Origin of the sequence: Ruegeria sp. HKCCD7303, assembly GCF_013111185.1 — a bacterium.
Classification (GTDB): domain Bacteria; phylum Pseudomonadota; class Alphaproteobacteria; order Rhodobacterales; family Rhodobacteraceae; genus Ruegeria.
This window is the reverse complement of record NZ_WVRE01000004.1, coordinates 339,826-397,496: the sequence shown is the minus strand read 5'-3', so window position 1 is coordinate 397,496 and position 57,671 is coordinate 339,826. Positions and strand designations below refer to the sequence as shown.

Below are 57,671 nucleotides of genomic sequence, written 5' to 3'. Positions count from 1 at the left end.
CTGCTGTGATGGCAGCTGCAAGAGCCGTGGCATCGGTCACGTCAAAACCCTCTGGATCAGGAGGGCTCGCTTTCATCAATCGGAACGTCCCATTCACCGGATTGAATCGCGGCCTGTTTGGCCTCCATCCCCGGGATGGCGTCGGCGGGCACTTCATCGGCGACATAGATCAACTCATTGCCGCCATGGGCCATAAAGGAATATTCCGTGTAGTTACGACCTGTTGGATTACCGGCCTGAACATCCGCCACGATGGCCTCGATTGTGGGACCGTAATTCCAGATTGCATTGGCAAAAACCGTGCCCGGGTATCGCGGAGTATAATCGATAAGCGAACCGATCGCCTTCACACCTCGCGCTTGGGCCGCATCCGCAGTGCCAATGCGCTCACCAAACAGAATGTCTGCACCCGCATCAATCTGGGCAATCGCAGCCTCTTGCGCGCGGGCCGGATCGAACCATGCACCGATAAAGCCGTTGACGAAGGTGGCGTCTGGGTTCACTTCGCTTACGCCCATGCGGAAAGCGTTGATCAAAAGGTTCACCTCGGGGATCGGATAACCCCCGACCGAACCATAGACATTGCTTTCGGACATTTGACCCGCGAGCATACCAGCCAGATAGGCTGCCTCGTGGTTACGTGTGCCAAAGACACCGAAATTGTCACCTTCTGGCCCACCGGAAGACCCCATCAGAAACGCGGTGTCGGGGTAGTCACCCGCCACTTCGCGTGCTTCACGCTCCACAGCGTAAGATTCACCCCAGATGATTTGCGCACCTCCCTCGGCATACTCGCGCATCGCGCGGGGATAGTCGGTCGGCGCTACTCCTTCTGAAAACTCATACTCTATCAGGCCAGTGTCGGCGGCTTCCTGCATCGCCAGGTGAATGCGGCTGTTCCACGCATTTTCAACCGGAGACATGTGCACTCCGGCGACGCGGATCGCAGATTGCGCATTCACGCGATGGATATAAGCCGGCAGGGCCAGCATGGCCGCAGCGCCGACCATCAGTTGACGGCGGGTTGTGGTGAGTTTCATTGGTAGATCCTCTTCTGTTGGTGGCAATTCTTCTTGTTAATGAGCTTCCTAAGTATTGGGCCTGGGCGCGTAATCTGCGGGATCCAGGGTCGTGGGACGGCCAGGCAAAGAAAGCGCGGCCATTCGTGGTTCTGTGCGGGCCAGCACCTTTCCGTTTTTGATAACGGCAAGCCGGGTGGCTTTGATGCGAACTGCTTCAATCGGGTCCTGCGCTTGCAGAACTACCATATTGGCAGGGCCGCCTTCGCGGATCGTCGGGTCGGGCAAGCCCATAGCCTTGGCACCATTCTGAGTAACGGACGTAAACGCCCACTCCATCGCCTCGCGGGATGTCATCGGCACGGCATGCACGCCCATATGAGCCACTTCCAACATGTCGGCGGAGCCAAGCGAATACCACGGGTCCATCGTGCAATCCTGCCCGAAGGCGACATTTACACCCGCCGCGCGCAGCTCTGGCACTCGGGTCAGCCCCCTACGACGCGGATAGGTATCCGAGCGACCTTGCAGCGTTATATTGATGAGCGGGTTGGGCACCACGTTCATGCCGCTTTCTGCGATCAGAGGTATGAGCTTCGACGCATAGTAGTTGTCATACGAGTGCATCGCGGTGACATGACTTGCTGTTACCCGCCTGCCAAGCCCAAGGCGCGTGGTCTCATAGGCTAAGGTTTCCACGTGGCGCGACATTGGATCGTCGCTTTCATCGCAATGCAAATCCAGCATCAAGCCTCGGTCCACCGCTATCTCGGCCAGTCTCCTGACCGACCGGGCACCTTCCGACATCGTACGCTCAAAATGCGGGATACCGCCCACTACATCAACACCCAAATCAAGGGCTTGGATCAAGTTTTTTTCTGCATTCTCTGAGCGGTAAAGGCCATCTTGCGGGAATGCTACCAGCTGCAGATCAATATAGGGAGCGACCTGCTTGCGGACCTCCAACAGCGCTTCAACGCCAACCAAAGGTGTGGATGAAACATCCACATGCGAACGGATTGCCAGCAATCCCTGCGATACGGCAAGGTCGCAATATCGCATGGCGCGCTCAATTACTGCTTCGGGTGTCAGCAGAGGCTTTAGCTCACCCCAAAGCGCGATGCCTTCCAATAGTGTACCCGAGACATTCATGCGAGGCGTTCCAAGGCTCAGGGTCGCATCCATATGGAAGTGCGGGTCGGTAAACGGGGGCGAAACCAATCGTCCAGCCGCGTCAATGTCCTCGCCTGCCTCAGCCTTGATCTTGGGGGCAATTTCTGCGACGCGGTCATCCTTGATCGCTATATCCAAAGGCCCTCGGCCATCCGGCAGTTGGGCTTGTCTAATGATGATGTCGAGCATTCATCTTCCCCCAAATTTGACCACAAGGTAAAAGTATTCTGATAAAATGCTACATTTTTTTGCTGTGTTTCAGGAACCAGCGCTTCGGATAGTCTGACGCAATTCGCATGCCTGCAAGGCGGAATGCGAACGCAGCAATTCGTCGTATCGATGGATGGCGGCTGTGGGCCGTTTGTTAAACCTTGCAAGGTCCGGTTCCTGTGCAAAGCCGCCCTCAGTGATTTTCACAGCATTGTTCACCTTGGGCTCAAGGCAGTCATATGAGTCTTTCAGTCAGATGACGGCTTAGGAACGGAAAGCGGTCATTGATGGTGGTCATTCCGAGAAATTTCGCCCGAAGGTCTGCATTGAACGGCAGCGGACGTTCGCTGAAATCTGCTGAACGTCTGCCAAGCGGACGTAGCGGTCATTGGCTTGAAGTCTTTTTAAACAACAGCGTCGTCCTTGCGGTCGGTTTGGTGCCAGTGTTCGGGACTCGTTAAATGTCTGGATTTTGAAAGCGCCCTTCCCATAGGCTGCTAACCAAAATGGATGAGCGATGGGAGGATGAAATGCTCGATACGACACTGACGGATCAGACACAGGCGTTTCTCGACGCGTTCGGCGAGGCACTCGATAAAGGAGATGTTGAAGCTGCCACCGAGATGTTTCAGGATGACTGCTACTGGCGCGATCTAGTGACCTTCACTTGGAACATCAAAACAGTCGAAGGAAAAGGTCAGGTAGCCGATATGTTGCGGCACCAATTGGCGACGATCAAGCCAAAAGGATGGAAGGTCGCGGACGGCGAGGTTCCGACTGAAGACGGTGGCATCACGACAGCATGGATCGAATTTGAAACTGAGGTTGCGCGCGGTTACGGTTTAATCCGTCTGAAGGGTGGGTTGATCTGGACGCTGCTGACCACGATGGTCGAACTCAAAGGATACGAAGAACCTAAGGGCTTTCAGCGTCCTCTAGGAGCTAAACATGGAGCTGGGAAACACCGCACGACCTGGAAAGAAGAGCGGGAACAAGAAGAGGCGGAACTCGGATACAAGACGCAACCTTACTGCCTGATCATTGGCGGCGGACAGGGCGGTATTGCTTTGGGTGCACGTCTTCGCCAGCTCGGCGTGCCTACTATCATTGTGGAGCGCAACGAACGCCCCGGAGACAGCTGGCGCAAACGCTACAAATCCCTCTGCCTACATGACCCGGTCTGGTACGACCATCTGCCTTACATCAAATTCCCAGAGAATTGGCCGGTCTTCTCACCCAAGGATAAAATCGGTGATTGGCTCGAAATGTACACCAAGGTGATGGAGCTCAACTACTGGACACACACGACCGCCAAGTCCGCCAGCTATGACGAGACAACCAAGGAATGGACGGTCGTTGTAGACCGCGACGGCGAGGAAGTAACGCTGAAACCCAAACAGCTTGTCATGGCAACGGGTATGTCAGGCAAGGCCAACATGCCGAGCTTTCCCGGAATGAATAAGTTCAAAGGCGATCAGCACCACTCATCGCAGCATCCAGGCCCAGACAAGTACAAAGGTAAAAAGGCAGTTATCGTTGGATCAAACAATTCCGCGCATGATATCGCCGCAGCCCTTTGGGAGAATGACGTCGACGTCACCATGGTTCAGCGCTCCTCGACGCATATTGTGCGGTCCGATACTTTGATGGAAATCGGGCTCGGGGATCTATATTCCGAACGGGCCGTCGAAGCCGGCATGACGACCGAAAAGGCAGACCTTATCTTCGCTTCGCTGCCTTATGCGATCCTACATGAGTTCCAGATTCCAGCCTACGCTGCGATGAAGGAACAAGACAAGGAGTTCTATGACGGGCTTGAGAAAGCAGGGTTTTGGCTTGATTGGGGCGACGACGATTCCGGTTTGTTCATGAAATATCTGCGCCGTGGATCAGGCTACTATATCGACATCGGCGCCAGCCAGCTCATCATTGATGGAGAGATCAAGATAAAGCGTGGTCAGGTTGTTGAGGTCGACGAAACCGGCGTAATCTTGGATGATGGAACACATCTCGACGCAGATGTCATTGTCTATGCAACTGGCTACAATTCGATGAATGGTTGGATTGCAGATCTGGCTGGTCAAGAAATGGCTGACAGAGTCGGGAAAGTATGGGGTTTGGGATCGGATACGACGAAGGACCCTGGCCCTTGGGAGGGGGAACAGCGCAACATGTGGAAACCTACACAGCAAGAAGCTCTATGGTTTCACGGCGGGAATCTGCATCAGTCGCGCCACTATTCGCAGTTTCTATCGCTGCAGATAAAAGCTCGAATGGAAGGTATCGAAACGCCTGTTTATGGTCTTCAAGACGTACACCATTTGTCTTAAACGTCGTCGGGCCGGAGCTTTTCCGGCCCCACTTTCCCAAAAGATTACACCCTAAAAAGAACTATCCCTTCAGCAAATCAAAATCAGAAGCGTTCGCAAGATAGACTGCGCGGCTTGTAGTCGAAACTCAGGACGGTGCTGTCAGACAAATTCGAACCAGTCTCAGTTTGCCGCGGAAACCGCGAACCTATCCGGAACAAAGTTGACGCCACTCGCTAAGAGCGGCGGCGCGTGTCAGCTTGAAGGTGTCTCGGCTAGTGAGCGATCTTTCCTGGTTGAAGTGGTTGTAGACGGAGGAATGGACGGAGGCGAATTTCTGCAAACTTCGCATGCGCCTGAAACGCTGCATTGCGCGTTCGCGTCGTCGGAACTGCAAGTGCGAATTCTCAACCCGGTTATTGAGCCACCGGCCCGTCTGTTGTTTTTCGAGAGCACCCAAATCTCTAAGCGCCGCCTTGTAGGAAGCGAAGCGATCCGTGACGAAGTTGTTCGCTTTTCCGTGCCGCTTCATCAATTTCTTGAGGAATTTCAGTGCTGAAGCTCTGTTTCGACGTTTGGTGACAACGGCTTCCAGCACTTCGCCCTCATGATCGACGGCACGCCAGAGGTAGTGTCTCTTGCCATTCACCTTCACGAAAACCTCGTCCACATGCCACTTCCATTTGGAGTATGCTCTCAATTGCTGAACACGCTTTCTTCGGATTTCAGCAGCAAACATTGGGCCAAACCTGTTCCACCAATATCGGACAGTTTCGTGGCTAACATCGATGCCTCGCTCATGCAGAAGATCTTCGACATTCCGAAGCGAGAGAGGGAAACGGACATACAGCATCACTGCAAGGCGGATGATCTCGGGGCTGGTTTTAAAGTATTTGAAAGAGGCCGGTCTGGTCATGGGCAAATGCTACGCAACCACCCTGCCCCGCTCAAGCAAAGTTCTTCTGACAAGACCCTTAGCAAACCTTCGAACTCAGTCGAAATAACTTCTCGAGCAGAGTTGTGGTAAGGTGTCTTCAATTATGGAGGAAAAATTGTTTCGCTTTCTTTTGTCAGCAGCTCTCATTCTGGGGAGCCCAGTCTTAGCTCAGGATGCAATAAATCCGACAGGCCTTTCCGGTCCTTCCGGTCGACCCTATTCACCTTACGCTGAGCGCGCATATCCAACTCAAGTCTATTTTGGTGACACTCACGTTCATACTGGTCTTTCCGGGGATGCTGGTGGAGGCGGTACGCGCCTCATGCCGCGCGATGCCTATCGGTTTGCGCGCGGAGAAGAAGTTGTGTCGAACACGGGGCAACCTGTAAAACTGTCGATGCCTCTCGATTTCTTCATGATTACAGATCATTCGGATGCGATGGGTGCTATCACCGACATCATCGGAGGTTCTCCCAACATCTTAGCAGATGAGCAAGGCAGATATTTCCATGAAGAATTCAATAAGGGTGGCGAAGCCGCACTAGCGGCAGCGCTCGAGCTTACAGCGGCGTTTGCTCAAGGACAGGTTTCGCCTGCGCTGAACTATCAACCGGGCAACCCCGCGTACGCCCGTGTTTGGGACGACATTATCGATGCCGCGGAAGAGTACAATGATCCAGGCGTGTTCAGCACCTTTATCGCCTATGAATGGACATCACTTGTTGCAGGGAACAATTTGCACCGAAATGTGATCTTTCGCGACGGCCCGGAGCTCACAAGACAGATACTGCCTTATACAACAACGCCACCTGTGGGCTCACCTAACCCTCGTGATCTTTGGAAATGGTTGGAGAACTATGAGCATACGACAGGCGGGCGTGTTCTTGCTATTCCACATAATGGGAACTTGTCTAACGGCTGGATGTTCCCGTTAGTCGATGACTTCGCGGATGGGGTGCCGTTAGATCCCGCATACGCAGAAGCGCGAAACAAATGGGAAAGACTATACGAACCAACTCAGATTAAGGGAGATGGTGAGGCCCACCCGTTCCTATCACCAGACGATGAATTTGCTGACTTCGAAACATGGGACTACGGCAATCTGGATGCTTCTGTTCCGAAAGAGCCAGAAATGTTACCTGGTGAATATGCTCGATCCGGGTTACTTCGCGGCCTATCTTTGGAAAAGGGTTTGGGAGTAAACCCTTTCAAGTTTGGCCTGGGCGGGGCTAGTGACACACACACAGGCTTAACGGCTCCAGATAACGACAATTTCTTCGGGAAGTTCACCGGTTATGAGCCCAGCGAAGAGCGCAGCCAACATGTCAGCAAGACCTATGCAGACGGGAATGTTGCGCTGCTTTCGTCGCAATATATTACTGGCGGTTTGACAGCTGTATGGGCGCAAGAGAATTCCCGCGAAGCCATTTGGGATGCGATGCATCGGCGTGAAACCTACGCAACTACAGGACCTCGAATGCGCGTCCGAATGTTCGGAGGATATTCTTTTACCGAAGAGGATGCCTTGCGGCGGGACTTGGCGCTTGTGGGATACACCAAGGGTGTGCCGATGGGTGGGAATCTTGGCCCAGGGGAAGGCGCACCTTTTTTTTTGGTATATGCGCTTCGTGATCCGATGGGAGCAAACCTGGATCGAATCCAGATCATAAAGGGCTGGATAGATGCAGATGGAGAGCAACGGGAAAAAGTCTACGACGTGGCCTGGTCTGGTTCCCGCGAACCAGATGCCGCTGGTAAGTTGCCGTCAATAGGCACCACAGTGGACCTTTCTATCCCCTCGTGGACTAACACGATTGGAGCCTCTGAGCTGGGAGCCGTGTGGGAAGACCCGGATTTCGATCCCTCGGAAAGCGCATTTTATTATGCCCGGGTTATAGAAATTCCAACCCCGCGCTGGACGGCGTATGATGCAGTGAAGTTCGGAATAAACATGCCGGATGGTGTCCCTATGACAGCACAGGAACGCGCCTATACTTCGCCGATTTGGTACTCGCCACAACAATAGTTTGAATTTACGATGTCGGTCGGGCATGGGCTCAGAGCAGCCATTCGCTGCGTTCCGTCTGACTGACCTCTTAGCAGACAAATCCGCCGTTCCCCGAGAAAACGGATAGGCATACCTTTTTAATGATCGCCTCCACACGTCTTCCGGCAACTAGAGATCTTATTCACCGATCATGCCACCGCCCGTTGGCAGGTATTAGGCAAGTTGCCGGTTCTAACAGTCTTTTAACGTGGTAGTGTTTTCGAGCCAACTTGCGGGAAGTAACCATGAGTCAACGTCGCCTTGCTGCAATCGTGTCTCTCGATGTCGTCGGCTTCAGTCGGATGATGCAGGGTGGCTCCAAGCTACTTCTCAAAACACTGAACACCTTGTACCGCGATTTGGTAACGCCGATCGTTGAGCAAAAGTCTGGCCGGGTGGTCAAACTGTTGGGCGACGGAGCATTGATTGAATTTCCGTCGGCCGGAAACGCCCTAGAAGCGGCAATTGCGATCCAAACCGAGCTAAGAGAGCCAGACCATCCCTATTTGGTTCCGGAACGTATCCAGCTTAGAGCGGGTTTGCATGTCGGCGACGTCACCGTCGATGGCGACGATATCTTCGGAGACGGCGTCAACATCGCTGCGCGGCTCCAATCGGCAGCCGTACCCGGGGGCATTCTGGCCTCAAAGGTACTTTGTGATCTTGCCGGAGCGGATTATGCCAAACGATTACGCCGGGAAGGGCTACATACGTTCAAAGGCATTGAACAGCCGATCGAAGTGCTGTCGTTCAACTTCACCGATGAACATGTGTCCAAATCGCGTGCTCGCTTCGCCAAAACACAGGAAATTCGTTTTTGCAAAACTGACGACAACATTAGTCTGGCCTGGAGCTCAGTTGGAGACGGTCCTCCGGTCGTAAAGGCGCCAAGTTGGATTGGACACTTGGAGCTTGACTGGCGCAATCCGGGGAAAGCTCCAATTTATACGTCCATCGCTCAACGGCATCGTTTGGTCCGTTTTGATGCCAGGCTCAACGGTCTATCCGACTGGGACGCCGAAACATGCACGTTCGAACGGTTCGTTGATGACTTGGAAACCGTTTTCGACGCAGCGGGTATCAAGCGCGCCCCGATCCTTGCGATATCGCAGGGGTCAGCAGTGGCAGCCGCCTTCGCAGCGCGCCGACCTGACCGCGTGTCTGCGATCGTAATGATAGGTGGGTTCCCCGTTGGTCGGGCAAAAAGAACATCGCAAAAAGATGTGGAACGCGCCAACGCAATTAAGCAAATGATGACTGCCGGGTGGGACGATGATTATCCGTCTCTGCGTGATTTGATGGCGCAAATCATCGTGCCGGGCGCGAGCCAAGAAGAACGGCGGCAATATGCCGAAGATATGCGCAAGATGATTTCACCCGAAAACATGGGGCGGTATCGCGGTGTGATTGATAACATCGATATCTCACCGATATTGTCCAAGGTCGAGGTGCCGTGCCTTGTTTGTCATGGGACCAGTGACAGGATGCAACCGGTCGAACAAGGACAATTGTTTGCGAAGGGATTACCCAACGCGAAGTTCATCGCCTACGAAAGCTCCAACCATACCATCCCGGACAACGACCCGGAATGGCCACGTTTTGAGAGGGACGCCCTGGCTTTCTTGGCTGAACACAGCTGAATTATTGCTCCAAGTATCTTCGGGTCTGGCGCTATATCTCTCAAAACAAATGCAACAAGAGTACTTCGCCAGAGCAATGGAACAGAGAGTTGCAATAAATGCGGACAGGCTGTCCTACGCCCAAGACGGCGAAGGAGAGCCCGTGGTCTTTGTTCATGGATCGAATGCAGATCATCGGGTTTGGGATGCGCACCGTGATCTAATCGCCCCACACTACCGGATGATCAGATTGACGATGCGTTACTTCGGAACAGGTGCGTGGCCAGACGACGGAGAGAATTTCAGCATACAAGTCCTTGCAGATGATCTCGCCGAGTTCATTCGAAGTCTGAAGCTTGAACCAGTGACACTTGTTGGGTGGTCTTTGGGCGCAGGGGTTTGTCTAACGATGGCAGTACAGCATCCAAGGCTCGTTAAGCGCATGTTCCTTTACGAACCCGCGTTGGCAACGTTTGTTTCTGACGAGGAAAAAGCCCAAGAGGCTCTAAACGATCGAGTCACAATGAGCGAGAAAGCTCGCATTCTAGCCGAAGCAGAAAACCTTGAAGGTACGGTTCAGCAATTCGTGGATGACGTTAACGCGCAGTATGGCGCATTTAATGGGCTTCCCGAGGATATTCGGGGGATGATGGTTGAGAATGCGAGGATGCTGCCGCTGCTCTTCGCCGGACCTCCGGCACCACCAGTTTTAAGCCAAGATCTGCAGGAGTTGGCACTTCCTGTTGCGATCGCTTTGGGTGCTCAAAGCCGCACTTTCTACCAAATTACCACTCGTGCCGCACACTCGTTGATCCCATCAAGCCAATTGAGAGTGATCGAGAATGCCCGGCACTTGTTCCCCGTTCAGAAGCCGGAAGAGTTTTGCATAGCGGTGTTGGACTACTTGAAGCACGATGTACCTGCCGAGACGAGGTAGGCCTGTTTAACGCTCGTCGCGCTAGATATCACATGACAGTTTAAACCATCTAAAAAGTCTGTTCTGGGCCCGATGCGGACATTGGCCTGAATATCGCGAACGGCTGCAATGCGGACAAAGCCGACATTACGAAAATCATTCAAATGCCTCTCAGTGGTCCAAAGTGGATCACCAAACCACAGTCTAGAAATCTCCGCTTAAAGTGTTTGTTTAAGCCAAGTAGCAAGTAAGCTTCGCAACTATTGAACTTCTAAATGTCCGGGCGGATGTAGTTCAAGATTGAGTTCATCCGAATGATGACCTTACGAATAACATGTGTGGCGGACGCGCTTTCTGTGTAAATCGCCGCGATTCCGGCGGCACCAGGCGGGATCTCATCTAGGATGTTTGGATCGTCGAGAACTATCCTTACAATGAACGGTTCGCTCGCGATCTGACCTGCCTGATACACCGTACCGGTCACCTGCGCTTGCCCTTGCGAGGCAATGTCGAGCACGGTTTCGACGGTACCTGTTATCAACACACCTGGCATTGTTTTGAAAGCCACTTCGACAGGCTGACCCACTTCGATGTGGCGGAGATAAATCTGATGGACTTCGGCGATCACAACTTTTTCGGCTGTGTCGACAAACACTCCCGCTGGAGCAAAGGGAAACGTAACCACGCGCTGACCTTCAGTAATCGCGAGATTGGTCAGGTATCCCTCTGATGGCGCACGGATAATCGTCTGTTCAAGATTCCATTCAGCCTGGTTAAGGGACGCTCTGGCCTCAGCCAGTTTCGCGACTTCACCGTCATCTGTGAGGGCACTGATTTCCACCTCGGCACGTGACACGGCAGATCGAGCTTGATCTACAGCGCCTTCCGCAGCTTCCAGGCTGGCTTCTGTTGATTCGAGTCGGCTTTGAGAGATCGTACCGCTGACGGCCAACCTGCTGTCATCTTCAAAACGTAGTTTTGCGAGGTCCCGTTGCGCAAGAGCCTGACGTAATTGGGCTTGTGCTGAGGCAAGCGCATCTTGGTCCTGACGAACCTGTGCCTCAACCCGCGCCAGGGTGGCTTCCGCCTGTCGAGCGGCTATCTCGAAGGGCTCCGGATCGAGGCGAAAAAGTACTTCACCTTCTTCCAGCGGAACGTTTGGTTTCGCTGCAACTTCGATCACCTGTCCCGCAACATTCGGAACAATCTGGGTGGCGCGTGTTAGGACCTTTATCGGTCCTGAAGGAGCGCCCCACTGCATTGGAATGAAAAGAAAGATCAACAGCACGACCATCCACACAATCGTTGAAAGCCATGTGGCCTTGGTGTTGGGTAGAACCTTCATCTTTACGAGAACGAACAAAACCGCGACATAAGCTAGGGTTAGAAAGACAATCATGCGGTCTCTCCTGAATCCGCACGTCTGCCCCCGCTCGATTCAATCTGTTTTGACAATGGCGACCTTGTGAAAGCCCATATCAAAGCGAGCGGCCAGAAAACCCCAAAAGTCAGAGCTCCGACCCAACCTGCGACATTGATCGCGTCCCGTTGTGGATGACTGCGCTCTGTGGCGATTTTGCCTGGCAACATGGCCAGGTAAATGAACCCGACCAGAAATGTGAGGATCAACACAATCAGCACGATCCACGCAAAAATATCCAATCCACTCATTTCGATTTTCTCCAGCAGCCCCAACCTCTTGTGTCGACCACCGGACCTTCAGCAAAGTATGGCGGACAGTTCGAGCGGTTACAGATTTTATGCGGATCAGTGTGGCCGATCCGCACGATCGACGGTCAATTAGCCTATGGCTAGGCTTGCGTACTCAATGCGGCGCGCAGCTCTTTTTCATCACTGACCGATAAGGATGTTTCGATCACTTCGCCCTTGAGGCCCTCGAGTTCGTTGAGCAGCTTTGTCGGACGGCTGGTCCAGCCGATCATTGCAAGCGCAGAGGTATCTGGCTTCAGTTTGGAACCGAGCATAGCCGCCAGACGGTCTTCGTCATCGGCCTGATCGAGGGCTCCGGCCAGTGTTCCCATCCCGGTTCCAGCAGCCGCCCCAAGTAGCAGGCCAGCCGCCGGATTGCCTGCCAGCGCACCAATCATTACGCCTGTCAGGCTACCCATCGCACCTCCGCCGAGCATACCAGTCGCGGTGAGCGTGTCAGAGTTCTTGATCCGGATGTCGCCAGCTTCATTCCGCGTAATCACTATGAACTCATTAATGTCGGCCTCCCATTCCTTCGACATTTTCGCGACGCGAAGTAGCGCCTCGTCCGCGGCATGACGGCCTTCAAAAAGTATGATGACAAGGTTGGACATTGGTTCTCTCCCTTTGAAATTTTGAAGCCAGTGAACGCGACGTCTTTGATAAACTTACCGTTTGCGTTGTGATCGGGAGTAAATCGAACGCCCCAATCGTATCCAAGCCGGGTTCATTTCACGGAGACATCGACGGTCTCGACACGGTGAATACTCGGCAACCGATAGGATCCATCATTGAACTCAGCATGCGCCCCTTAGGCTCGGACTTAAAGAAAACAGCTGCGACTTTGAGTGACGGCATGGTTGATTGACTAACATCAGAGTTGACCTTGCATGTTAAAAGAGCAGCAGGGGCGCAGGACGCCGCCCCCGCCTGACGGCGATCAGTCGCCGCTTACCAGCTCGAACTCACCGGGCCGCCAGGACTTGTCGAAGAACGCCTTCTCGGGGAAGTAGAGGCGCAAGAAGGTGAACCAGCCCTTTTTCGGATCGGTCTCGATCCAGTTGCCCCGCTCCACACCTTCCGGCTGTTCCGGCGCGAACCAAATGGTTGTCGAACCGTCCTCGTTTTCCACGGCTGCCGGGCTCGGGTAGGTCTGACTGCCCGCACGCGGATAGCGCTGCGATGTCTGCAGCATCCCGCGTGATTGGTTGTCGTAGACCGTCATCGACCAGAAGCGCGCCGCGGGAATGTCCGGCGGTAGATCCAGCTTGTAGGTCTTGGCGCCGTCGAACGGGTTACCATCGGAATCGACATTGGCAATCAGGTACTGCGAGCCGATGTTTTCGAGCCGCATGATCATCGCCGGTGTCACGCCAGTAGCGGTGTAGAACCACGACGTCCGCGAATGATACTTGCGCGCGCCTTTGTCCTCCAACGGCTTGATCTCTCCGTCTTCGACCACACCCGGCGGGTTCATGAAGTCATAGCCACCTGCCCAAAGACTTGCCCACCAGGCCGAGTCCTCATCGTAGTATCGGAAATGGTCCCTGGGATGTGCGCCCATGCCAAGGGTACGGGCCCCGGCGTTGCCGACCGCGACTGCCTCATCAAGGATCCGTCTCATCCGCTCATCCGGATTGAACTCTTCACCCTTCACGATGCCAATTGCAGCTGCTTGCCCTGCAAGCTCGACATCAAACGAAGAGGCAGGTTCCATCTGGATCACTTCGTGAAGCCACTCGTAATGGGTGAAATCGTTCGGTGGGATGGTGTTGAACGACACGCCAGTGCCGTTGACGAACCGAGGAGAAGGATGTTCCGTGGTTACACCGGCGATTGGCGCTTCGCCCAACAGAAATGACCCGATGCTCGTGCCCGTTCCACCCGGAACATAGGGGTAGATCTTGGTGTATTCTTTGACCGTGTCCATCGGTGGCTTTGGGTCATTGTCCTCAAGGAACGCACGCCCCAGCATGAAGACCCGGTTCGTGCGGGAATGGGCCACATAGTAGCCGCCTTCGGGCAGTACGCCGTCATATCCCGGGGGCACCAGCAAATACCGGCCGCCTTCACCGCGGTCAGGGCCGGGGAAGCCGAAATCGATGACCCAACGGAACCACATGTCATCGAAGATGCCCAGCACATTAGGCGGGGTCTCGACAACCATGGGGCCATCGTTCAGGTCGATGAATGACAGGAAATAGGGTGTGTCGGCATTCGCCGTGAGAAAGAGCGAATGCGCGTCCATCAGTTCTTCGAACAGCAGCACTTCGTTGTGCTGCACGCCGATGTCGAGAAAGCCTTTGTAGAAGCCGTGCATCGATACGACCTGGATCGTGTTCATGAAGGTCTCAATCCCGTGAAGGTAGTCGAGCTCATCCTGCACCTTCTGGGCTGTGTCTCCCGTCGGATAGCCGTCTTTGAACGTCAGAGTTCCGAGACGCGTCGATTCTACCTCGTCAGGCGTTGTGAGAAATTCTGGAATGGGTTCGTATTCGACCTCAGCGTAAGCCGGGCTCAATCCCGATACCGACAATGCCAGAATTATCGCGATGGATATGGTGGTTCTTCTTGTCATGAAGAGTGTTCTCCAGATTCGATTTGAGGGATAGCTGTTGATGTCTTCGTTGCGCAGACAGGGGCTGATGCCCCTGTCCACACCTGAACACCTCGGTTACCGCAACTTGACCTCGACCTTCTCCAGCGTGCCGGGGAAGTCGAAGGGCACGTGGTAGCTTTCGCTCACGGGTTCGCCCGCGTCGGAGCCGATGTCGAATGTCTCATCGAGCGAGATTCGGAAGCCCATGGTGCGCTCGACCCGACCCTCGCCAACGAGTTCATCGTTAACGAAAAGCTTGCCCATGCCGCCCTTGCCGACGCCGCCGCCATCATACTCGAACTCGTAGCGGATCGTGTGCTTGCCAGCCGACAGAGGGTCGCCCTCAATGTTGTAACGTTCAAGATTGGCAACATTGTAGGTGTAGACCGGCTTGCCATCGAGCACGTAGAGCGCCCAGCCGCCGAACCGGCCGCCCTGGGTGACGAGCATCCCGTCATTGTCCCCGTCAGCGATCTCGATATGCGCCGTGATGGTGTGCGACTTGTTTTTGAAGTCGGGCGCGGTGCCTTCGGGAATGCGTGTCATGTTGTCGTAGTAGGTGAACTCTGTACGACCCGCCGTCAGGCTGGGGCGCAGCGAGACATCCATGCGCTCCACCTTGCTGCTGACAATCGGCAGCACGTCATATTTTGCTGCCTCGCCGTAGAACAGAAGCTGCAACTCTGCCAGTTTCTCGGGGTTCTCCGCGGCAAGGTTGTTGGCCTGGGTGAAGTCCTCGGCAACGTTATAGAGTTCCCAATCCCACTCGGTGATTACATCGGTCGGCTTTACCACGCTGACCCAGGGGGCTTCCGGCGGTGTGGTGGTCGCCATCCAGCCGTCACTGTAGATCGCGCGGTTGCCCAGCATTTCGAAATACTGGGTCCGGCGGGTTGAGGGTGCCTCCGCGTTATCGAAGGCATACATCATGCTGGTGCCCTCGATCTCGGACTGGGCCACCCCGTTGATCGAGGTCGGTGCTGGCAGGCCAGCCGCTTCGAGGATTGTCGGCATGATATCGATAACGTGGTGGAACTGATCACGGACCTCCCCCCGCGCTTCAATGCCAGCGGGCCAGCGGATGATCATGCCGTTGCGGGTCCCGCCAAAATGGCTGGCCACCTGCTTTGTCCATTGGAACGGCGTGTTCATCGCGTGCGCCCAGGCCGAGGGAAAGTGGCCGAACGTATTCGGTCCGCCCAGCTCATCGATGCGCGCATACGTGTCCTCGAAGGGCACGGGGATGTTGTTGAAGAACGTCATCTCGTTTAGCAATCCATCCGGGCTGCCCTCAGCCGACGCGCCGTTGTCACCCATCAGGTAGATAATCAACGTGTTGTCGAGTTCGCCGGTTTCCTCGACCGCGTCGATGATGCGGTTGATCTGGTAGTCCATGTGCGACAGCGCCCCGGCATAGACCTCCATCATGCGGGCATAGAGCTCTTTCTGCTGATCATTCAGCGAATCCCAGGCACGAAGCTGTTCCGGACGCGGCGTAAGCACAGCATCCTGTGGAATGATGCCGCGCTCTTTCTGACGCGCGAAGGACTCTTCGCGTACGGCGTCCCAGCCCTGATCAAACTGGCCTTTGAACCTGTCGATCCACTCTTGCGGGGCGTGGTGCGGCGCGTGACTTGTGCCCGGCGCGTAGTAGACGAAGAAGGGCTTTTCCGGTGCGAGCGCGTGCTGTTCCCGGATGTAGTTGATGGCCCGGTCGGCCATGTCCTCATCCAGGTGGTAATCATCGGTGTTCGGCGGCTCAATCGGCTTGGTGCCGTCAAAGATCGCGGGCGTGAACTGGCTTGTGTCGCCACCGATGAAGCCAAAGAACTGCTCGAAACCAAGCCCCGTCGGCCACAGGTCGAACGGCCCGGCCTGGCTCGACTGCCAGTCCGGCACGTTGTGGTTCTTGCCATACCAAGCGGTGTTGTACCCGTTGCCTTTCAGGATCTCGGCAATGGTGCCGTTCTCTTTTGGCATCAGCGAGTTGTAGCCCGGGAAACCAGTGCCCAGCTCCATAATGACGCCGGTTGAGTTGGAATGGTGATTGCGCCCGGAAATCAGCGCCGATCGGGTCGGAGAGCAAAGTGCCGTCGTGTGCATCCGGGTGAACAGGAGGCCATCCTCGGCAAGCCGATCATAGGCTTCGGTTGGCACGGGACCACCAAAGGCAGTCGGCGCGCCAAAGCCCACATCGTCCGGCATGATCAAGAGAACATTGGGCGCACCCTCGGGTGCGGACACCTGCCGCGGAAAATCGAGACTCGAGTCCGAGGTGCGGAGCGCGATATGGCCACCAAACTCAGTCATTGGGACCGGCAAGACCGAGCGATCCCAGTCATCTTGGGCCACAGCTGGCGCGGCAGTCAGGGCGAGCGTTCCTGCCAAGAGCGCCATGGGCAACCTGGTCAGTTCAAAAAGTTTCACGGCTGTCTCCTCCTTTTGATTTGAACTGCGCGACGCACCTCGTTTTGTCAGACTGCTTCCATGTCGCGCGGCATGAAGCGCGAGCCAGAATGAAACCGCTACCTTTTGGCAGCGCTCTTCGTAGGACATGTCCGGGAGGCGCCGCGTCGAGTTCTTTTTGCTGCAGTGTTGTAGGCACAAATCGCTTAATCTAAGAATCAACACTAGCGCCCAAGGAACCAACTATTGTCTTCAAACACACGGGAAGATCGATCGTTTTGCCGTCCCGACGACTCGAGACAGGTCCGTGCGGGCCTGTTGCTGGGTTTGTTTAAGTGCCTGTCTGATCCCATGTTTGGTCTGGGGAAAGGTCTCTCCGCAGAGGTAGCGGGGCTCGATGTTCCGAATCAGGCGGAGCGTTGGATGCCCGACGGCACCTACCTAGAGGGCCTCGCCCGCATCGACCACCTCGATGATCTTGGCGGGATCATGCTGAGGGCAGGTATGGACCAAGAGTTCGCGGATATGGGGCTTTTCGGCAAAGCCGTCATTCATTCTGAGACTATCTGGGCCGCCCTCTGCATTCTGCGCGACACGGTTCCCTATATCGTTCCCGGGGTCAGTGTTGGCCTCCGAGTGCGAAGGGATCGTTGTCGGTTCACGTACGTTCACCCCTTCGGCGTGGGCCCGGAAGCCTCGCTCGATGTGCAATACACAATCGGACTGATCTGCAACCTTCTCGCCCAGCGCACGGGCACACGCAGCGCGCATATCCGGGTGAGCTATCCCGGAGCGCGCGCTCACCACACAACATTTCTCAGTGGCGTGAGCCAGGTTTCGGAGGGTGATATCGGAACAGTTGAGTTCGATGATCACCTCTTGCGGACGCCGCTCAAACACTCCAGGCCCGACCTGTCCGATCTCCTTCTTTTGGCCATGGCAGAGGCGCCCGAAGTGCCCAATGCGTCCTGTGAGATGTCCGACCTCGTAACTCATTTGCAATACGCGTCATTGCGCACCAACCAGCGCCCTCTTGCGCAAACCGAAGTCGCTAACCTTCTCGACAAACCGCTCAGAACCCTCCAGGATGCCCTAAAAAAAGAGGGCAGCCGTTTTGATCGCCTCCGCGATGGCCCGCGCCATGCCATCGCGCGAGAGGCTTTACGGCAAGGCCGCGAAATTGACGAGGTCGCTCAAAGCATTGGTTTTTCGCACCGGCAGAACTTTTCTACGGCCTTCTCAAAGTGGGAGGGGTGCTCTCCATCAGAGTTCCGGTCGCGCGGAGGCACCTGACCCTCTTCTCTGGCTAGCAAAAGGCATTGAGCAGTGGAGTTTATAGCCACGAGACAACCGACCAGAAGCATTCAACGTGTACGCGAAAGGCTTACTTTGAGACACCATTACTGCTAGATAGCAGTGGAGCGATTTCCGTTTCGCGCTTAGTTCTGCCTGTTGCCGCGTCGAGTTCGAAGGTCCGCTTTGGGCTCTGAGCAGTCGGTCAGCCAGGATTGCCCCAACGACAGCTTCCGAAATCCGAACGGCGGCTTTACTGCCCCGCCACGCCCAACAAAAGTTCGTCTGACAAGACCAGACGGAGGGCCCAAAAGTTGTTACGAATGGGAAACTCACATAGCTTTGGCCCGAGGGTAACTCAGTCAGGCTTTCCCCTGTCTATGGAATGGGCGATGAAATGCTCGGCACGGTTTTGATTATTGCACTCATCGCGTCAGAGGTCATTGCGATTGTTTTCGCGTGGCGCGCTATCCAGACGGCGCGTACTCCTCAAGGCGCGATCGGTTGGGCAATCTTTCTTGTAACAGCACCTTACCTTGGTGTGCCGCTTTATCTGTTTCTTGGACACCACAAATATCGTGGCTATGAAATAAGTCGTGCCTCAAGCGAACAGGTTCTTGAAGGTGTGGCGACTTATCGCGAACAACATAGGCCTAAGTCCAAACCCAAGAACGACACAACACTTTTTGAAAAGATCGCAGAACTACCCGGAGTAGACGGAAATGGTTTTCAGCTTCTCATAGATGGTGAGGAGACGTTCTCAGCGATTTTCAAGGCGATTGATACTGCAAAATCATACGTGCTTGTCCAATCCTATATCGTCAACGATGATGGCGTTGGCCGAGCCCTTTGCGATCACATGATCAATGCCGCTGAACGAGGGGTGTCGGTCCGCTTCATGGTCGATGCTGTAGGAAGCAAAAAGCTTCCTCCCACCTATTTTCAGCGCTTAAAGTCAGCAGGGGTAGAGTTCGTCGATCCGAAGTCGACAAGGGGGCCGAAGTACCGTTTTCAGCTCAATTTTCGCAATCACCGCAAAACAGTAGTTGTCGACGGTCATGTGGGCTTCACGGGTGGTTTGAATTTCGGAGACGAGTACAAAGGACTCGATCCACGTTTTGGTAATTGGCGCGACACACATGTTCAGATGACTGGCCCAGTAGTTTCCCAGCTTCAGTTGATTTTCGTGGAAGACTGGCACTGGGCAACAGACGAAATACTGATCGATGACCTGAATTGGAATGCCGATCGAGATAAAGCTGACATGACATCACTTTTGGTCGCTACTGGTCCGGGTGACGAACTGGAAACAGGGGCCATGTTCTTCATATCCTGCATCGCTGAAGCTAAGAAACGAGTGTGGATTGCATCTCCTTATTTTGTGCCAGATATCGATATTCTGACCGCGCTTAAACTAGCGGCGCTACGCGGCCTAGATGTGCGTATATTGGTCCCGGAGGTCATAGACCATACCGTTCCTTGGTTGGCTGCCTTCGCATACTTTGACGAGATCCGCGACGTAGGAGTCAAAGTGATGCGCTATGATGCGGGTTTCATGCATCAAAAGGTCGTACTTGTTGACGATACGCTTGCAGTTGTCGGAACCATGAACATGGATAACCGGTCGTTTCGATTGAACTTTGAAGCCATGGCGGTTTACTTTGATGATAGTGCTGCATCACAACTAGAAGCGATGTTTGAAGCTGATTTCGAACGTTCCTTCGAACTTTCGAAAAGGCTGTCGCAGCAACCAAAACGTATCAGAATTGGTGCTCCCTTGTCCCGACTAGTTTCGCCTTTGTTGTGATTGGTAGTTTGCACCTTCTTGTAGAGAGACTTCGCCGTCGTTGAAAAAAGCGGGCCAAGCAGAGTCGATTCCACAGCGCCAAACGGATAGGAGGCAATACGCCGCACATTTTCTTCCAGATGCTTTGCCTCACCCAGCCATTCCGACTATGCCGCCTTGATATCGTCCATTGCGAGATCGCGAAATTCAATGACAGGTTCCGGTTCTCGTTCAGCGCTCATTCGAGGCGCGACAAGCACCGGGACGACAGCAAGATCCAGGCTCAAACAGCAAGGATTCCGCCGCCCAGCGCTTTCCCGTAGTTATCGCCCAGACAGAAGAACAGGCAACGTTCCCAAAAAATAGGCCAATCACTGCAACAAGCATAGCAAAACCACTAAGCCAGATTGATAGCGTGCCACCGCAAGACGACGGCGCGCGATCTGATCGCCTGTCCCTTGCGGTTAAGAAATGAACAATCGTCGAGATGGCAATTTTGCAAGGACACTACGCGATTGAGACTATCTCGCTCAGAACACCTCAATTAAAATGACGTAGCCACGCCATACGTTTGAGTTTTTCAAAACTTTTCGCGTTTAGTGATCCTCGCTTGTTTCCGCAGACTAAACTGCTTTCTTCATACGTTCGTAGGCGGCCTTCATCTTCAGACCCAGCTCGCGGGCCGCTTCTCCGACTTCATCTTCGGACTTTTCGAACTGAGACTTACTCAAGAACGAGTCCCAGTCACGCATAAGGCTTTCCCATTCATCCTCTGCTTCTTTCGCACCAAGATGAAGTTGCAAACGAAGCTCGTCACGTGTTTGCTTGAGATCATCCATCCATTTCGCAATATCAGCCATGTCAATCTCTCCTATCGCTGCGGGCCAGAACTTATTTAATGATGTAAGTATTAGTTTAAATTCAAAGTTCTGTATACTCTCGCAGCGCTACAGTTTTGCTAATTTGGGATTGGAATTGAGATCCGAACCAAAAGCCAAACGCTTGACTGCGATACCCTCCAAACACTTTGCATGCACGGTTCAACCACTGTTTGCTGATCCATTACTCGCCGTCATCGCTGCAGCCACGTTCAATCGATTACAGGGGCAAATAATGGTGGCTTAAAAAATTTGACAACCTGGCCGCCGTTTTGACACTGGTAGAGAACTTCATCGATATAGTCGCGCCCCTGTTAAGCGTAGACTATTTATCTCTACTGTCGAAGTCTGCGCGAAGTTGCTCAATTTCCTCTTCAAACTCTTGGCGTTTTTTGGATTGGCCTATATGCGACAACACCGATTGATTATTCTTTTTTGAAGCAACACTCTGCTCTTCCAGTAATTGACCATCCGCTGACAGAACTATTGCGATCCACCGTGTTGCGGGGATTTCTGCACAAAAAACCATAACGATTACCGTCATCGGTATCGCTAAAAACGCGCCGATCCCGCCCCAGACAGTGGCCCAGAAAGTAAGAGCGACCATTACCATGAACGTGCTGAGGTTCAGAGAGCGACCTTGCATTTTCGGCTGTATGACATTGGCGATGAACTGATCCGCAAGGCCATAGCCAATCAACACGATTAAAAACGGCCTCATAGTATCGAATTGGATCAGAGCAACGAGAGAGGGCAGCGCAATTGCGATGAACGCCCCAATGTTTGGAATGAAGCCGGCTACAAACACGGTCAGTGCAAGTAGTGGCGCAAAGTCCAAGCCAACCCACGAAAAAATGGCGAATGCAACAACGCCGCTCATGGCACTTGTTACTGCATTCACCCACATATACTGCTTCACGCCATTGGAAATTCTCGAAAGCACTTTCTTGGCGCGATGTGCCTCTTCCTCCCCAGAAGCCAAAAGTGGCAATTTAGTAGCCCAAGCTAGTCGTTCAGCAGTCAAGAAGATCAAATAGAGCGTTATAAGGCCAAGCATTGAAAGTGCTCCGCCCACTCCGCTCATTGCTGCAGTAAACCAACGCCCTACATCGGCTTGCTCCATGGCTTGTTGGATTGCGATCACGATCTTGGGTCCGAGAAAACCTTCCAGTTGTTCCGACAAAATTGAGAAGCGCTCCCGGTATCTTGGCAACGCGTCTTGAACATCATCCGCTGATGAAGCGGCAACAAGACCCAGAAGAACGACCGCTCCGACTATCAAAACCGTGCTCAGAAGTTGAGCTAACCAGCCGGGTGGCGACCAGCCAATCAAACTGGTGTGCTGAATTTTATCAACAAGCGCAGAGGTGAGAATATAAAGAAGACCCGTTACCGCAAGAGGAATGAGAAACCCGCGCCCGAACCACAGAGCGCAAATCACGAGAGCGATAGTGACCATCGTGAGGAACCAAATCGGCACTTTTGTATTGTCTTCGCGAGTTGGGTCCAAACAATTGAGTCCTATTGGTAAACTTGTCTCAAATTGAACACGTTATGCATACAAAATACAACATCGCTTAATCGGCTGGGGCACTTCGCGCAGTTTGGGGGCCACTGTCCGACCAGTCTGGCAACTCCGACGTCCAGACGCCAACAAATTCGGACGCGGATGAAATGACTGAAATAAGCACCCGTGCATTTTTGGAGGATGAGGTAGCGAAAGAACTAAATGAACCAAAGAGCGCAGAGACGAAGGTGTTCTGCAAAATGAAAATGGCTCGTTAGCCACCAGTTCGTTTGGCTTCAGCTTTTTCCTGCGTGCTCTGCCATATGTATCGTTTGGGTGGGGTAGGCTAGCGCGGTGCCTGCCCTTGCGACAGTCTCTAAAACTTCTAGGGCAAGGCGTTCACTTGTTTCCAGATAGTCTGAATAAGTACCAGACTTCGTCCAGGCATAGAACTGAATGTCGATGGAACTGTTGCTGATACCCGATACGTTAACGCACTTGGGAGCATCATCATCGAGTGAGAAGGCCCCACTGTTCTTCAAGAACTCACTCAAATCACGTCTAACTTTTTCAATTTGGTCACGGGACGACGAAAGAACAAGTGGAATTGAAATCAGGATACGCCTGTGCTGCATTCTTGAGTAATTTTTAACAACAGAATTTGACAGATCAGCATTCGGAACATGGCGGGGCACTTGGTCGAAGCCAACCACGAGTGTGGAACGCAGATCGATCTTTTTAACCGTCCCCAGAAACTTGCCATCAACTTCTATGGCGTCTCCGGTGACAAATCGAGCCTCGCTTTGGTTGGTCATTCCCGCGATCAAATTCCGTACTAAGTCCTGTGCAGCGATCGCAAGCCCTGCGCCCAAAACACCGACGCCAGTAAGAGCTCCACTAATGTCGACGTTCCAGACCTTCAATATCGCAGTAAGTCCAAAGATAAAAATGGCGAAGCGAGTAACTCTAGTGGTCCAGTCGGCCTCAAGGGTTACATCCTGAAACTCACCTGTTTTTAAGATTGAAACAAAGTTACCCGCTAGTTCATACCAAGTTGCAAACACAGCCACTATGGCAGCGGTCGCTAGAACGCTCCTAAAGAGGCCACCTGTAAACTCGGGAAGTTCCAGAGCTTCAGAGACAAGGAAAATCGATAGGGCTACAAGAAGTACTTGAGTAGCCGAAACGAGGCGTTCACGCGTCGCTTCACCAATCTCGGAAGATAAGTTTGACAGCAATGCATTGAGCGCTGAAACCACCACCATGGCCAGTGCACGACGAAAAACCAAAACCGCCGCACAAAACACGATCGCGGCAAGGGCCGCGGGATGATCTACTGAGCTCCACCACCGTGACAGAGCATCACCGTAAGTGGAAAGTGGCTCTCGAAAACTGTTTTCTTCCATAAATTCGATTTGTAACTCCAGCAAACGGCTGTGTCGAACCCGCTTTAGAATTTGGCGGGTTCGTTGGCCCGTTAGCCGAGTGCCTCACCTGCCAGCTTGGCTGCTTTGCTCAAAAGAGCTTTTCTGTGAGAGTATTCCTCTTGTATCTCTGCTTTTCTCTTTTGGAACCGAGCTTTCGAATTTTCTGTCGCCGAGTCGATTTGCTGGTCAATTGCATCCAACCTAGCATCGAACTCCGCGTCGATCTCCTCTAGCCGAGCGTCAATGCGGTCATTTGCTTCTTTGACCTTTGATTTGGTCTTGTCGATACTTTCTTGGATGTCTGTCGCCATTTCTTCAGCGGCTTCGTCCAGTTCGTCTTCCATGGCAGTCAGCTCTTTGTCCAATGCAACCATTTCCGCCATCCTCAACTACATCCGTCCCGGCTTATAGCGATTGAAATGGCGCTGGACCGGAAGCTGAAGAGCCCTCCGTAACCTATTCGGCAGTCCTGTCAGAGACTTGAGCCGAAAACGTACTGGCAAGAGCTTTTTCCTGCAGCCGTGGTGTCGTTGTATGATGGCTAAACGATCATCGTTTTGATGAACACACCTGCGGATTATACTGACTTAAGAGCATCGTTGATCTGTTGCACGACATCGTCAGAGAAATCCGATATCAGCACCTCACCCTCAAAAGCAGACAGCTTTTCAAGAACCATTTCTGGGTTCTCGGTTCCACCCAATAGGAAAAGTATGGCACGACCATCTTCCAATGATCGTGCTGTTTTCTTCATAAAATCATCCGGAATGCCACGATCAGCGACCGATCCTCCAACGGCACCTGTGAGTGACCCAAACACACCGCTTGCAGCCAATAGCGCTGGATTCCCGCTCATCAGACCAATAGCGCCACCGATAACCACACCGACCCAAAGACCGCCCAGAGCCCCGAATTTCGTCATGTTGACGGTCTGATCAAGTTTGATTTCGCCATCTTCAGTGTAGACGACAACCGCGTCTTCTAACTGAACAAGCGCCTTTCTGGTTAATCCCGCAATTTTGCCACGCGCGGAGCGCGCCGCTTCAACATCTTTCATGAGAATTGCGACCAGGTTCAACGTTCGGTCTCCTTTGGTTCGGCCGCGGATCCTTCTGCGAGACCCATCGCATTATTGTTGGGCCCAAAGTTATGAAACTTCTGGCGGGCTGGCAGCCGGGTTTGAGGCCGCACTGAATCACCCAATAGCCTGCTTGATCAGGTTGCCTTTTTCATCTTGTCATACGCGGCCTTCATTTTGAGGCCGAGATCGCGTGCCGCTTCTCCAACTTCCTCAGCGGACTTTTCGAACTCGGCTTTTGTAAGAAACTTGTCCCATTCGGCCTGAAGCTCTGTCCATTCATCCTCAGCTTCTTTCGACGCAAGGTGCAGTTGCAGTTTCAACTCGTCGCGTCGTTGCTGCAGGTCTTTCATGAGTACAGTCAAGTCCATATGAATTGCCTTTATTTTGATTGAGAGCAGACGAATGTTGCCAGTGTCCGTCGTCAGGGGTTTTGGTACAGAAGGCGGCCATAGCTAAGAGAGGATCTGGCCCATCTGGTTTTTCCGATTATGCGGCGGATTTTCGGTGAAGCAAGCGCCTTGTTTCGATTGTCTTCCGTTTGATCCTTTCGCGTTGTTTCAGAATGGTCTGCCCGCGCCCGAAGTAGACATCAGCCGGCGTGAGGTTTTGTAGGCTTTCGTGGTAGCGACGGTGATTGTAATGCTCGACGAAGGCGTCGATCTGTTGTTGGAGGTCGCCGGGCAGATAATAGTTTTGCGATAAGATGCGGTTCTTGAGAGTTTGATGCCAGCGCTCGATCTTGCCTTGGGTCTGTGGGTGATATGGCGCACCTCGGATATGATCCATTTGTTGATCTTCCAGCCAGTCTGCAAGCTCACCAGAGATGTAACTGGTTTTGAAGTACTTGAAAGAGGCAGGTTTGGTCATGGGCAAAAGCTACGCAACCGTCCTGCCTGCCTCAAGACAAGTTCTTCTGACAAGACCAGCGCTAAGACGAGTTTTTCTGGCAAGTCGCTACCAATTATTCATCTTTTTCATAAACTATAAATGGCGTTCTCTTAGCGACTTTGTCGTACAGAACTCGACCGGGATAATTAAATTCTTGAGTTGTCCAGTAGGTGGTCGGAACACCGTCCTGCTTGGCGATCTGGAAGACAGTTTCGATTAGAGCTCGACCAACACCTTTTCCTCTAACCTGCTGATCAGCGAAGAGATCCATCAAATAACAGGTATCCTCCACCGACCACATGAACCTATGGTAAAGGTAGTGCGCTAGTCCAACCGGTTTCCCTTCTAACTCAGCGATGAGGCAATTGTATTCACCTGCATCTGTTGACAACAATCTGTTGAACGAAACCTCGTAGACTTCTTCTGAGACAGAGGTCTCGTAGAAATCCAAGTATGCCGTCCATAAGCGCCGCCACTCTTCGTTGTCTTTCAATTCAAGCGGACGGATGATTAAGCCTTCCGGCATGGGTGATTTCTCCTGCGTTCCCTTGAGTGCGTACAACCGAGATCGTCCAGCGCAGTCAAATCGGCTGCTGCCGGACATCCAGACGATCATGTCTAAGTGGAATGTCCTCATCCACTGCTTCGTCCAATTCCTGCGCGTATCGATGGCCTGAATAAACCGCCGCCGCAATTATCGCCGGAGCGTCGCAATCTCCTATGCGACGAAGGCTGAACGGCAAATCCTCGGAACTCGCCCGCCCCAGTAATCCCCTGTAGAGACCATCATTTGGCTTCCGAGCAGTAACCATCACTATGTTGGCAACCGGAACATTCACATTTGGACCGCCATAGGCGCACTCCAACTCTGCGATTTCGCCATCAAATTGCTTAAGCGACTTTGACGGCAGGACCTCGACCCCTAAGCGAAGCAAATGCCTTCTGATGCGCCAACGTTCGGACGTATTTCTTGCCCAGTCAGAAACACTGTCAAACGGTGTGACCAGCGTGACGGCATGTCCCTGCGTTCTGATTTTTTCAGCAACAACACTGGCCATGTAGTAGCCATCACCATCAAAAACGAGCGTTGGTCCAATGGGAAGATTCCCATCCATGATGTCATCGGGAGTAAAGACCCGACCTAAGGCTGACCCTTTTGCGACCGGGGCGAAACGTTCTTCGTCAAAATGCTCTTTTCGCCAAGTCGCGCCGGTTGCGATCGCAACGTGGTCAGCATCGACGGCCAAGATATCGTCAACTGTCAGCGGGCTTTCACGGTAGATTTCAACGTTGGGCATCTCCATCAATTGCTGCTCGCGATAATCTTTGACGCGAATGTACTCGCTCATTCCAGGCAGAGCCGCTTCGCGCGAGACCCTGCCACCCAACTCACGAGTAGCTTCCGCCAATTGGACATCATACCCACGCACGCCAAGTGCCCGTGCCGCTTCCAGTCCGGCAGCGCCTGCCCCGACAATCAAGACGCGCGCATCTGAGGATTTCTTACGAATGATTTCAGGGTGCCAGCCTTTGCGCCACTCCTCTCCCATTGTTGGGTTCTGAGTGCATCGAATAGGTACCCCTATCGAGTCACTGGCGTAACAAACATTGCATCCGATACACTCGCGGATCGCGGACAAGCGTCCTTCTTCGATCTTCTTTGGAAGGTAAGGATCAGCGATTGAGGGGCGTGCAGCCCCAATGAAATCCGTAATCCCCCGCCTGACTTGCGAGACCATGGTATCAGGTGACGTGAAGCGACCAACGGTCACGACGGGCTTATCCGTCACGGACTTGACCCAATGCATATAGGGTTCAAGAGCAGCTTCTTTAGTAAAACGGGAGACACCCATCTCAACCGAGTAATCTGCGATGTTGATATCCCACAAATCCGGAAGATCGGAGAGCATCTCAAACATCTCTCGTCGCTCACCATAGATTGGCTGGCCATCCTCGCCGATCTCTTCGTCAGCCGAGAACCGAACGGCCACGGCGCACCGGTCGCCAACGGCGTCCTTGGTTTCCTGAATCAATTCTCGGGTGAGACGCACCCTATTTTCTAAGTTGCCACCATATTCGTCACCGCGCGTATTCACGCGCGGATGCAAAAAATTCGAGATCAGGTATCCGTGCGTTGCATAGACATAGACAACGTCAAATCCAGCGTCCCGTGCCCTCAATGCGGCCTTTCGATGCCAGCGGCGTAGATCCCGGATGTCCTGCTTGTCCATTGCACGGGTCTGAAAAGGGTGCCCTTTCGTATTGGGACGGCTGTCGACGTCCATGCTCGGCAACCGGGAAAACAAGTTGTTCGAGTTGGCGCCTCCGTACCAAAGCTCAGCACCTGCCAGGCTACCGTATTCGTGTACGGCATCGGTCATAAGGGTGTGCGCCCGAACATCACTTTCATCCCAAAGCGAAGCATAAGGATGCGGTAGGTCATCAGACGACGGGTGGATCGAGTTATACTCTGTGCATATGACGCCCCACCCCCCTTGCGCCTTCACTTTTCGCATTGCAGCAAGAGTACGCGGATATTGCCAACCCATACCTGTACAGTGCGGCACCTGATAGAACCGATTTGGCGCAGTAACTGGCCCGATTTGAACCGGTTCGAAAAGGATATCGTAGCGAGGGTCCCTATCCATTTTTTGATCCTTGGTTGGCTGCGCCATGCGCTGGCTGATCTTGTCTGGAGTGTCCGGTTTGAAAGCCGCTCTGTTTCAACCACCGTTTTTGAACGCGGGCATTCGAAAGTGATCTGGGTAGACCTTGGCAAGAAAGGCGGCAATGTGATCCCGGGCAACCGAACGTTGAAAGTTCTCGGGATAGGTCAAAAGCTCCAACCAGATTCCGTCGTACAGAGATTCCAGAATATTGACGACTTGCCTTGGCGGTATGTCCTTGTATCCACCGTCTTCAGCAATCTCTGAACACAGTCTCAGTGCTACGTCGTACCGCTCCTGATCGATGTCATTGATCAGACTGCGATAGACTTCGCGCCGTCCTGCCTCTCCAAAAAACGCAAACCAAACAGCTAGCTTTTTTGGCGTGCAAATCTGAGGGTAAAAGTGCGCATCGACGATCGCCAACAATTTTTCAGGCGCTGACAATCCTGCATTGTCAAAGGCTTCCAACCACTGTTCGTGGTGTTCCTTTGCTAGAAACAGCAACGTTTCTTCCAGCAAGTTCTGCTTACTTTTGAAGTGGAAGTTGACGATGCCCAATGACAAACCTGCAATCTCGGTCACTGTGGACATGGTCGTTCCACCAATCCCGTTTTCGGCAATCGAGTCGATTGTCGCATCGATGAGTTGTTGTCTCCTTACCTCCTTGGACTCGGTACGACGCCGTCCCTCAGGGTTTGTTTTTTCGATTGGCGATTGTCTCACCAAAATGCATCCCATCTACTAAGCACTTCTTTTGTCTTGCCTGCCCCCAACAGCCGTTCTCACTCAGCGTGTGGACGATTGACATCTAAGCGATAGATGCCATTGATTGAACGATCATTCAATGGAAAAGAGAAAATGATGTGAAAACATCCGGACGTACGCAATCGCAGATCTAGAGTTCCGACCAAAAAGTGAAAACCGGATCGTGCACCAAAGAAATAACTCTACGATGCAAAGCCCCCAAAGGCTCAACGCGGCCTTCAATGGCGGCCCAAGCCGCGTCTGCCTGCGATTGATCCCTGAACTCTACAACAGCCATAAGCGTATGGTTGCGCAGCTCGTCGGTATCGTAACCACTTGCGGGGATGCGCCTGCACAAAGGCGCACCCTCGGCGGCAAGGTCCGTCTTGATCAAGTGTTCGACAAACGCGTTCCACGCCTGCTCGAATGCATCGAGCTCGACGGTTGGTTTCAATTCGAATTGGTTCAAAAGTCTGGGCATTCGTCACATACTATCCGGCAAGTATCACGAGCCAAACCTACGTAGTTCCCCCCACAAGGCAAGCGCGAGGCCACTAGATGATCCGAAACGAAAACCCAGTCATTGCAAATAGCCTGTGGTCAGCAACAGCAGGCTATTCGTCAGAATGTCCACAATTGGTTGGCGAACAGCACTCTGACGTGACCGTGATTGGCGCCGGGTTTACCGGGCTTTCGGCAGCACTTCACCTGGCCGAGAAAGGCGTCAAAGCTGTTGTCATCGATGCGCATCATCCGGGCTGGGGAGCTTCTGGACGTAATGGCGGTCAAATCAATGTAGGCCTAAAGGACGGGCCGACGGGCATCAAAACCAAATTTGGTGACATCTGGGGAACCAGAATGATCCGAATGGCCGGTGACGCCGCCGATCTTGTGTTTGACTTAATAACTCGGCACGGGATTGAGTGCGACGCAAATCGTCCTGGCTGGCTGCGCGCGGCGCATAGTAAAAAAACACTCAGTGAACTACACAAACTGGCCGAGGATTGGGACAACCACGGCGGGGGTATGGTATCGCTTGATCAAAGCGAAATGCAGCGACTGACCGGGACCGAAGCTTACCTTGGCGGCGTTCTGGATCGCCGCGGCGGTGTTTTGCACCCGTTAAACTATGCACTTGGGCTGGCCGAAGCAGGTCGCCGCAATGGCGTGCAAATTTTCGGTGGAACGCCTGCCAAGCAGATTTTGTCAGAGGCCGGTCGCTTTCGGATTGAAACTCCCAAAGGAGCGGTTATCTCAGAAAAAGTGCTGATCTGTACGAACGCCTATTCTGGAGATCTGCATCCGCGCTTGGCTAAATCCGTTTTGCCCGTTCGCTCGGTCCAAGTCGCTACGGCGCCCCTGTCCGACAATGTCCGCCAGTCAATTCTGCCAGAAGGCAACGCTTTGTCGGACGCACGACGCCTGCTTCTGTACTTCAGGCAAGACGCGGAAGGTCGCTTTCTGATGGGAGGACGCGGCACATACAACGACAATTCCACTCTCGAACAAATTGAGCGGTTGAAACGCATTTCTGTTGAACTTTTCCCCCAGTTATCTGGAGTTCAGTGGGAATACGAGTGGGGCGGCTTTGTTGCATTGACGAGAGATCACTATCCACATCTGCATGAGCTCACACCGGGGATTATGACAGGTTTGGGATATAATGGGCGCGGCGTTGCTATAGCTACTACAATGGGGCGCGTCCTCGCTAAATGGGCGAGTGGAACCAAATCAGACGAGTTGGAATTTCCGGTCACCCCCCTCAGACCACTGCCTTTCTCCTTTGCGAAAGAGACTCTGGTCGAAGCGGAAATCCTGCGCCTGAAACTCTTAGACAAGTTGGGCCTTTAGAAGGCCAGCAAACAGCGCCGCTTAGCGGTTTTGGGAGAAGAAGCGATAGGTCAACGCGATAGCCGCCAAAGAGAGACCTGAGCCGTATCCGATCCAAACTCCGTTGGGACCGAACCCAAGCCAAAAGCCCAGCGCATATCCAAGCGGCAATGCAAAGAGCCAATATGCAATCAGGGTAATCGCAACAGGAACGTGATTGTCCATCATGCCCCGAAAAGCGCCCAGCATTGTCCCCTGCACGCCATCTGCGATCTGCATTGCAGCAATCACAAGGAACATCGATATCGCGAGAGAAACAACTTTTGGATCATCTGAGAGGCTATTGGCCAAAGGAGCGCGGCCAATCAAAATACCAGTAACGACAACGGCCATCCAACTAACGATGACCAACAGCGATGCCAATACTATCGGCTTCAGCCTTTCTTTTTCATTGGCGCCAATGGCCTGAGCTACACGTATCGAAATTGCAATCGAAACGCCCAAGGGCACCATGTAAACTACGTCGCTGACCGCAGAAACGATTTGATGCGCGGCGAGCGCAGCGGCGCTGAACCAACCAAGCATAAGGCCGGCAACTGCGTAAGCGGCCCCCTCCCCCAGATAACCAACGGAGATAATGAATCCTTCTTTGAGCTGCGCTTTGACCTCGGATCTGTCGAAACTCGCGGCCCTCAGAAGGCCTCTCTTTCTTTTCCATACTCGTATGATCACGAGCGCCATGATCAACGGCACTATCTGAGACAACAGACTTGCAATCCCGGCGCCAACAAGACCCAGACCTGGCCAGCCACCAACTCCGTGGATCAAAACATAGTTTGAAGGGATGTTGAAACCGACCGCAAGAAACGCAAGACCAACCCCAATCCACGGACGGTTCATGGCGTCAAAGAGAGCCTTAAGCGTGTAGAAAACCGTGAAGGGCACCAAAAGAAGGCTCATCGCAATCCAATACCCGCCAATTAGACTGACCACTTCAGGCGGCTGCCCAATCCAAGAAAGAGCAGGCTTAAGGCAGATCATTGCAACAGCGCCAACTGACCCCACGACTAGGGAAACAAAAACCCCGGCGTTTGTTGCTGCTGCCAACCCTTGGTCACTTGTTTTCCCAAAAGCTTCGGCCATACGCACACCAATTGCGGACACAAAGCCGTAGAGCGCTGAATAGAAAATGATCAGCACCGAGGCCGTAATTGAGACCGCCGCCAGAGGAAGTGTGCCCAACGGGGCCACCATCACTGTGTCAACGACGCCAATCAAAGCAGCAGCAGCAAGAGAAATGACTATCGGAAAGGCAAGCCGCGCAAGGTAACGCGCCTCTTTTAAGATGGCGCCCCAGGATGGCCGAGGCCGCTGCGATATCCGAACTCGCGTCATATTGTGGGGCCTTTCAGTCGAAATTGACTAAGCCGTATCTCCAAGTAATTCTGGAACCAAACGAACAAGGCATCCCCAGGCAGCTTGCTCCGCCTGCTTTCGGCTCAGGCCTTCCGGAGCTAGATGCAATCGTTGCCAATAGCCATCCGTTAATGTCTCCATCCATTCAGCCATTTGATCTGCTGATATAGCGTCGTCTGCTGAGAGCAGTTCATTCCAGATCAATCTCAAAGTCTCTCTTCGACGTGTCTCAAAATGCTCGGCAACTTCGTCATACTGCAGCTGAAATCGAAGCTCGCCCCAAAATGCATACCAAAGGGGCAAGACATCGGGACCACAGGCATCCGGGTGGAAGTCAGCTTTTATCAAAGCCCTTATCTTTTCGGCGGGCTTGTCCCCTGCTCGCTCTAAAGAAGCTGTCCAGTGCTTTTCGTAACGCTGGTAAAGGTCGCGCAATGTTTCTGTCAGAAGACCTAGTTTTGACTTGAAGTAAAACGCCGCGACACCCTGAGAAAGCTCAGCCTCAGACGCCACCGTTGCAAGCGTCGTTTTTGCCAACCCGTGCGTCAATATAGAGCGGCAAGCCGCGTCCAGCAGCTGCCGGCGACGACGATCTGCGTTCTCCTTCCGCTCTTTGCGAGGACGTTTCCGCTCAACTTCGACCAATTGCCGCTCCTCCTACGAATGCAGCCATCTACAGCGCGCAAAAAAGATGCGTCAATAGCTTGAAGTTTATTTGAGCGCTCAAATAAACTTTACGAACGCGCACCCGATCTGTAAACGGAAGAGAAAGGGATGGAGCAATTTGACAGTTGATAACAGATACGATGTGATTGTGGCTGGCGCTGGTCACAACGGATTAACCGCCGCAGCCTATTTGGCGCGCGCTGGCATGCGTGTTTTGGTGGTCGAAAAGAACGACTGGATTGGTGGCGCGGCAGTCAGCCGGTCGCTACACGAGGGTTGGACATACTCCAACTGCTCGTACGTTTGCTCTCTTCTGCGGCGCGAGATTGCCAGGGACCTCGAGCTTCCGAAATACGGACTTCAGGTTATTCCGTATGAAGGCGGCGCGAGCTTCACACGCGATGGGGATTACTTCGCCTACTATTCCGATCACAACGCACTGAAGCGTGAGATGGCACGTCATTCTGAAAAAGATGCCGACGCCTATCGCCGCTATTCGCAAGCCATTATGCGGCAATGCCGTTTTATCCGTCCCTTTCTACTTCGGGACGCACCGGACCCCGCTTCTCTCCATCCGCGCGATTTCGGCGAACTGGCATACCTCGTAAAAAAAGCACATGGTCTGGGCAGTCGGGAGCTTGGTGAAACGCTGAAGTTCTGGACAATGTCCATTGGTGACTTCTTGGATGAACATTTCGAAAACGACCTGATTAAGGCCCATTTGGCAGGCTCAGGTATTATCGGAACCGGCCTCGGGGTGTATTCGCCCGGAACAGCCTACGTTCTGCTGCACCACTACATGGGTGACATTGATGGCGGCATCGGTGCCTGGGGTTTCGCGCGCGGTGGGATGGGCGCGATTTCGAATGCGATTGCTGCCTCATTCAAAGAGCACGGGGGTACGATTCACACAGGTTCAGGGGTTGAGAAAATCCTCAGCAAAGATGGACGCGTTGAAGGTGTAGCTCTCGAGGACGGCAAGGTTTTTTATGCCCCTGTCGTTGCCTCCAATATGGATATCAAACGCACTGTTCTGCACCATATTGACGCGGCCGAGTTGCCGGATGACTTCACCAAGGCGGTGCGGAACTTCAAAATTCGCGGATCTTCGGCGAAACTCAACATCGCACTTGATCGCTTTCCAAATTTCCCTGCAGCACCCGAGCACACCAGCTTCCTCAGGGGTGATTTGCATGTGTCGCAGAGCCTCCTTGAACTTGAAAAGGCCTACGATGATTGGAAAGTCGGGCGCTGGTCGGAAAAGCCTTATATTGACATGCTCATCCCTAGCCAGATTGATCCGACTATGGCGCCGACAGGTGCCCACATGATGACGGTTTTCGTCCAATATGCGCCTTATGACCTAGAAGTCGACGGCGTTAAATCGGCCGAGAATTGGGACGAAAAGCAGCGCAACGCGATGGCAGAAACTGTACTCGACCAGATGTCTGTGGCGTGTCCCGACATTCGCGAGCGCGTTGTTCATATGGAAGTTCGCTCACCATTGGAAATTGAGCGCGAGGTCGGTCTGACAGAGGGCAACATTTTCCAAGGCGAACTGACTTTTGATCAGCTTTTCTTCAATCGGCCCGTCCCGGGTTGGTCGCAGTACAATTTACCTATCAAGGGGCTTTATTTGTGCGGGTCGTCCGCCCATCCCGGCGGAGGGGTTATGGGGGCCCCAGGTGCAAACGCTGCCCGCGCTATTCTCAGAAAAGAAACACGGCATGGCCGAATGAAGGGGTATGCCGCATGAGCCAATTTGATGCGATTGTCGTTGGCGGCGGTGTAAACGGCCTGATTGCCGGAACACTCCTTGGTCGACGCGGCAAGAATGTCTGTATCATTGAGAAATCCGACAGGTTCGGCGGCATGGCGTCTTATTCTGTGGACGGCGGTCCGACCCTTGCACATTCGCTATACAACCTGAGCCCGCGGGCATTGGGTGACATCGGCATAGGTATTCAACACCCTGTCCTGTCCAGCAAACCCGTCTCCACGGTCTCTCTGTCTGAGGATGGGCGGCACATCGTCTTCAAGAACGACGGCGTGTATTGGAGCGACGGGACAAAACACCGGGAATCAGATGCCTGGTCTGATCTGACACGCCAGCTGATTACATATGGAGACCTTTTGCGCCAACTCGCCGAGGCTCCACCTCCCGGGGGGCAAAAGGCCATCCTTTCCCGGGGTGCGCTCAACGAGTTCTTGCGCCTGGCGAAACTGGGCATAGACCTGAAAAAGCTGGGCAAATCTGAAATGCGGCGTTTCCTGCAGGTCGTCTTATCTAATGTCCACGACATTATCCTAGATGACCTGTCGGAAGGACCGGTGGCTGGAATGCTTGCTGCTGATGCAATCTGGGGGACAGCCACTGGTCCAAGATCTCCGGGCACTGTGTTCAATCTGATCTATCGTTTGGGTCACGGAGGGACCATCACTCAACCAGCAGGCGGGATGTGCGCGTTAACCGATTTGATGGTGGAAGCTGCGCAAAAGGCAGGTTGCCTGCTGATGCCGGACACTGAAGTATCCCGCATTCTGTTGGACAACGATGCAGTCTCCGGAGTGGAAACCACCGATGGACGAACCATTGCCGCGCCTAATGTGCTCAGCAGCCTTGCCCCGAAACTAACAAGCCGAATGACCGGTCCCTCTGCCTTTGACATCGAAACGATGCGGCGAGTGCGAAATATACGGGCGCGTGGAACAACGGCTAAGGTCAATCTACGGCTCAAGGATAGCTCCGCCCTGCCCAGCCTGAGTGACGAATTGGCACACGAACGTCTGATCTATGCTCCTTCTGTGGAATACGTCGAAGCTGCGTTCAATCCGGCTAAGTATGGTCAAATGTCCAAAGCACCTGTGATTGAAGCTTTCAAAATGCAGACAGCCGACGGGGCAAGCTGGCTGTCAACCATAGTGCAATATGCGCCATCTGACCTTGAAGGCGGCTGGACTGAGACTGCAAAGGAACAGCTTGCGGAAATTGCAGTCGAAACTCTTAGCCGCGCCCTGCCCGGCTTGGGTGATCAAATTGCAGGTAAGCAGGTCATAACACCGGATAAAATCGAAAGCGCAACCGGAGCGCCCGGCGGGCACTGGCACCATGCAGAAATGTCTTTGGACCAGCTCCTGACACTTCGGCCCACGAACGGGATGTCCAGATACTCCATGGGGCCGAAAGGGCTGTTCCAATGCGGTGCAGCAACGCATCCCGGTGGCGACGTCATGGGCCTCGCTGGTCGCAATGCGGCCCTGGCGGCGCTGGAGGCTCTGCCATGAGCATCTTTACCGATCCAAAACTCGGTTTGATACCCGGGCCATTTCACAAAAAACTCGAAGAGCAAAATCGCGCACAAAATTGGTACGATTGGGCCGGTTATGCTGGCCCGGGTGTGCTGGACAGTGTCGAGTTCGAGTACTTCGCGCTGCGAAATCAGGCCTCTTTGTTTGATATCTCACCAATGCACAAGTACCGATTGACCGGGCCGGACACGACCGCGATGCTCAATCGCCTCGTGACACGGGACGTCCGAAAAATCAGCGTTGGTCGCGTGGGGTACGCGGTCTGGTGTGATGAAGAGGGTATGATCATCGATGACGGGACTCTTTTCCATCTTGGCGACAACGATTGGCGCCTTTGTTGTCAGGAACAAATGCTGACATGGCTACTCGACGCTGCATGGGGTTTTGACGTTTCAGTCGTCGACGAAACTCACAGTGTTGCTGGACTTTCGCTGCAAGGGCCGACCTCTTATGCAGTTTTGGAAGCCGCTGGTTTAGATGTCAGCAAGCTGAAGCCATTCGATCTCGCTCAAATTGAACACAGTCTCATGATCTCGCGGACGGGTTTTACTGGTGACTTAGGTTACGAGCTCTGGTGCGACTGGGACAAGGCAGAAGCGCTTTGGGACAGAATTTGGAAAGGCGGCACACATCAGGGACTGCGCGCCATTGGATACGAAGCTGTAAACTTGGCCCGCATCGAAGCCGGTTTTCTGACCGCAGGTGTGGATTTTCAACCGGTTCATGCGACCGAACGGTTGCACCGAGGCCAAACACCCTTCGAACTTGGTCTGGGTCGGCTAGTCGATTTCAACAAAGGACATTTCAATGGCCGGCGAGAGCTGCTGTCCAAGCGAGAGAATCCAAGAAGCCTCCTCCTACGTTTCGATGTCGAAGGATTCAAACCCTCGGAAGGGTCGTTGATCTACAATCGACGCAAAAAAGAAGTTGGGCACATAACATCCGGGATATGGTCGCCGACCGCCAAGCGCAGCATTGCGTTGGCCCATGTCCGTATGCCGGATGCTGGCCGGTCATCTGGCTTAAAGGCCGAGATTTACACTCTGCAAGAAGGCAAATGGCGCACCAGGATGGCGCGCCTCACTCCTGTCACCAAAGCCTTTTTCGCACCGCCCCGCGCACGAGCTACGCCACCGGCCCGCACCTAAAGGAGAAGCAGACGTGAACACCCTGGGTAATACACCAACCGACGGCGACCTTGTCGCTTGGGATCGCGACCATCACCTACATCCTTGGGCCGGAACCAACGGCTTTGGGTCTGACGAGTACATGCGGGTAAATACAGCGGATGGTATCTACCTTTGGGATGCTGCCGGGAAGCGATATATCGATGGCCCTGGCGGAATGTGGTGCACACAGATCGGATATGGGCGTCAAGAGATGGCTGATACCATTTCCCAACAGGTTGTGAAGATGCCCTACGCGTCGCCGTGGTCGTTTACGACCGAACCCGCGGCAGTTTTGGCGCGAATGATCGCCGAACGTACACCAGGCGATCTGAACACGGTGCACTTCACGACCGGTGGGTCTACGGCCGTTGACACCGCACTGCGGACCGCACTTTTCATGAACAAACGGCTTGGCCGACCGGAGAAGAGGATCGTGATCGGCCGGGAAAAAGGCTACCACGGCTCAACCTTTCTCGCCGCGACTGTCACTGGAAAAGAACGTTTCGAAACGAGCTTTGAGAAAGCTCAGGATCTGGTGCGTTTTCTGCCCGACGTGAATCCCTACCACCGGCCAGAGGGCATGAGTGTTGATGCCTGGTGCGACGCCAAAGTTGCGGACCTTGAGAACCTGATTGCTGACGTCGGCGCCAACCGTATTGCCGCCTTTATCGCGGAACCGATCCTATGTTCCGGTGGCGTGATCGTTCCACCTCCGGGTTATCACAAGCGCACGCTCGAAATTTGCCGGGCAAACGACATTCTGTACATTTCGGATGAAGTCGTAACCGGCTTTGGCAGGCTGGGCCATTGGTTCGCCTCAGAAGAGGTCTTTGGCATCGTCCCTGACATTATCACCTGCGCAAAAGGTTTAACCTCGGGCTATCTGCCGCTAGGTGCCTGCGTAATCTCGGACGCAGTAGTGAAACGCATTTCAGACGCACCGGGAGAGGATGTTTTCTACAACGGCTACACATACTCCGGGCACCCTGTGAGCTGCGCGGCTGCCATTAAAAATATTGAAATCATGGAGCGCGAGGACATCCTAGGACACGTTCAACGCGTCACACCGCATTTCCAGGACCGCCTAAATCAAATAAAGGAAAAGTTTCCGATAGTTGGGGATGTGCGCGGTGACGGGCTCCTCGGGTGCATAGAATGTCGCCCTGAATTGAACGTCGAGAGTTATGAAGCGCATGTGAAGTTTGGACAGAAACTGGACGATGCGTGCGAGGAGATGGGACTCCTGTTGCGACCATTTGGAAACATGGCCGTGTTCTCGCCCCCTCTGATCATAACTCCGTCGCAGATAGATGAAATGTTCGACATCATGGAAGCTGGTATGGCGCAGGTCAGCAAGGACTACGACGCATAACGGTCATCGCGCCCATTCAAAGTTCCAGTCAGATCAGGCAGGTTTCCGACCACGGATGTGATGCGGGCAATGCTCTCCGGTTTTCAACACTGGCTGCATAGCGTCCCAGATCTCGATCTGATGTTCGATAAACTCCGCACCATGCCGAGCTTCCCAGTCGGCTCGGTTTGGCCCGGTCAATTCCTCAAGCTCAGCAGCTGATACCTGAGCATACCAAGGGTTGCGGTTGACTAACTCTACGTCCTCAAAGCCAGCCAGCTCCATCGCAGCGCGGTACTTAGAGGGCGACGCCATCTGAAACTCTAAGGCTTCCATCTTTACGTAGTGCGCCATTTCTGGTGACATCTCACCATCATGATTGGTCAGCCAGTCAGAAGCAGCGAAATGACCGCCTGGTTTGAGCACACGAAAAGCTTCCGCAGCCATCGTTACTTTGTCGGGGATATGGATTATCGAGTCTTTCGAAAACACTACGTCAAAAGCACCATCTTCGAATGGCATTGGACCTGGAGTGACCCGTATGATTTCGACCTTCTCCTCCAAGCCTGCCTGCTTAGCTCGCTCTCTCGCAGCCGCGCAAACTGGGGCCTCTACATCAATCCCCGTAACTCTAGCGGCGCCGAACTCCCGTGCCATCAACACTGCAATGGCCCCAGATCCGCATCCGATATCAAGGATATGCTTATCTTTCAGATCAATCCCTTTAACAACACGCGCAACTTCTTCAGGGCCTCCCGGTGAAAGAAACCCCTCTCCCCAGAGCTCTTCCAGAAAGCTGATTGCCTGTTGGTCATATAGGATCTCGTCTGACATAGGATTCCCCCGCATCTGATTGTCAGTCAGTCACTGCAGTGAAACCTTTTATCTCATCTCAGACAAGCTTTATCGCGAAATCGCAGGTCATAGATTCAGCTATAATTGAATGATCATTCAGTCAGTAGACAGCAAGTGATTTGGCTGGTATTCGGAGAAAAGAACGCCTAAAAGGATTTTCTCGCAATGGCTGACACCCTACCGACGCATGCCCAAACCGTGATTATTGGTGGGGGGTCGATCGGCGCGAACACGGCCTATCACTTGACTAAGCTTGGCCATACCGATGTTGTCGTTCTGGAACAGGGACAACTGACATCAGGGACCACTTGGCATGCCGCCGGCCTGATAGTAGCCGGCCTTCTCAAATCCGAAGCTGAGTGCGCTATCTACACGCACGGTCGAGACCTTTATGCGAAACTAGAGAAGGAAACCGGTATATCCACAGGTTTCCGCGACGTTGGATATCTGCAGATTGCAACCAATGAAGAACGCCTGCATGAGATGCGTCGCGTCGCAGCCTTCATGCGGCGTTTTGGGATAAACAACCACGAAGTCTCAGTAAAAGAAGCGCAGGATATGTTCCCTATAGGGGACCTCTCAGACGTCGTTGGAGCGTTCCTCATTCCGGAGGACGGTCGGGCCAACCCGGTGGACGTGACAATGTCTCTGACCAAGGGAGCCAAAAACAGAGGCGCACGTTTCTTTGAAGGCGTGCGGGTTGAAGAGATTTTAGCCAGGAACGGCACTGCGACCGGGGTCCGCACTGCGAACGGTCATACTATAACAGCCGAAAACGTTGTGATCTGCGGAGGCATGTGGTCTCGCCAACTTGGTGCAAAACACGGTGTAAATCTACCGCTCCAGGCGGCTGAACACTACTACCTGATAACGGAAAGTATCCCGGGCCTACCTCGCGATCTACCCGTTCTCGAAGACCCTTCCACCTACACTTATTACCGTGAAGAAGTCGGCGGGATGATGTTAGGGCTTTTTGAGCCCGGCGCTGCGGCTTGGAAGCTCGATGGTATCCCGGATGAATGGCAATTCGGAGAGATTGAACCAGATTGGGAACGTGTTGGGCCCGACCTGGAGAAAGCCTATTCGCGCGTGCCTGACACCATGAACTACGGTGTCAAAAAACTATTCTGCGGCCCTGAGAGCTTTACGCCTGATCTTGCGCCGCTTGTTGGCTCGACGCCTGAACTGCGCAATCTCTGGGTTGCATGTGGGATGAACTCACTTGGCATCCTGAATGGCGCGGGTACGGGAATGGTTTTGGCCCATTGGATGGTGGACGGCTTGCCGCCCATCGATGTTACCGGCATCAACGTCAATCGCTTTTCCCGTGAAATGGCGACACCGGCCTTTCGACGCGACAGAACACCTGAGTTGCTGGGAAAGCTCTTTGGTCAGCACTACCACAATGAGAACTACAAAACGGCCAGGAACGTTAAGCGTTCAATGCTCTATGACCGTCTCAAAGCGGCCGGAGCCTTTTTCGGCGAAGGAAATGGTTGGGAACAACCTGATTGGTTTGCTCCGACGCCCGAAGAGGCCAAAGTCGAGAAATACAGTTGGCATCGCCAAAATTGGTTTGAATGGCACGCTGAAGAACACCGGGCAGCACGCGAGGATGTCATCGTAATGGACATGACATCAATGGCGTGTTTCAGCGTCGAAGGACCGGATGCCTGCGCCCTCCTCTCTCGCCTTTCCTGCAATGACGTTGATGTTGAACCCGGTCGCGTCGTCTACACGGCCTGGGTAAATGAACGGGGTGGGTTTGAGGCAGACCTTACGGTTACCCGGCTATCCGATCGGAAATACTGGGTCATCGTGGGAGAAAACTCGGCGGGTCATACCGAGATGCGCATGCGACGGCACGTCCTGGACAACGAGAACGTTGTTATAACAGACATCACCGCAGGGCGCTGCCAAATCAACGTTCACGGCCCAAAGTCGCGTGAACTATTGAGCAGAATATCCGGAGCTGATTTGTCGGACGAAGGTTTTCCCTTCATGACGGCGCGTGAAATCGACATCGGGTACGCCGTAGTTATGGCCTATCGCGTGACGTTTGTTGGCGAACTCGGCTGGGAACTTCACGTACCGGCCACTCAGGCCATTCAGACCTACGATCTGATTATGGAAGCAGGTCGAGATCTGGGTGTTCGCAATGCTGGAATGCAAACTCTCAACTCCCTACGGCTAGAGAAGGCTTATCGTGATTTCGGAATTGACGTGGACAACACGGACAACCCAATTGAGGCCGGGCTTGGTTTTGCCATCAAATTGGACAAACCCGGTGGCTTCATCGGCAGGGAAGCACTCGCCACGATCAAGGCGAAAGGCACGCCCAACAACCGGATGTTGCAGTTCCTGCTAAAAGACCCAGAGCCTCTCATGTACGGCAATGAGATGATTTATCTAAACGGCAATGAAGTCGGATATATTCAAGTTGGCGGATATGGGCACACGCTCGGCGCTGCCGTCGGCATTGGTTTCGCCGAGATTGACGAACCGTTGACCGCGGACATAGTCGCAACTGGGCATTGGCAGATCGAAATCGCAGACGAGAAATACGACGCGGCAGCCTCGTTAAAGCCGCTCTATGACCCCGGCATGCACAAAATAAAGCGCTGAAGCCATATTGTTCGATGCTTTCGCTCAGACTGGAAAGTGTTTTGGGAAGAACCGCGACAGCGAAAGCATGCAAACATCCCTGAATTCCCGACGATCAGCCACTTTTGGATACAACATCAAACTTAGCCAGGCCCCGTCTGACATCGCCTCTACGGCCCGAGCTGTTTTTTCTGGATCAAGATCGTCGTAGCCACCGTCGGCAATCAATTCACCACATAGGTGCAAAATTCTATCATATCTTTCGTTGTCATATTTATTATGAATCTTCAGGTAATTAGGCCGATACTTCGCTTGCCCCCAGAAGGCAAACCAGACGGCCAACCGCTTGTGGGTACAAATGCTCTTGTCAAAGTCCGCTCGAATAATCGCAGCCAGCCGATGTGCGGCTGTAGGTTCCGCAGCCTCATAGTATTTGAGCCAATTTTCATAGTGTTCTTGTGCAAGGAAACCCAGCGCGGCGTCATACAAAGCTTCCTTACTGTCGAAGTGATAATTCACCACGCCATGGGACAGATTGGCTGTTTCTGTCACGTGTTTAAGCGTCGTGTCAGAAAACCCGCGTTTCGAGATCGAGTCTATGGCGGCCATGATCAACTGTAAGCGACGAACTTCGGGAGGTTCGGTGCGTCGTTTTTTCTGAAGCTCATGCGTCTCCAATTTAACTCTCCTCTCGTTCAGCCATTTGCCTGTCCAACAAATCCGCTCTCTGTTGCCGGAACATAATTATTGCTGCGATAGCGACACAGATAGCGATCACAAGAATCATGATGGTTGCTAGCGCGTTGATGTCCGGCCTGAGGCCCAGTCGAATGCGCGAAAAGATCAAAATTGGCAAGGTATTTGCGCCTGGGCCGGTAACAAAACTTGCTATGACCAAGTCATCGAGAGACAGCGTGAAGGCCAGCAACCATCCCGAAATTAGTGCCGGCGTCAGCTGTGGGATCGTTATGGCCGTCAGAACTTTGAACGGTTTTGCGCCAAGATCGGCGGCGGCTTCTTCCAGTGTTTGCCCCACACCGGTTAAGCGTGCCTGAATTGTTACCGCCACATAGGCCATGGAAAAGGTAATATGCGCGATCGTAATCGTCGCAAAACCGCGCTCAGCAGGCCATCCGATCAGCTGGTTCAGCGAGATGAAGAAAACCAGCAAGGACAATCCGGTTATCACCTCGGGCATCACCAAGGGCGCGACCAACATGCCACCGAACAAGGTCCGCCCCTTGAACCGTCCAAAGCGCACCATAGCCAGACCTGCCAAGGTGCCAAGCGCCGTGGCAAAAGTAGCGTTGACAACGGCAATCTGAAGACTGAGTGAAACAGCGCTCCAGACTTCCGCAGATTGAAAAAGCTCTTTGTACCAGCGCAACGACCATCCACCCCAAACCGGTACCAGCTTGGAGTAGTTGAATGAGTAAATAACCAACAGGATCATTGGGATGTAAAAGAATGCCAGTCCCAAGGTCAGCATGATGGTTAAGAAACGGGAGCGTTTGGCGTACATCTATTGCTCCTCCGCTGCTTTGCCTTGGTAGTGCTGGAAAACCATGATTGGCAGCACCAGTATGAACAGCAGAACAATCGCAACTGCGGCGGCCACTGGCCAATCGCTGTTTCTAGAGAACTCATTGTAGAGAACCCGCCCAATCATCTGCACGTTGCCGCCACCTAACAGATCGGGGATAACGTACTCGCCGGTCGCAGGGATAAAGACCAGCAGTGAACCAGCGACAATTCCAGGCATCGTCAGAGGCAATGTGATTTTGAAGAAAGTGTTCGTTGGTTTGGAACCAAGGTCGGCGGCCGCCTCGTTCAGGCTGTTGTCCAGCTTCTCCATATTCGCGTACAGCGGCAGGATCATGAACGGCATATAGGTGTAGACGATCCCGATATAGACGGCGAATTCCGTGTAAAGCATGCGGATCGGCTCATCGATCACCCCCAGCGCTATCAGAAGGTTGTTGATCGTGCCTTGATCCGCAAGCAGGCCCATCCACGAATAGACCCGCAACAAGAAAGACGTCCAAAACGGAAGAATGATTGCAAACAACAAGAGCGGCTTCGCAACCGGCCCCGATCGTACAATTGCATAGGCAATAGGGTAGCCAAACAAGAGGCACAAGAACGTACACGTTACTGAAATCTTGAGTGAATTTACGTAAGTGTCAAAGTACAGGCTGTCTTCCCAGATGTAGACAAAATTGTCGAAGACCAGGCGGATTGTCATGATCCCGTCACCTGTCCACTCAATTAAACTTGTGAATGGCGGGCTCGCAATCGCCAGTTCAGCTAAGCTTATCTTGGCGACAATGAAGAACGGTGCCAGAAAGAATACAAGCAACCAGAAGAACGGTATGACGGTGACGATCTGACGCCATCTGCTATGGATACGCCGCATCACTAAACGGATCATGGGTTGTCGTTCAACCTGCGGCGGTTCGAACATATCCTCGGTGAAATCCGTCATGAGTGGAGCAACATGGCGCTAGACGGATCCCAGCTGATATTTACCTTGTCTTCCCAGGTTAATCGCTGCGCAGCATGCGTCGGACGTGACTGGTTGGGCTGAGTGACGTCGAAGATTTCGCCATTGGGAAGCCTTACCTTGTAGATCGATGTCTCTCCCAAATACCCAACATCGTCGATAACGGCCGCTGTCTGGTTCGCGCCCTCAGCAATTGTATCAGATTTCTCAAGTCGAATTTTCTCGGGCCTCAGCGCAACCCAAATCTTGCTGCCAGCCTTAACAGAATGACCGTGATCAATATAAACTTCGCAGAACTCGGTTTCGACCCGAACATGGTCGACCCCATCCTCGGTCACCCTGCCCTCAAAAATATTTGCTGATCCGATAAAGTCAGCCACAAAGCGGGATTCTGGAAACTCGTAGATCTCTGTCGGAGTTCCAATCTGTTTGAAGCGACCCGCGTCCATAACGGCCATTCGCGAAGACAGGGTCATTGCTTCTTCCTGATCGTGAGTCACGACGATGAACGTGACGCCGACCTTGTCCTGAATGTTGGCAAGCTCAAACTGCGTTTGCTTACGCAGTTTTTTGTCCAGAGCAGCCAAAGGTTCATCCAGGAGCAGCAACTTGGGACGTTTGACCAAGGCCCGCGCCAATGCAACACGCTGGCGTTGCCCACCGGACAATTGTTTAGGTTTTCTCTTTTTGAAATCTTCCAACTCAACAAGCTTGAGGATGTCGTGAACTCTGTCCGCAATGTCTAGCTTGGGGACATGGTCTTGCTCCAACCCGAAAGCCACGTTTTTTTCGACGGTCATATGCGGAAACAGCGCATAGCTTTGGAACATCATATTGGTCGGACGTTCGTAAGCTGGCACATCGGCCATATCGACTCCGTCGATAGTGATTGTACCACTGTTCAAATCCTCAAACCCAGCAAGCATTCGAAGTAGTGTCGACTTTCCACATCCAGATCCGCCTAAAAGGCAGAATAACTCTCCTTTGTAGATATCCAGATCAACGTTATCGACAGCAGTCACTGCACCGTATTTTTTGGTTACGCCTCTGATTTTGACCAGAGGTTCCTGTTCTTTTTGATCGAGCCATGGTTCTGGGCTGACAGCCGTGGAAACAGTCAATTTGGGCCTCTTAGTCTGCCAGTCGGGATCTGGGGATGCAGTAGCGAACCGGTCTGGTCCGCTACTTCATTTGCCGGTGTGAGTGGATTTAGTTTCCGGCCTTAAAGTCAGTCCAGGTACGTGTCTGCAAGCGCTCGACCTTGGGAGGAAGAACGGCAGTCGTGTACATCTTGGCAACCTGATCCGATGTTGGGAACGCGGCTGGGCTGGAGGTTACAGCCTCATCAACCATGGGCTTGGCCGTCAGGTTGGCGGTCGCATACCAGGTGAAGTTACTATCATTGGCCGCAACCTCGGGGCGCATCATATAGTTCAGGAAAAGATGAGCGTCTTCTTTGTTCGCGGCGTCTTCCGGGATTAGCCAACCATCAATCCACAGCTGCGCTGTACGATCACCTTCGGGCAGGAAGAAGTCTAGCACTACACCAGTGTCGGCTTCCGCTGCGCCAGACATGGCAAGGAGACCGTCAGGGCCCCATGTGGTTGAGACACAGAACTCTTTCTGAGGCATCCGTTGATAAGCATAGTTATCGAAGGTTTTGATGTATGGCCTGATTTCCGCCAACATCTCCCCAACCTTCTCATAGTCTTTCTTGTTTGTGGAGTTCGCATCCAGGCCCATATGCGCTAAAGCCATCGGAATGATGTCGCCCGGGGAATCCAGGAATGAAACTCCACACTTGGACAGCTCTTTCATGTGAACAGGATCGAAAACCATATCCATCGAGCCTATGGGGGCATCTGGATACGTCTCTTTCACCAATTCTTCGTTGTATGTGACGCCGTGCGTTCCCCACATATAAGGAATGAAGTGTTGGTTGCCTGGATCCCATTCACTTGACAACTGCTCCATGATTGCCGGGTCGATGTGCTTGATATTGTCCAGCTTCGACATATCCAACGGTGCAACAATTCCCGCCTTAATCAGACGAGCCGTATCACTGCCGGCATGACTAACCACATCATATCCGCTGTTTCCCGCGAGTAGCTTGGCATCAATTGCTTCGGCAGAGTCATACGGATCATAGATCACCTTGATACCGTATTCTTTTTCGAAGTTCTCGATTGTGTCTTCAGCGATGTATTCTCCCCAATTCGTAACCTTCAACACACGCTCTTGCGCGTAAGCCGATCCCGAAACTGCAGTAGTAGTTGCTGCTATAACTGTAATTCCGGCGATTTTCCTGATTGAGTTCATAACTTCGCTTCCTCTCCCTGAGTGGTGGCTGAATTTGTCTTGCCTTGTTTGCTAGTCTGTCTTCTCGAATGATCGCGCCTGCGTTGCCGGCGCGATCACCAAGCACCCCATTCCCCCAAGTCGCTATGTTTTTATCTGACTGGTCATTCAAAACGGTAGTCCGCTGAAATCTGCACTGTCAAGCTTGGTTGAATGAATTTTGATCATATCTCTACGTATCACTGGTTTTGCACCTGATTTGAGCAGGTAAATCGAAAACCATCGACCAAGGAAACCTCACAGGCGTGACTAGCAGCACATTTCTGAATGATCATTCAGTCAGAAAAAGTTGACGAGCAAGTCAATTTAAGCGACACCTACACTCAGTCGAAGAGTGGCGGATCCAGCAAGGCCAAATTTTCACTCCTGGATACTGTCCCCATCTGAGACCCAAACTGACCAAACCAAAACTATGCGGGTTGTTCCGATGCGCGACGAAGTAAGAAACACAGAAATTCCTACCAATTGGGACCGTCGCGGGTTGCCCGGTTGGTGCTATCACAGCAATGCCCTTCTTGAACTTGAGAAGAGCGAACTTTTCAAAACGCATTGGCAAATCGCGTGCCATGTTTCGGATGTTCCGGAACCCGGTAATTTTCTATGTTTTGACATGTGCGGTGAGCGCGCCCTGATCTTGAAGGACAGCAACTCGGACATCCGCGCGTTTCTAAACGTTTGTCGTCACCGCGGTTCTCGGCTGGTCTCGAAAGAGCAAGGAAAATGTGCAAACGCTCTAGTCTGCCCATTTCACGGCTGGGTTTACAATCTTGATGGAACGCTACGCGGCGCCGCCCGTCCAGAGTCGTTCCCCGATCTAGACAAGCACGAGTTTGGCCTGAAAGAGATTGAAATGGAAATCTGGCAGGGTTTTGTCTTCGTCCGATTCAAACCTGGACCCCAGCCATCAGTAGCCGAACTGCTAGCCCCGATTGAACAGGAAGTCTCTGCCTACAAAATGGCCGAACATGTCCCGACGGACGGAATCTGGACCGAGGAGACTCCTGTAAACTGGAAATCGATCAGAGATGTCGACAACGAAGGGTATCATGTCCCGCTCGCGCACCCTGCCCTTCAGGATCTGTATGGCTCGACCTATTCAGACGAACCATATGTCGATGGTATCTCACGTTCTGACGGAAAATTCACTCCGACAAAGGGCCGGAGGTGGGCCGTTCGCAACTACAAGAAATTCACTAAACCACAGCCTCACCTGCCAGAACACTTGCACAAAACTTGGCTTTACTACGGCATTTTTCCAAATGCGGTCATAGCCGTCACACCTGAGACGACCCTCTTTTATCAAGAGTTTCCGATCACGACGGATAAATCCATTCTACGGAGCGCGACATACCGAAACCCGAACGAAGACCGCCAACAAAGAGCGGCACGCTACCTTGCCGCCCGGATTGATCGAGAGACAGTGGAAGAAGATATTCAGCTCACGATATGGTCCAACGAAGCCATGGCTTCGGAGGCGTTTGAAGGCTTCTATCTTTCTGATCTCGAGTACGGCGTGCGCTCTCATCATGACCATCTCAGGAACATTCTGCCAATCTACAACTCTGAATCAGCGCCTGGAGAAGATGAAGTTGCCGCGTTGAATGATGCGATGTCCGCTGAGCCGAAATCGTGACTAAAGGTATATTCAAAGTGGAGGAAGCAGAAGCTCAAACGCAGTTCCTGGTAACAGCCATCGGAAAACCTGGCTCTGGCGCCACAAGATATGCTGCCGCGATGTATTTTTTTAAGAGCGGCGAGCTTTCTGCCGAGATGCTGGAAATCTACCGAAGATGCAGCAAGCTTGACACGGAAGATCCGCTCGATCTGGCTAGATACGAGGGCGTTTCAATTCCAGAATTCGTTTGCAATCTAAACTCAAGAACCAATCAATGACTGCTTCCGCGCAAACGACAAAATCCTTGGATAACTCAAATCCTTGTAAATTCTCAAAATGTAAGGAAAGCGCAAACCCACTCCGAAAACCATCTCTCATGCCAATCTCATTTCTGGAGCGAAAGCATTGAAAGTTCACGACTTTGACGTCGTTGTCGTTGGCGCCGGAGCAGCAGGAATTGCAGCTACTCACGCTCTCAAATCCGCGGGACTCTCAGTAGTCTGCATCGAGGCATCCAACCGCGTCGGGGGGCGCACACACACGGACACGGAAATCTTTGGCGTCCCGTTCGACATGGGTGCGCACTGGATGCATACCGAACATGCAAACGCTCTGAAAGCTCCAGGTCTCGCACTCGGCCTTGATCTCTATGCAGCCCCAGACAACGCGGTGACATATGGCTTGGAGGATGACGCTGTTCTGTGGGACGAAGTCGACGAGCTTCATAGCGCGATCACTGAAGCGGCGCGCATCGATGCAGAAATTGAAGCAAGTACCGGAATTCCAACAGACCGGTCCTTGGCAGACATTTGGCAGAACAAAGGGCATTGGTCGTTCACGGCAGCGATGACATTTGCCTTGTCGATTGCCAGAGATTTGCCGGATACATCTCTGCGAGACATCAGTGCCTGGGAGGGCGGAGACGATTGGTTTTGTCGCGAAGGCTTCGGACACCTAATTGCATGCACTGCAAAGGGGCTGCCAATTAAATTGGCCACTCCGGTCACAGAAATAAAATCTCTCACTGAAGGGGTGCAGATAACTACGGCCACTGGCAAGATCAAAGCTCGAACCGTAATTGTTACAGTTTCCGTCGGCGTCCTAGCCGAAGACATCATCCACTTTGATCCCCCGCTAGAATCCGACCGACGCTCAGCGCTCGAGCTCATCACTATGGGAGACTACAATCACGCTGGCCTCCTTTTCCGCTCCGGAGCTTTGCCAGTGCAACCCGATACTTGGTTGACGTACCACTTAGAACCCGACGCCAACGGGGTAGCCCGCGGAGGCGGTTTTCTTTGCAACATCGCAAACACCGGCCTTACCAGCTTTGAAAGTTCTGGAAGCTTTTCCAGACTTTTGCAGGACGCGGGGCCTGAAAGCGCCATAGAGCACGCGCTCGAAACATTGGTTGGCTTTTTCGGCACAACAGTCAGAAAAGCCTTCATCAAAGGCCACGCTACCGCTTGGCGAAATGAACCCTATGTGCGTGGTTCTTACGCTGGAGCCAAGCCGGGAGGCCACAACAAACGCGCTGTCTTACGCCAGTCTCATGCTGAGCGGGTGCACTTCGCCGGTGAAGCTACACATCCTAACCAACAATGCTCGGTCAGCGGAGCCCACCTAGAAGGATTAAGGGCCGCGGAAGATGTGTTGGCGCAGCTACGCTGAACACCTGGCGATCAACTTGCTCCAGCAAGTGGAACAGTCTTAGAATTTCGAATGAACCTTTGACTATAAGTCACAAGGCCAAGTTCATCTTTCGCATGCTCCGCGACCAGTTCAGGGTAAGCTATCCGGTCACAGAAAGATGATAAGAAATTGAAAGTTTTGAAGAACAAAAGCTGACCATGTTTCAGCGGGGTGGCTCGATGGGGACCAGATACTCTCTGTCTTGAGCAGTTTTCCTGGATGTCCGCTAAAGAACGGAACCAGACTTTGTGTCGTAAAACGACTATGTCTGCTGTGCGGACAAACCTGCCTCCGCCTGGCGTCCGCTCTGCAATTCTCTGGTCTCGCAAGCCTTGTGTGATATCCATGTTGAAATGTGATCAGGAACCGAGGGCAAATTGTGCCGGACTCACAGGACAACGCTTATGAACAAACCCTTCGAGCCGAACTTGTTCGAGCGCGTGACCGTGAGGCCGCGACGCGGGAAATCCTGACTGTCATAAGCCAAAGCCGCGACGATGAGACGCCAGTTTTTCAGACAATCGTAGAAAACGCAGCGCGGTTGTGTAGTGCTCCGATGACCTTTGTGGTTTTGATCAATGAGGACCATACCGAATGGAAAATTGCTGCTGCCACGGGGGAAGCGACTACTATGATGAAGGTCGGCAACGTCTTTCAAGTCGGCCGAGAATTTGCACCTTACAAAAGCGTCAAAACGCGTCGGATCGTCGAAGAACCTGATATACGCGAGACGGAGTTCTACAAATCCAGGCATGCGGATGCGATAAAATTGGTGGACGTCGATGGTATCCTGTCGCGTGTGTTCGTCCCGCTTGTTTCGCAGGGGAAATCTCTTGGCAATCTGGTTCTGCTGCGACGAGAGGTCGGCAAATTCGCACCTGACGACCTGCTTTTGGTCGATAACTTTGCCACCGAAGCCGTCATCGCCATCGAAAACGCGCGACAGTTTAGAGCCTTGGAAAAGCTGAATGCAGAACTTGGAGACCGCGTCGAGGAACAGGTAGGCGAGATTGAGCGAATGAGCCGTCTTAAACGCTTTCTTCCAAACGCTGTCGCCGACACGGTGATCTCCTCAGGCTCTGAGGCCTTGTTGAAAAGCCATCGCTCCCTTTTGGGTGTTATTTTTTGTGACATTCGTGGGTTCACGGCATTTTGCGAAACTGCGGAACCCGAAGAAACCATCGAGGTGTTGCAGACCTATCACGAGGAAATGGGGAAGCTGATCAACGCGCATGGAGCGGGCGTCGACCACCGCATGGGCGACGGGATTATGGTGCTGTTTAACGACCCGTTGCCCTGCGAGGACCCTGCCGGTGACGCGGTTAGGCTCGCGGTCGCGATGCGCGCTAAAATGGTTGAGTTGTCCAAGCAATGGAAGCGGCTTGGTCATAGACTTGGGTTTGGCGTGGGCGTATCGCTCGGATATGCAACTGTAGGCATGGTCGGGTATGAAGATCGATCAGACTACACCGCCTCGGGCACTGCGATCAACGTGGCGGCACGTCTCTGCGATATGGCCGAGGACGGTGAGATACTGCTCAGCACCCGCGCGGCGATCGCCGTGGAAGAGGAATTCCCGTCGGTTTCAGCAGGAGAGGTCACGCTCAAAGGTATCCGCGAACCAGTTGAGGTTTTCCGGATGACTTTCGACAATGCAGAGTAGAATAGCAGGCATTGGCGACGGTTGCTCTGAAGGCCGCTTTGGGCCTCAAGGCAGTCATCCGAGTCATTTTGTCAGATGACTGCTGTCGCGCGCTAAGCGGCCGTTGCTTGTCTGAAATTTCCGATTTTTGATTTGGGCGACCGCTTTCATGAAAACCAGACGCTAGCCAGAAATTGGCGAATGACTGAGTTGCGGGACGAAGGCGGCGTTCGCTGCGGCTCTGAATACTTCGAAAGTTTGCAAAAAACCGTATGTCTAGAGATGAACCGAATAGATCGACCACTTCTCCGAAAACCCCTTAAGCAGATGTTCGCCCTCATCCCTCAGGTTATGGCCTGAGCCGGCAACCAAGTCTCGCACGGTTCTGGAGACGAGCAATTGATCGGCTTCTGCTAGTGCTGATACGCGGGCGGCTAGATGGACAGCCACACCTGCTATTTCGTCGCCGCGAAGCTCACATTCCCCTGTATGCAAGCCACAGCGGACAGAAAGCCCCAAATCACGAGCGATGGAAACGATTTTCTTTCCGCATGATATGCCCCTGCCAGGACCATCAAAGGTTGCAAGCAGTCCGTCACCGGTTCCTTTTACCAGTCGCCCATTATGCTCAGTGATGGCTTGAGCACACAGTTGGTCATGTTGGTTAAGCAGGTCTTTCCACGCAGCATCACCCAATTGATGGGCAAGATCCGTAGATCCAACAATATCGGTAAACAAAATAGTCGCCAAAACTCGTTCGCTCGGAAGGAGGGGTTTCTCACCGGTGACGTAGGCCTGAATTTCTTCAATGATCCTTTCGGAGTCTCCAACCCAGGGAAAATGATCTTCCCCGGGCAGCTCCTTGAACTGGGCGCCTGAAATCCGATCTGCAATCCAACGCCCTTCTTCTATATGCGCGTCTCGATCACCAGTGCGGTGCAACACGAGAGTTGGCACGTGGACGGCGGGGAGAACATTGGTCAAATCTATCTCGGTATTCATCTTAAGAAGAGTCACAGCCGCACCGGGACTGGCGCTTCTCCTTAGGTATGCGCATGTCCGTCGCATAAATGCCTCATCATTGGCCTTGCTGGGCGCATAGTGCTCCAAGTCCATCAAGTTACCCCACTCTCGTTCGACGAACTCATAGTCCTTTTGACGTTCTTCAGGAGTGGGCGCCCAGGGATATTCCGGGCTCCATATGCGCTTGCCGAATGCGCCAAACATAACAAGCGCAGATGTTCGTTCAGGGTGTGATGCGGCAAAGAAAGCGGCTAGGTTGCCACCTTCTGAAAAACCGATCAGTGCCGCGCGCGACGAGTTTGCAGCATCCATAACCGCAAGCAAATCGTCAGCGCGTTCTTCAAGCGTAGGCAGTTGATCGTTTGAAACCCTGTCTGAAAGGCCAGTTCCACGCTTGTCAAAAAGGATCAATCTCGCAAACGACGCAATTCTGGACAAGAAACGGTTTAGCGTCGGTTCCTCCCAGCAAAGCTCCACATGAGAAACCCAACCAGGCACATAAACTACATCTAAGTCACCTTCACCGACCACCTGGTAAGCGATGTGAGTATCCCCGCTTTTGGCGTACTTGGTTTCAACTGGGTTCATCTCAGACTAGCGTTCTGCAGTTGGAAAAGTTGATCCAACATATCATACAGATATTGCGTAAGAGAGGTTGAGTTTCTTGTCAGCGAATTTGAGGGAATAGCCAGGGTCGCCAAAACTTCCGTTCTGGGCTCGATGCGGACATTCAGTTAATAACGCCCAATGTATGCAATGCGGACGAAGCAGTCGGTGGTACTGGAGCGGTTTCAGAAGGTTTAGAACCTATCGCGCCCAAGAATTCGGTGCTCAGATGGCGAGACACCAGTGGCGGTCTTAAATGCACGGCTGAAGTTGTTGGCTGTCTCGTATCCAAGCGCAGTAGCAATATCGGCGATGGTGCCAGACTGCAATGAAAGTAACTCTTTCGCCCGGCTTACGCGAACATCGGTTACTATGCGACGGAATTGCGCGCCTTCTTCCTCGAGCTTCCTTTGAAGAGCGCGAACACCAAGCCCGAGTGCGCGAGCGGTTGCATCAACCGAGATTTCTTTGTGGTGGAGTTGCTGTCGGGCTATTGCGGCAACCCGACCAGCCATTGTTTCAGGTGGTCCGCCGACGCGTTCCCTCGCAACATCGTCAACCGTCACAAAACCGCGAACGCGATATTGCCTTCTGTTCTCGACCAAAAGCAATGAGCTTTCGAATTCCACACCCAACCTTGGTGCGTTCCAAACTATGGGACACCCATATGTGTCTTCGACTTCGACCGAGTTCGGTACTTTTGCAAAATCCAAGAGAACTGCCGTAGGCGTCCATTCCTTACCTAGGTACTCGCGAAAAATACTTAGGAAAACGCCGATCGCGGAAAAAGCTATATCGGCGTAAGCGGGGTGCTCCGGCATTCCGAATTTGTAGCAATAGCGCGAACGTCGGCCAGAGGCTTCCAGCCATGCACGATCAACTGATGAGTGCAAAGGCATAACCGATGTTGCGCGACGTAGCGCGTTACCCAACGTAGGCGCGGACAGGACATACTCTCCCCAAAGCCCGTAGTCTGCGACCGTTAGGTAAGGAGACCAAAGCAAGCCAATGTTTTGATGGCCCGCCAATCGAACCGCCTCCTCGACGAATGTCGCCAGCGAATGCTCGGAAATGTATCCCGACCGTTCTTCGATAAAGTGATGTGGAAGGTCAGCGACATCCATGGCCTTCGCTAATCTTTTTTCTCCAGCGACCTCATGGACAAACTGCGGCATCGCACCAAGCGCCTTCGCTGAAATCATCGGTGGCAGTGCCATTGAGTTCTCCGGAAATGCGCCTGTCGTGAAATGATACGCATCTGCGTTTCGGATGTGCAAGTCTCGCGAAAACCTCAAGGGAGTAGTCACGAATGAAACAGATGGGCACATTGTTCACAGACTTATCGACCAAGTGTTTAGTTGCGGCCATTTGCGTCGGCGGCGCCGCTGCTCAGGTCGAGGCGCAGGAATTTAACGACACGGGCGACATTCTCGCGCGCTCGGCGCAGGTTGAAGACATCGAATACAAAATAATGGTGCAGCGCGCGACGCAAACCGCGATTTGGGGCATGCCTGCTGCAGGCATGATCGACTTCCTGAAAGGTATTCGCCGAGATCTGGGCGGGGATTACAACGACATTGTGTATCTCAACAAACCGTTCGACTCCAAACACGGGTTTCTGACGGCCAATGATGTAACAGCTTACGCATGGGCGTCCATGACATCTGAGCCCGGGCCTATGGTGATCGAAGTTCCGGCAGCAACAGACAAGGTCAATTACTTCGGTACGATTGTAAACGCCTGGGATGTCCCGATTGCCGATGTTGGTCCGGACGGGTTCGACGAAGGAGAAGGTGGTAAATATCTCATGCTGCCACCCGACTATGATGGCGACATGTCAATCGAGGAACTGACTGACGCGGGATACTTGCCGTTCGAGACAGACACTTACGAATACGGGTTTTCATTCCGCCCAAAGCTGACCAACGGCGCGACTGATGCGGACGCGGCTGAATACGCACAGACGATAAAAGTCTACTACCTGTCAGAAGCCGACAACCCACCACCGAACACCTATCATGAAGCCTCTGAGGTTCCCTACGACTCCCTGCCGTACTACAACGAAACCTTCTTTCAGGACCTAAACGACTACGTCCAGAACAACCCAATCCGTCCTCAAGACAAAGTCATGGTGAACTTTCTGAAGGATCTCGGGATTGAGAAGGGTAAGCCGTTCGAGCCAACCGAACTTCAGGTGAAGGCAATGGAGGAAGGTCTGTTGCTGGCTTATGCATCCATGCAGCATTATTTTGTGACGCCAGGCAAAGCGATGTTGCCGCTATGGGTGGACGAAAACGGCGACATGAAAAGCCAATGGCTTATCTGGGACTTTGCAGAGGGTCAGGCCGAGCTTGGGTTTCCTTACGAAACTGAAACCGAAGTGCTTGTCGATGCCCGTGCCGGCGGCAGCTACTTCTGGATTACCTATTTGCCGAAACAACTTGGCGGCGGGACGTTCTACCTAACTGGTCTGCGCGACAGCGAAGGCGAGATGTATGACCACAATCAGACTTACAAGCTGAACGTGCCAGCGGACACACCCGCCGAGGATTTCTGGTCAGTCATTGTCTATTCGATGGAGACCAAGAGTTTCATCCGCGACGTCGATCCTGTGGGACTTTCCGAGCGCGACACCGACACGATGCAAGCAAACGAAGATGGTTCTTACGACATCTACTTCGGGCCTGAAGCGCCAGAGGGCATGGAAAGCAACTGGATCCCAACCACCGAGCCCTACTTCCTCCTGTTCCGCCTCTACGGCCCTGAAGAGGGCTGGCTGGAAAGCGGCTGGATGCTCGGAGATCTCAAGAAGGTCGAGTAGCTGAAACTTTTCGCAATTGAATTCGGACACTGACCGGTATTGGCACAAACCAATTGGTCAGTAATTGGAGAGGCGGTGTATGCCTCGGGACACCGTCTCTCCACAACAAACACCAAAGTGCCAAGTCGCGACAAGCGCATAAAGGCAATGAAAATGGGAGTTTCAAAATGAGAAACATTAAGACTTGTATGACAGCGATTGCGATTGCACTCGCAGTCAACACGGGACCGCTTAAGGCGCAACAATTTGGCCAAGAAAGAGCACGAGCGGTCGGTGAACTGACAGATGAAGCGGTTGTGTCCGCTCTGCGCGAAGATGGTCGCGTCTCAATGAGCGGCGGTTTTTTTGAGACCGACAGTGACGCGCTAACCGGCACGTCACCCGAGGTGTTGTTCAAAGTTGCCAGCGCGATGGCGACGCTGCCTGAAATGCGACTGGCGATCGTGGGCCATACGGACTCGGTGGGTGACTTTGCATACAACATTGACCTCGCTGAGCGCCGTGCTGCGGCCGTACGCAATGCACTGATGGGCGAACCCTACAACGTCGCGGCGGAACGTCTGGTCGCCATGGGAGCAGGTCCAATCGCGCCTGTTGCCTCGAACTTGTCCGAGGAAGGACGCGCGCTGAACCGGCGCGTGGAGTTCGTTTTGCTGAACGAAGATATGATTCAACAAAACGAGGGCGCAAACGAACAAGTTGCATTGCCTCCACAATCAGACAGAGAGTTCGCCGCAATCGTACCGCAAAACGTTTTGACACCGGACAGAGTGAAAACAGAGACACTTGGCACACTTGAGTTTTTCGATGGCATGCCTTCACCAGATACGGTTGAGAAAGTCTTCGACAATCTGGACTTGATGCGCGCAACGACTGCTTTTCTTGATGGCATGAAAATCGCGTCTCTGCGTGGAATGTTTCAAGGCTATGAAGATGTAGGCGCACAACCCAATGATGTCGTCATTGCAGAAAATCTTCTGGATGCCAGATCAA

At 53.1% G+C, this 57,671-nt stretch carries 47 protein-coding genes and 1 pseudogene (2 of these 48 only partly in view); 18 read left to right on the top strand and 30 right to left on the bottom strand.

The features are described 5' to 3' along the window. The 3 genes in view from GS630_RS13740 to GS630_RS13730 are tightly spaced (at most 48 nt apart) and all read right to left on the bottom strand, a layout consistent with a single transcriptional unit that may run on beyond the window. Positions 1–76: the 5' portion of an amidase gene (locus GS630_RS13740; RefSeq protein ID WP_171620731.1), read on the bottom strand. Its footprint begins 1,319 nt before the window's first position; the window shows 76 of its 1,395 coding nt (coding positions 1–76); its start codon is at positions 74–76; its stop codon lies beyond the left edge, outside the window. Then, positions 57–1,040, bottom strand: coding sequence for a BMP family protein (locus GS630_RS13735; protein WP_171238392.1), 984 nt, complete (start codon positions 1,038–1,040; stop codon positions 57–59). The genes GS630_RS13740 and GS630_RS13735 overlap by 20 nt, the downstream gene beginning before the upstream one ends. A gap of 48 nt (positions 1,041–1,088) precedes the next feature. Further along, the gene (locus GS630_RS13730) at positions 1,089–2,381 is read right to left on the bottom strand and encodes an amidohydrolase family protein (RefSeq protein ID WP_171620729.1); all 1,293 of its coding nucleotides are present in this window, start codon (positions 2,379–2,381) and stop codon (positions 1,089–1,091) included. A 551-nt stretch (positions 2,382–2,932) separates the two neighbouring features. Here GS630_RS13730 and GS630_RS13725 point away from each other — a divergent pair. Beyond that, entirely contained in the window at positions 2,933–4,732 is a 1,800-nt protein-coding gene (locus GS630_RS13725) for an NAD(P)/FAD-dependent oxidoreductase (RefSeq protein ID WP_171620727.1), read from the top strand. Positions 4,733–4,919: 187 nt separating this feature from the next. Here GS630_RS13725 and GS630_RS13720 read toward each other — a convergent pair whose 3' ends face one another. Continuing rightward, entirely contained in the window at positions 4,920–5,627 is a 708-nt protein-coding gene (locus tag GS630_RS13720) for an IS6 family transposase (protein ID WP_170556625.1), read from the bottom strand. Positions 5,628–5,751: 124 nt separating this feature from the next. Between GS630_RS13720 and GS630_RS13715 the strand changes: the two genes are divergently transcribed. The 3 genes from GS630_RS13715 to GS630_RS13705 all read left to right on the top strand — a co-directional run bounded on the left by GS630_RS13715 (position 5,752) and on the right by GS630_RS13705 (position 10,251). Beyond that, on the top strand, positions 5,752–7,674 hold the full coding sequence (locus GS630_RS13715; RefSeq protein ID WP_171620725.1) for a DUF3604 domain-containing protein: 1,923 nt from the start codon (positions 5,752–5,754) through the stop codon (positions 7,672–7,674). A gap of 266 nt (positions 7,675–7,940) precedes the next feature. Beyond that, positions 7,941–9,335, top strand: coding sequence for an alpha/beta fold hydrolase (locus GS630_RS13710; RefSeq protein ID WP_171620723.1), 1,395 nt, complete (start codon positions 7,941–7,943; stop codon positions 9,333–9,335). Then, positions 9,295–10,251, top strand: a complete 957-nt coding sequence (locus GS630_RS13705) for an alpha/beta fold hydrolase (RefSeq protein WP_216599798.1) — start codon at positions 9,295–9,297, stop codon at positions 10,249–10,251. Before GS630_RS13710 ends, GS630_RS13705 begins: the two co-directional genes overlap by 41 nt. Positions 10,252–10,501: 250 nt before the next feature. Here the strand turns inward: GS630_RS13705 and GS630_RS13700 are convergent, their stop codons facing one another. The 5 genes from GS630_RS13700 to GS630_RS13680 form a co-directional block, all read right to left on the bottom strand. After that, positions 10,502–11,524, bottom strand: a complete 1,023-nt coding sequence (locus GS630_RS13700) for an HlyD family secretion protein (protein WP_171656700.1) — start codon at positions 11,522–11,524, stop codon at positions 10,502–10,504. A gap of 101 nt (positions 11,525–11,625) precedes the next feature. Then, positions 11,626–11,901 carry a DUF3302 domain-containing protein gene (locus tag GS630_RS22625; RefSeq protein ID WP_170422179.1) on the bottom strand — a complete coding sequence of 92 codons (276 nt, stop codon included), beginning with the start codon at positions 11,899–11,901 and terminating at the stop codon, positions 11,626–11,628. A gap of 140 nt (positions 11,902–12,041) precedes the next feature. Further along, complete coding sequence (locus tag GS630_RS13690; RefSeq protein WP_170422155.1) at positions 12,042–12,554, bottom strand: DUF1269 domain-containing protein; 513 nt, start codon at positions 12,552–12,554, stop codon at positions 12,042–12,044. Positions 12,555–12,880: 326 nt separating this feature from the next. Continuing rightward, the gene (locus GS630_RS13685) at positions 12,881–14,518 is read right to left on the bottom strand and encodes a DUF1254 domain-containing protein (protein ID WP_170612385.1); all 1,638 of its coding nucleotides are present in this window, start codon (positions 14,516–14,518) and stop codon (positions 12,881–12,883) included. A gap of 96 nt (positions 14,519–14,614) precedes the next feature. Then, positions 14,615–16,966, bottom strand: a complete 2,352-nt coding sequence (locus tag GS630_RS13680) for an arylsulfatase (RefSeq protein WP_348540085.1) — start codon at positions 16,964–16,966, stop codon at positions 14,615–14,617. A 402-nt stretch (positions 16,967–17,368) separates the two neighbouring features. Between GS630_RS13680 and GS630_RS13675 the strand changes: the two genes are divergently transcribed. Continuing rightward, positions 17,369–18,238 carry an AraC family transcriptional regulator gene (locus GS630_RS13675; RefSeq protein WP_170422160.1) on the top strand — a complete coding sequence of 290 codons (870 nt, stop codon included), beginning with the start codon at positions 17,369–17,371 and terminating at the stop codon, positions 18,236–18,238. A 385-nt stretch (positions 18,239–18,623) separates the two neighbouring features. Then, on the top strand, positions 18,624–20,045 hold the full coding sequence (gene cls, locus GS630_RS13670; protein WP_245223189.1) for a cardiolipin synthase: 1,422 nt from the start codon (positions 18,624–18,626) through the stop codon (positions 20,043–20,045). A gap of 602 nt (positions 20,046–20,647) precedes the next feature. On the opposite strand, the gene GS630_RS13665 is transcribed toward cls, so the two are convergent. The 11 genes and pseudogenes from GS630_RS13665 to GS630_RS13615 all read right to left on the bottom strand — a co-directional run bounded on the left by GS630_RS13665 (position 20,648) and on the right by GS630_RS13615 (position 29,699). Then, positions 20,648–20,884 carry a hypothetical protein gene (locus GS630_RS13665; RefSeq protein ID WP_170422163.1) on the bottom strand — a complete coding sequence of 79 codons (237 nt, stop codon included), beginning with the start codon at positions 20,882–20,884 and terminating at the stop codon, positions 20,648–20,650. 343 nt (positions 20,885–21,227) lie between these two features. Then, complete coding sequence (locus tag GS630_RS13660) at positions 21,228–22,412, bottom strand: AI-2E family transporter (RefSeq protein ID WP_170422165.1); 1,185 nt, start codon at positions 22,410–22,412, stop codon at positions 21,228–21,230. Positions 22,413–22,705: 293 nt separating this feature from the next. Further along, positions 22,706–23,839, bottom strand: a complete 1,134-nt coding sequence (locus tag GS630_RS13655) for a mechanosensitive ion channel family protein (RefSeq protein WP_171712059.1) — start codon at positions 23,837–23,839, stop codon at positions 22,706–22,708. A 47-nt stretch (positions 23,840–23,886) separates the two neighbouring features. Next, positions 23,887–24,210, bottom strand: coding sequence for a hypothetical protein (locus GS630_RS13650; RefSeq protein WP_170422171.1), 324 nt, complete (start codon positions 24,208–24,210; stop codon positions 23,887–23,889). Between the two features lie 203 nt (positions 24,211–24,413). After that, complete coding sequence (locus GS630_RS13645) at positions 24,414–24,914, bottom strand: DUF1269 domain-containing protein (RefSeq protein ID WP_170422174.1); 501 nt, start codon at positions 24,912–24,914, stop codon at positions 24,414–24,416. A gap of 137 nt (positions 24,915–25,051) precedes the next feature. Continuing rightward, positions 25,052–25,285: a hypothetical protein gene (locus tag GS630_RS13640; protein ID WP_170567908.1), complete on the bottom strand. Its 234-nt coding sequence runs from the start codon at positions 25,283–25,285 to the stop codon at positions 25,052–25,054. 118 nt (positions 25,286–25,403) lie between these two features. Further along, a pseudogene (locus tag GS630_RS13635) lies at positions 25,404–25,748 on the bottom strand (integrase core domain-containing protein); the annotation flags it as partial. A 130-nt stretch (positions 25,749–25,878) separates the two neighbouring features. Continuing rightward, positions 25,879–26,331 (bottom strand): GNAT family N-acetyltransferase, encoded by a 453-nt coding sequence (locus GS630_RS13630; protein ID WP_170353132.1) that lies wholly within the window; start codon positions 26,329–26,331, stop codon positions 25,879–25,881. A 55-nt stretch (positions 26,332–26,386) separates the two neighbouring features. Beyond that, positions 26,387–28,453, bottom strand: coding sequence for an FAD-dependent oxidoreductase (locus GS630_RS13625; RefSeq protein WP_170352678.1), 2,067 nt, complete (start codon positions 28,451–28,453; stop codon positions 26,387–26,389). 75 nt (positions 28,454–28,528) lie between these two features. Further along, positions 28,529–29,197, bottom strand: a complete 669-nt coding sequence (locus GS630_RS13620; RefSeq protein ID WP_371809131.1) for a TetR/AcrR family transcriptional regulator — start codon at positions 29,195–29,197, stop codon at positions 28,529–28,531. A 172-nt stretch (positions 29,198–29,369) separates the two neighbouring features. Then, the gene (locus GS630_RS13615; protein WP_170352676.1) at positions 29,370–29,699 is read right to left on the bottom strand and encodes a DUF6614 family protein; all 330 of its coding nucleotides are present in this window, start codon (positions 29,697–29,699) and stop codon (positions 29,370–29,372) included. Positions 29,700–29,776: 77 nt separating this feature from the next. Here GS630_RS13615 and GS630_RS13610 point away from each other — a divergent pair, with 77 nt between their 5' ends. After that, positions 29,777–31,069 (top strand): FAD-binding oxidoreductase, encoded by a 1,293-nt coding sequence (locus GS630_RS13610; protein ID WP_170352675.1) that lies wholly within the window; start codon positions 29,777–29,779, stop codon positions 31,067–31,069. 21 nt (positions 31,070–31,090) lie between these two features. On the opposite strand, the gene GS630_RS13605 is transcribed toward GS630_RS13610, so the two are convergent. Together GS630_RS13605 and GS630_RS13600 are read right to left on the bottom strand one after the other, a co-directional pair. Continuing rightward, positions 31,091–32,443, bottom strand: coding sequence for an MATE family efflux transporter (locus tag GS630_RS13605; RefSeq protein WP_170352674.1), 1,353 nt, complete (start codon positions 32,441–32,443; stop codon positions 31,091–31,093). Between the two features lie 27 nt (positions 32,444–32,470). Next, positions 32,471–33,109 (bottom strand): TetR family transcriptional regulator C-terminal domain-containing protein, encoded by a 639-nt coding sequence (locus GS630_RS13600; protein WP_170352673.1) that lies wholly within the window; start codon positions 33,107–33,109, stop codon positions 32,471–32,473. Positions 33,110–33,248: 139 nt separating this feature from the next. Between GS630_RS13600 and GS630_RS13595 the strand changes: the two genes are divergently transcribed. From GS630_RS13595 to GS630_RS13580, 4 genes are read left to right on the top strand one after another with little or no spacing between them, the layout of a single operon-like run. Further along, on the top strand, positions 33,249–34,886 hold the full coding sequence (locus tag GS630_RS13595; RefSeq protein ID WP_171620717.1) for an NAD(P)/FAD-dependent oxidoreductase: 1,638 nt from the start codon (positions 33,249–33,251) through the stop codon (positions 34,884–34,886). Further along, positions 34,883–36,415: an NAD(P)/FAD-dependent oxidoreductase gene (locus tag GS630_RS13590; protein ID WP_170352671.1), complete on the top strand. Its 1,533-nt coding sequence runs from the start codon at positions 34,883–34,885 to the stop codon at positions 36,413–36,415. Before GS630_RS13595 ends, GS630_RS13590 begins: the two co-directional genes overlap by 4 nt. Next, the gene (locus GS630_RS13585) at positions 36,412–37,587 is read left to right on the top strand and encodes an aminomethyltransferase family protein (RefSeq protein WP_170352670.1); all 1,176 of its coding nucleotides are present in this window, start codon (positions 36,412–36,414) and stop codon (positions 37,585–37,587) included. The genes GS630_RS13590 and GS630_RS13585 overlap by 4 nt, the downstream gene beginning before the upstream one ends. A 13-nt stretch (positions 37,588–37,600) precedes the next feature. Beyond that, positions 37,601–38,980, top strand: coding sequence for an aminotransferase (locus GS630_RS13580; protein WP_170352669.1), 1,380 nt, complete (start codon positions 37,601–37,603; stop codon positions 38,978–38,980). A 33-nt stretch (positions 38,981–39,013) separates the two neighbouring features. Here the strand turns inward: GS630_RS13580 and GS630_RS13575 are convergent, their stop codons facing one another. Next, the gene (locus GS630_RS13575; RefSeq protein WP_170485041.1) at positions 39,014–39,793 is read right to left on the bottom strand and encodes a class I SAM-dependent methyltransferase; all 780 of its coding nucleotides are present in this window, start codon (positions 39,791–39,793) and stop codon (positions 39,014–39,016) included. A gap of 186 nt (positions 39,794–39,979) precedes the next feature. On the opposite strand from GS630_RS13575, the gene GS630_RS13570 reads away from it, so the two are divergent. Next, positions 39,980–42,439 carry an FAD-dependent oxidoreductase gene (locus GS630_RS13570; RefSeq protein WP_170352667.1) on the top strand — a complete coding sequence of 820 codons (2,460 nt, stop codon included), beginning with the start codon at positions 39,980–39,982 and terminating at the stop codon, positions 42,437–42,439. Between the two features lie 24 nt (positions 42,440–42,463). Here the strand turns inward: GS630_RS13570 and GS630_RS13565 are convergent, their stop codons facing one another. The 5 genes from GS630_RS13565 to GS630_RS13545 all read right to left on the bottom strand — a co-directional run bounded on the left by GS630_RS13565 (position 42,464) and on the right by GS630_RS13545 (position 47,240). Further along, positions 42,464–43,096 (bottom strand): TetR/AcrR family transcriptional regulator, encoded by a 633-nt coding sequence (locus GS630_RS13565; protein WP_170352666.1) that lies wholly within the window; start codon positions 43,094–43,096, stop codon positions 42,464–42,466. A 1-nt stretch (position 43,097) separates the two neighbouring features. After that, positions 43,098–43,940: an ABC transporter permease subunit gene (locus GS630_RS13560; protein WP_170352665.1), complete on the bottom strand. Its 843-nt coding sequence runs from the start codon at positions 43,938–43,940 to the stop codon at positions 43,098–43,100. Continuing rightward, complete coding sequence (locus GS630_RS13555; RefSeq protein ID WP_216599185.1) at positions 43,941–44,834, bottom strand: ABC transporter permease subunit; 894 nt, start codon at positions 44,832–44,834, stop codon at positions 43,941–43,943. Positions 44,835–44,899: 65 nt separating this feature from the next. After that, a complete protein-coding gene (locus GS630_RS13550) occupies positions 44,900–46,042 on the bottom strand; it encodes an ABC transporter ATP-binding protein (protein WP_170352663.1) in 1,143 nt (380 codons plus the stop codon). 88 nt (positions 46,043–46,130) lie between these two features. Beyond that, positions 46,131–47,240: an extracellular solute-binding protein gene (locus GS630_RS13545; RefSeq protein ID WP_171620710.1), complete on the bottom strand. Its 1,110-nt coding sequence runs from the start codon at positions 47,238–47,240 to the stop codon at positions 46,131–46,133. 451 nt (positions 47,241–47,691) lie between these two features. Here GS630_RS13545 and GS630_RS13540 point away from each other — a divergent pair, with 451 nt between their 5' ends. From GS630_RS13540 to GS630_RS13525, 4 genes are all read left to right on the top strand, one after another. Beyond that, positions 47,692–48,912 carry an aromatic ring-hydroxylating dioxygenase subunit alpha gene (locus GS630_RS13540; protein ID WP_371809130.1) on the top strand — a complete coding sequence of 407 codons (1,221 nt, stop codon included), beginning with the start codon at positions 47,692–47,694 and terminating at the stop codon, positions 48,910–48,912. Then, positions 48,909–49,172, top strand: coding sequence for a hypothetical protein (locus tag GS630_RS13535; protein WP_348540225.1), 264 nt, complete (start codon positions 48,909–48,911; stop codon positions 49,170–49,172). The genes GS630_RS13540 and GS630_RS13535 overlap by 4 nt, the downstream gene beginning before the upstream one ends. 127 nt (positions 49,173–49,299) lie before the next feature. Further along, positions 49,300–50,565: an NAD(P)/FAD-dependent oxidoreductase gene (locus tag GS630_RS13530; protein ID WP_170352660.1), complete on the top strand. Its 1,266-nt coding sequence runs from the start codon at positions 49,300–49,302 to the stop codon at positions 50,563–50,565. Between the two features lie 400 nt (positions 50,566–50,965). Further along, positions 50,966–52,249: an adenylate/guanylate cyclase domain-containing protein gene (locus tag GS630_RS13525; RefSeq protein ID WP_170756997.1), complete on the top strand. Its 1,284-nt coding sequence runs from the start codon at positions 50,966–50,968 to the stop codon at positions 52,247–52,249. Positions 52,250–52,504: 255 nt separating this feature from the next. Here GS630_RS13525 and GS630_RS13520 read toward each other — a convergent pair whose 3' ends face one another. Next, entirely contained in the window at positions 52,505–53,839 is a 1,335-nt protein-coding gene (locus tag GS630_RS13520) for an adenylate/guanylate cyclase domain-containing protein (protein WP_171175851.1), read from the bottom strand. A 212-nt stretch (positions 53,840–54,051) separates the two neighbouring features. Beyond that, positions 54,052–55,074, bottom strand: coding sequence for an AraC family transcriptional regulator (locus GS630_RS13515; protein WP_170353204.1), 1,023 nt, complete (start codon positions 55,072–55,074; stop codon positions 54,052–54,054). Positions 55,075–55,166: 92 nt separating this feature from the next. Here GS630_RS13515 and GS630_RS13510 point away from each other — a divergent pair, with 92 nt between their 5' ends. Together GS630_RS13510 and GS630_RS13505 are read left to right on the top strand one after the other, a co-directional pair. Beyond that, on the top strand, positions 55,167–56,678 hold the full coding sequence (locus GS630_RS13510; RefSeq protein WP_216599797.1) for a DUF1214 domain-containing protein: 1,512 nt from the start codon (positions 55,167–55,169) through the stop codon (positions 56,676–56,678). 167 nt (positions 56,679–56,845) lie between these two features. Further along, positions 56,846–57,671: the start of a DUF1214 domain-containing protein gene (locus tag GS630_RS13505; protein ID WP_170388062.1), read on the top strand. Its footprint extends 1,163 nt past the window's final position; the window shows 826 of its 1,989 coding nt (coding positions 1–826); it begins with the start codon at positions 56,846–56,848; its stop codon lies off the right edge, out of view.

Coding starts and splice junctions, on each gene's coding strand:
- GS630_RS13735 (WP_171238392.1), bottom strand. CDS start 1,040: ATGAAACTCACCACAACCCGCCGTCAACTGATGGTCGGCGCTGCGGCC.
- GS630_RS13730 (WP_171620729.1), bottom strand. CDS start 2,381: ATGCTCGACATCATCATTAGACAAGCCCAACTGCCGGATGGCCGAGGG.
- GS630_RS13725 (WP_171620727.1), top strand. CDS start 2,933: ATGCTCGATACGACACTGACGGATCAGACACAGGCGTTTCTCGACGCG.
- GS630_RS13720 (WP_170556625.1), bottom strand. CDS start 5,627: ATGACCAGACCGGCCTCTTTCAAATACTTTAAAACCAGCCCCGAGATC.
- GS630_RS13715 (WP_171620725.1), top strand. CDS start 5,752: ATGGAGGAAAAATTGTTTCGCTTTCTTTTGTCAGCAGCTCTCATTCTG.
- GS630_RS13710 (WP_171620723.1), top strand. CDS start 7,941: ATGAGTCAACGTCGCCTTGCTGCAATCGTGTCTCTCGATGTCGTCGGC.
- GS630_RS13700 (WP_171656700.1), bottom strand. CDS start 11,524: ATGGTCGTGCTGTTGATCTTTCTTTTCATTCCAATGCAGTGGGGCGCT.
- GS630_RS22625 (WP_170422179.1), bottom strand. CDS start 11,901: ATGAGTGGATTGGATATTTTTGCGTGGATCGTGCTGATTGTGTTGATC.
- GS630_RS13690 (WP_170422155.1), bottom strand. CDS start 12,554: ATGTCCAACCTTGTCATCATACTTTTTGAAGGCCGTCATGCCGCGGAC.
- GS630_RS13685 (WP_170612385.1), bottom strand. CDS start 14,518: ATGACAAGAAGAACCACCATATCCATCGCGATAATTCTGGCATTGTCG.
- GS630_RS13675 (WP_170422160.1), top strand. CDS start 17,369: ATGCCCGACGGCACCTACCTAGAGGGCCTCGCCCGCATCGACCACCTC.
- cls (WP_245223189.1), top strand. CDS start 18,624: ATGGGCGATGAAATGCTCGGCACGGTTTTGATTATTGCACTCATCGCG.
- GS630_RS13665 (WP_170422163.1), bottom strand. CDS start 20,884: ATGGCTGATATTGCGAAATGGATGGATGATCTCAAGCAAACACGTGAC.
- GS630_RS13650 (WP_170422171.1), bottom strand. CDS start 24,210: ATGGTTGCATTGGACAAAGAGCTGACTGCCATGGAAGACGAACTGGAC.
- GS630_RS13640 (WP_170567908.1), bottom strand. CDS start 25,285: ATGGACTTGACTGTACTCATGAAAGACCTGCAGCAACGACGCGACGAG.
- GS630_RS13630 (WP_170353132.1), bottom strand. CDS start 26,331: ATGCCGGAAGGCTTAATCATCCGTCCGCTTGAATTGAAAGACAACGAA.
- GS630_RS13625 (WP_170352678.1), bottom strand. CDS start 28,453: ATGGATAGGGACCCTCGCTACGATATCCTTTTCGAACCGGTTCAAATC.
- GS630_RS13615 (WP_170352676.1), bottom strand. CDS start 29,699: ATGCCCAGACTTTTGAACCAATTCGAATTGAAACCAACCGTCGAGCTC.
- GS630_RS13610 (WP_170352675.1), top strand. CDS start 29,777: ATGATCCGAAACGAAAACCCAGTCATTGCAAATAGCCTGTGGTCAGCA.
- GS630_RS13605 (WP_170352674.1), bottom strand. CDS start 32,443: ATGACGCGAGTTCGGATATCGCAGCGGCCTCGGCCATCCTGGGGCGCC.
- GS630_RS13590 (WP_170352671.1), top strand. CDS start 34,883: ATGAGCCAATTTGATGCGATTGTCGTTGGCGGCGGTGTAAACGGCCTG.
- GS630_RS13585 (WP_170352670.1), top strand. CDS start 36,412: ATGAGCATCTTTACCGATCCAAAACTCGGTTTGATACCCGGGCCATTT.
- GS630_RS13575 (WP_170485041.1), bottom strand. CDS start 39,793: ATGTCAGACGAGATCCTATATGACCAACAGGCAATCAGCTTTCTGGAA.
- GS630_RS13570 (WP_170352667.1), top strand. CDS start 39,980: ATGGCTGACACCCTACCGACGCATGCCCAAACCGTGATTATTGGTGGG.
- GS630_RS13560 (WP_170352665.1), bottom strand. CDS start 43,940: ATGTACGCCAAACGCTCCCGTTTCTTAACCATCATGCTGACCTTGGGA.
- GS630_RS13555 (WP_216599185.1), bottom strand. CDS start 44,834: ATGCGGCGTATCCATAGCAGATGGCGTCAGATCGTCACCGTCATACCG.
- GS630_RS13545 (WP_171620710.1), bottom strand. CDS start 47,240: ATGAACTCAATCAGGAAAATCGCCGGAATTACAGTTATAGCAGCAACT.
- GS630_RS13540 (WP_371809130.1), top strand. CDS start 47,692: ATGCGGGTTGTTCCGATGCGCGACGAAGTAAGAAACACAGAAATTCCT.
- GS630_RS13520 (WP_171175851.1), bottom strand. CDS start 53,839: ATGAACCCAGTTGAAACCAAGTACGCCAAAAGCGGGGATACTCACATC.
- GS630_RS13515 (WP_170353204.1), bottom strand. CDS start 55,074: ATGGCACTGCCACCGATGATTTCAGCGAAGGCGCTTGGTGCGATGCCG.
- GS630_RS13510 (WP_216599797.1), top strand. CDS start 55,167: ATGAAACAGATGGGCACATTGTTCACAGACTTATCGACCAAGTGTTTA.